This is a genomic window from Levilactobacillus angrenensis, from assembly GCF_003946085.1.
Classification (GTDB): domain Bacteria; phylum Bacillota; class Bacilli; order Lactobacillales; family Lactobacillaceae; genus Levilactobacillus; species Levilactobacillus angrenensis.
The window spans coordinates 173,015-221,872 of record NZ_RHOB01000001.1 but is presented as its reverse complement, the minus strand read 5'-3'; the positions used below and the strand labels follow the sequence as shown (position 1 = coordinate 221,872).

Sequence of the window (48,858 nt, the reverse complement as noted above, 5' to 3'; positions counted from 1 at the left end):
GCTTGAATAGCTCATCGATTGTTGTTACATTTTTAAAAGCGAATTGACTTCGCAAATATTGTTTGGGTTTGATACCAAGTATCAAACCGCCCTACACATATTTGGTTTGTCGAAACAATGTTCAGTTTTCAAAGGTCTACCATGTCATCCGCTCTCGCAGACAACTTAATCATCATATCATTTAACTGATTTGATGTCAACAAGAAGTTTGATTTAACAACGTTTCTCGTTGATTCGTTATCAAGAAGCGACAACTTAATTAATATAACATTTTGTCACCATCTTTGTCAACAACTATTTTCAACTCATTGAATTGGTCTAGTTGGTGAATCGCCGTGACAACATATATAACTATACCAACCACAACCCCTACCGTCAACTAAAAAACGCAGAAAATGTAAATTATTTTCAAAGCCGAATGGTTGTTGTGAAAATACAAAAAACGGCCGAGTTAACCGGCCGTTTTGCCAGGGCACGCCTGGAGATGGTTCGCATCACATATTATTCTTTTTGTAATCCGGAAATGACTCCCACTAGGAAACCAGCCGCAATTATGCCATCAACCACAGCACACAGCCAAAATAAAACCGGGAACGAGCTGAACTGGGCAATCACTACCCCACCAATAACTGGTCCCAGAGCTTTACCTAAGGAGGAAAATGCATTGACGAGTCCTTGGTACTTGCCTTCATTCCCAACCGTATACAAATTGATCAAGGCCGGGACTCCGGGAACGTAGATGGCTTCACCAATTGTCAGTAACGTCATGGCGACAAATAAGATAGCGACACCTGAGTGGTTACTTAATAGAAGAAACGAGCCACCGATGGCCACCAAACCAATTAAAATTTGCCAGGGTAATCCCTTGCTACGACTGAACTTTGCCATCAACGCTTGCACAATAATCAGTAACACCCCATTGTAGACCCACAGCGTGCTGTAGAGCTTGATCCCCAAGCCTTCATTTTGAATGTAGACCGAGACGTTACTCATCCACTGGGCGTACGTCACCCACATGAAGACCAAGCTCAAGAGAATGACTACCAGTTGCCCGCGAGACAAGTGACCGGTAGCCACCGGTGCTGCCGATGACCTGGCGGCTGTCTCATACACAGCCTGCTGGCTAGCTTGACGTTCGAAGTGGCGCGCATGTCCTGTCCATAAGATTGCTGCGAGCACGTAGCATCCCAAGAGCAAGACAAAGATGGGTCGTAAGCTGCCGTGATAGAGAATCCCAATGCTAGCGGTCCCGACGACTAAGCCAACATTAATGAAGATATACAACAGATTAAAGAGCCGACCATCCAAATGACTCAGTTGGGCGGTCATGGCCGTGATCAATGTCAACATGCCCCCGGTCAGTAGCCCGAAGATGACCAGCACGATGGGATAACCAATCAGGCCATTCCAGAAGAACCCGGCCCCGGCGTCTACGATCAAGGCGAGTAACATGCCGACCCCCACGCGGCGCGCCGAATAGCGATCAGTTAACACACCGCCCAGATAACCGCCGAGCACGTTACACCCCGAGTAGGCTGCTAGAACCAGTCCGCTTTGGACCAGGTTCAAATGCAGGTCACCGTGCAGATAGATTGTCGTTAGCGGCCACATCACGCTGTACGCCGTATTCACCAGAAATCCCAGCACCAGTAATGGCCACATCTTTCGAATCAGTTTTACCATGACGTTGTTGCCGCCTCCTTTAGCTTCAGATATTGTGCTAAGTCTATCATGCCGAATGGGGGTGCCGAAAGGGAATTTCAAAAATGCGTTAGACAAATTTTCAATTTTGTTGGTCAAATTAACTGTCGAAATTCGTTGTAAACGCCTTCATTCGGTTGTTTCCGCTTTATGGCTTGCTTATTCGGCCGAAATCAACTAAATTTAAGGGAGGTCTGGATTCATTGTCACTTTGAATCAATACTTAATAGGAGGACACAACATGGGTAACAGCAAAAATAATAATGCCACGCCGGCCGATCTGAACGATCAGATGCAGGTCCGTCGGGATAAAATGAATAGTTTACAAGAACAGGGCATCGCGCCTTTCGGTCACCGCTTCGATCGAACTGACAACAGTAAGACACTTGTCGAGAAATACGATAAGTACGATAAAGAAGAGCTGATGGAAGACAAACATTATGTTGCTGTTGCGGGTCGGATTACCGGTAAGCGTGGCAGTGGCAAGGCCGGCTTTATCGATTTGCTCGACAGAACTGGTGTCATCCAAGGGTACGCTCGCCAAGATGAACTGGGCGAAGACAAGTACGCTTTGTACAAGACCCTTGACTTAGGGGACTTCATCGGTGCTAAGGGTTACATCATCAAGACCAACACCGGCGCCCTCACCCTGCGTTTCACTGATTTCGAATTCTTATCTAAGGCTTTACGGCCATTACCTGACAAATACCACGGGTTGACGAACCCTGAAACCATCTACCGTCAACGTTACCTGGATTTGATTGCTAACCGCGACAGCTTTGACCGCTTCATCAAGGTCACCCAGGTCAAGAAGGCCATTCGCGAATACCTGGATAACCAAGGCTACTTGGAAGTTGACACCCCTGTGCTCCAAACGGAAGCCGGTGGTGCGGAAGCGCGGCCATTCGTGACCCACTCCAACGCCTTTGACATTCCATTGTACCTGCGGATTGCTACGGAACTTTACTTAAAGCGCCTGATCGTTGGGGGTATGGAAAAAGTCTACGAACTGGGCAAGGACTTCCGGAACGAAGGGACCGACTTACGGCACAACCCTGAATTCAACATGGTCGAAGTCTACACGGCTTACGCAGACTACACCGACGTCATGGACTTGACGGAAAACATCTTCCGCTTCGTGGCCAACAAGGTCAACGGTTCTGGCCAAGTCACTTATCAAGGTAAGGACATCGACTTGGATTCCGAATTCAAGCGCGTCCACATGGTCGATGCCGTCAAGGAAGTTACCGGGATTGATTTCTGGCAACCAATGTCTGACGACGACGCCAAGAAATTAGCCGCCGACAACGGTATCCACGTGGAACCTTACTGGAAGGTTGGTCACATCATCAACGCCTTCTTCGAAGAAAAGGTTCAAGACACGTTGGTTAACCCAACCTTCATTTACGGCCACCCGGTTGAAATCTCCCCACTGGCTAAGAAGAACCCTAAGGATCCTCGGTTCACTGACCGTTTCGAGCTGTACATCGACGGCAACGAATACGGGAACGCCTTTACGGAATTAAACGACCCAATCGATCAAAAGCAACGGTTCGAAGCCCAAGACGCCGAACGTGAAGCTGGTAACGAAGAAGCCCACGGTATCGACACGGACTACGTCGAAGCCATGGAATACGGGATGCCGCCTACTGGTGGTCTGGGTATCGGTATCGATCGGATGACGATGCTCTTAACGGACGCCGCTTCAATCCGCGACGTTATGCTGTTCCCAACCATGCGTCCTAACGACTAGGCACGAAAAGAGGCAACGAAATGAAAGCAAATCAGTTGATTGCGTTACTCCAGGAACATGACTTATTTCTGAGCACAACGCTACCATCAGACGACACGGACTTTGCTTCACTGGCCTATGATTCACGCCAGGTCAGTGCTAACGGACTCTTCGTCTGCAAAGGCTTTAATTTCTCAGTTGACTATTTAACTTCAGCGATTCAAAACGGCGCTAGCTGCTACCTGGCTGAACAGGATTATCACGTAGCGACGCCGGTCATCTTGGTCAAAGACGTGCGTAAAGCCTTGTCACTGGCCGCGCAACTGTACTTTGGCTTCCCGCAAAATGACCTCTTCGTCATTGGCTATACGGGAACCAAGGGCAAAACGACCTCGACGTACTTGACTACGAACATTTTGGCGCATGCGTTTCCTAAGCAAGTTGCCATGTTCTCGACCATTAATCACATCATTGGTCCGCGGCCGCAAGACCAGTTCAAGGCCCATCTCACCACGGCGGAGTCCTTCGACATCTTCCATGAAATGCGCCAGGCCGTCGACAACGGCGCCAAGGTTCTGGTCATGGAAGTGGCCTCACAGGCTTACCTGCTGTACCGAGTGTACGGGTTGAAATTTGACGTGGGACTCTTCCTCAATATTTCGCCCGACCACATCGGGGTCAACGAACACCCGAACTTCGCGAACTACCTCTTCTGCAAAATGCAGTTGATGATCAATTCGCGTAATTGTATCATCGACGCCGATATGGACCATTTTGCTGAGGTGTATTCAGCGGCCAAGGTCTCAACCGACCCCGATCACATCTTCACGTACGGCTTTAACCAGCCCAACGCGACCTTGTCGATTGGCAACAACACCGCCACGCTGACGGATAGTGAGTTCGATCTCACCGTCCACTCTAGTAACCCGGCGTTGCAAGACCTGGCGGACCACTACCACGTTTCCGTACCTGGCGACTTTAACCAAAGTAATGCCACGGCAGCAATCCTGGCCAGTCGCTTGGCCGGCGCCCAGGTGGCGGACATGCAATACGGGTTGGCTAACACCACGATTCCCGGGCGGATGGAATCCATCACTACCCAGCATCACGGGACGATTTACATCGACTACGCCCACGATTGGGGCAGCATGAACGCGCTGTTGCGCTTCTTGCACACCCAATTCCCCGACCACCACGTAACCGCCGTTCTCGGCAGCACGGGTGATAAGGGTGAGGACCGGCGCGAAGGCTTTGCCAAAGCGCTCAACCAATTTGCGGATACTGCGTTTCTCACGACGGACGATCCGGGTCACGAAGACCCCATCGCCATCGCCAAGGAGATTGACAGTCACATTGACCACGATAAGGTCACGACGACCATCATTCCCAAACGTGAGGACGCGATTCGCCACGCCATCACCACCGCCACGAACGACGACCTGGTCGTCCTCGCTGGCAAAGGTGAAGACGCCTACCAGAAGATCAACGGGGTCGATACCCCTTACGCCACTGACCCAGTTGTGGCCAAAGACGTGATCGCTGATTTGGCGGATGAAAAATAAGTAATTGAAAAGGAGATTGACCGTTCCCAATGTGGAATGGTCAATCTCCTTTTTTAATGAAAAATGCCTACTTGCGACGCCGTTTCCGCCGCTTCTTTTGGCTGTATTTGATCTGCTTAATGTGTTTCTTGTGGGTCAACTGCCGGTCGGTCGTAAAGAGTTCTCGACTGGTCGTGGGATGAGCCCGCAGGTATTCCTGCGTGAAGGCATCTACAGCTTTGGTGTCGGTGGTATCGATCTTTTCATTTTGCATGGCCGTGGTCAGGTCTTCAAAGAAGCTCTCCAACTTGGGGTCGTACATGGTGACCAACGCCGTGTGGTGCTCGCTGACCCATTTTTCCAGGTCGGCTGCCGCGGGTAGTTCCTGCTGGTCGGCCAAATAGCCGAACAATGTGGTCAGCGCAAAGGGAACCAGGTTGAACAAGGCAGGCACCCGGTCGGCCTCGTCCAACAGGTGTGTGAACGGGCCAAACATGATTTCACTCAGCGTTTGGACGTCCCAGTCTTGGGGTTGTTTGCCCTTACCCGTGATCATGAGCTCCGCAGTCGTGTGGACGATGGTCACGAAGTTTTGCAAATCACGCTGTGACAGGTTGGCCACGTCGGCCTGGTCCGTCATGGCTTGGACCCACTGTTCAACTTGGGCCACCACGCCCTCATAGGCCGTCTGTTCACTGGCAGCGTCGGCGTGTTTTTCGACCAAGGCCGGCCGTGCATCCTTTAAGGCCGCATCTAAGGCCGCCAAATTGGGCAGCTGTTGGGCCTTGAAATAAGCCGTCAGCACCGGAACAACCGCCACAAAGTACAGGTGCGGCTGATCAACCATCGTTGGTAAGGCCGCTAAAGTCGCGGCTACCTGCCGGGGCGTCCAGTCACCCTGCGCCATATTGACCGTTTTCCGAACGTGCAACACGTCCGCCAAAATATCGGCAGCGTATTTCTGTTGATTAGCCGATAATGAAGCCAACCGTTGCGGCGTCAGGAATTCTGCCGGCGTCAACGATTTGGCAGTTGAATCTGATTGTTCCATTACTTTCATTCCCCTATCTTGAAGCTCTCAGGTCTATTATAGAGAAATTCCTTAAGAAAAAGCAAATCGCAACCTTACTCCTCACGCTTTTGAAAACGGAAGTCCCGACCACCGTAGTCTTCAACATATTGATACAGAATTAGTTCCATCACCGAAATCGTCGAAATCCGTGAACTAATGTCGGTATCATTAATGGTGACCCCGTCCGTAAAGATGTAGAAATTAATGTCGCTCAAATTTTGAATCGTATTATTATCTGGCTCAGTAATCGACACCAGGAGTGGCTTGGGTTTCTTGTCGACCAGCCGACTCATGATATCCAGCATCTCGCCGTCAGAACCCGCGTAAGTCAAGATGAAGACCAGTGCATCCCCGTCAATTTGGCTCAAAGCCTGGCGCCGAAAGTCATGGTCTCGTGGATAGTGGGTCTTGAACCCCGCCATGGTGTACAGGTAATCAATGTATTCGACCGCATGCTTACTGACACCCTTGGCGAAGAAGAACACATCCGGATGAGCCGCCAGCCGCTCCACCACTTGGTGTAGGCGTTCTGGCTGCATGACCCGGACCGATTCACTGATATTCTTCAGATATTCCTCCCGGTAATCCGTCTGTTTCACCACAAACGGGGTTGCCTGCTCAGAATCCTGCCGATTGATCAATGTGAATTTGATGACCGTGGTAAATTCACTGAAACCAGAGAACCCTAGCTTTTTCACGAACCGTAAGAATGTCGCCGTCGACACGTAGGTAGCTGAAGCGACCTCCCGGATACTCTGGTTCTTGATCTGATCCATATTTTTCACGACGTAGTCAAACAACTTTTGCTCGTTGGCTGTCAGACCACTGAGATGTGCATTGACGATTTCAAAGAAGTTCATCGCTACTTGCCTCCCATCTGCCGTCCCGGAACACCAGCGGCAATCGTGTGAATATTCCCACCACCAGTCAAAATTTCTGTCGCCGGTACGGGAACAATCTGCCGATCCGGATAAAGTTTGGCCAATTGCTGTTGGGCAACTGCGTCTTGGGGGTCATCAAAGGTTGGCATCAAAATGGCCTGATTGGTCGTGATGTAACTGACATAGCTAGCCGTCAGCCGTTGACCAGCCACCCGCGGCAACATTCCGTTGATGGGGTCCACGCCATTAGCTTCTTCTTCACTTAACTTCAAGATTCGCGGTGTCTGTAGTTTGTGAATCTTGAAATGGCGACCCTGGGCATCAGTGGCGGCGGCTAAAATAGCATAAGCCTCCTCGCTGATTTCGTGTTGCGGGTCCGATTCATCAGCCGTCCAAGTCAGCACCAACTCCCCTGGCGCCACAAAATTCAGCATATTATCAACGTCGCCGTTGGTCTCGTCCATGAAATACCCTTCTGGCAGCCAAATCGTCTTGGTCACGCCGAGGTAATCGTGAAAGATTTTTTCCGCATCAGCCTTCGTCAAACCACCAGGGTTGCGGCCTTCAGACAAAACGACACTTTCGGTTGCAATCAAAGTACCCTGACCATCGACGTGAATCGCACAGCCCTCGAGCACAGTATTTACTTGATAGACCGGAAACTCCTGTAAGTCAGCGACCTTTTGCGCAATTTGATTGTCCTTATCCCAAGGAAAATACAAGCCATCCAACAGGCCACCCCAAGCATTGAATTGGAAATCAACGGCGCGAATCTCACCAGCATCATTGACGACGTAAAATGGGCCGCAATCCTTCATCCACGAGTCATTACTACTCATTTCCACCACGCGCACAGCCGGGGAGAGTTCAGCCCGAGCGTGGGCGTACTGGTCCTGATTGACCAGCATGGTCACGGGCTCAAACTGGGCAATGGTCTCAGCTAACCGGGCAAACGCCTTCTGTGCTGGCTTGCCACCCTCTCGCCAATTGTCCGGTCGTTCGGGCCAAATCATGTAACTGGCTGCTTGATTCTCAAATTCTCCCGGCATCCGGAACCCGTCCGCTGCCGGTGTTTGTGCTAATCTCATTCTACTCACTCCGCTTATCTCATCATTTTTAGATCGGTTCAGCAGTGACGAGGTCATCCCCATCCCCTGAAAGGTTTTCAGCATATACTGGTTAAATATCTTCCACAATTCTACACTAATTTGACTGCCAACTGATCATTTTTCTATGTACAACTGGCGACATCAACCGCAGTCGATGTCGCCAGCCCGTGCTATTTACTTCCGGATGATGGTCCCAGAACCATTGGCCAAGAAATCACCAACATTGGCCAAAGACGTAATGACCACCTTGCCATCAGGCCGGTTGTTCACGAAGTCTAAGGCTGCTTGGATCTTAGGTAGCATGCTTCCCTTAGCAAATTGATTCTCTTGAATATACTGATTCAATTCGGCTGAGGTCACGTCAGTCAGTTGCTTTTGATCAGGCTGATTGAAGTTCACGAAGACGTGATCAACGGCCGTCAAAATAATCAAGAGGTCAGCGTGGACTAATTCAGCGAGTTTTTCAGAAGCAAAGTCTTTATCGATCACAGCTTCACGACCGACTAACTGATGCCCTTCGCGGACGACCGGAACGCCACCGCCACCGACCGAGACGGGAATGACCCCCGCATCGACTAGGGCATTGACGACCGCCGACTCCTTCACGTTGATGGGCTTAGGTGAGGCCACCACTCGCCGGTAACCTCGACCAGCATCTTCAACATAGACGTTGTCTGGGTGAGCTTGCTTTTCTGCAGCAACTTCGGTCTCAGTATAGAACGGACCGATTGGCTTGCTGGGATCCGTGAAGGCTGGATCATCGGGGGCGACTTCTACTTGTGTGACGACCGTTGCGACATCTTGGGTCAAACCTTCATCAGCCAAGGCTTTGTCCATCGCATTTTCTAACCAGTAACCAATGCTACCTTGCGTCATTGCGACAGCTGTATCCAGTGGCATCGCTGGGTTCTTGGCTGTGCTGCCAGCAGCTTGCTGTAACAAGAGGTTCCCCACTTGAGGGCCATTCCCGTGAGAAATAATCAGCTGGTCACCTTGCTTGACGAATTGGACCAGTGACTTAGCCGTTTTTGCCAACGCCGCCTGTTGAGCCGCCGCCGAAGCATCGTCAGCTAAGATGGCGTTACCGCCTAATGCAACTACAATTTTACGTTTTGTCATGATGGATTCACTCCTTATTCTTTAACAGAAAAGGCCAGGCTCTTCACCTGACCTTTCACAGCTCCTACTTAAGCTTCAGGAACTTGTTGCGTAATGCAGTGGATATTACCGCCACCGAGTAAGACTTCACGAGCGGGAACGCCCACAACTTTGCGGTCTGGGTAAAGTTCTTCCAGTGTTGCTTTGGCCTTCTCGTCGGCTGGGTCACCGAACAGTGGGAAGACGATACCGCCATTAGCCGTGTAGTAGTTCACGTAGCTGGCAGCTAAGCGTTCGCCTTCGGTCCGTGGTAAGGTCCCATCAACAGCGTCGACGCCTTCGCTTTCTTCCTTGGTAATGGTGATTGGCTTTGGCAAGTAGAGCTTAACGACCTTGATTTTACGGCCCTTAGCATCCGTTGCGCTTTCCAAGATATCCAAATTTTCCTTAGAGATTTCGTATTGTGGATCGTTCTTGTCATCCGTCCAAGCCAAGGCCACAACGCCTGGCTTCACGAAGTTGGCGATGTTGTCTACGTGGCCGTTGGTTTCGTCCAAGTAGATCCCGCGCTTTAGCCAAATGACCTTCTTCAGGTTCAGATGTTCCTTCAATACTTCTTCGATCTGTTCCTTGGACAGTTGTGAGTTCCGCCCGTCAGATAAGAGGCATTCTTCGGTCGTGATCAACGTCCCCTCACCATCGACGTGGATGGAGCCGCCTTCCAAAATGAAGTCATCCAAACGGTACCGGTCAACGTGTTCCAGTTCCGTCATCTTTTGTGCCACGCGGTCGTCCTTATCCCAAGGGAAGTAGAGGCCATCGACCAGGCCACCCCATGAGTTGAACGTCCAGTCAACGCCCCGCAGGCCGCCCTTGTCATTCTTCACAAAGGTTGCGCCACAGTCACGAATCCAGGAATCATCATTCGACATTTCCACGACTTCCACGTCGTCAGGCAACATGTTCCGGGCATTGGCAAATTGATCATCGTTCACGCCAACCGTCACGTGTTCAAATTGCGAAATGGCTTTGGCTACTTCAACGAAAGTCTTTTGCGCCGGCTTCCCACCATTACGCCAGTTGTCTGGACGTTGTGGCCACAAGATGTAAACACCTTTGTGGGGTTCAAATTCACCAGGCATGCGGTAACCGTCTTGTTTCGGGGTACTATCTAAAGTCTTCATAATTTATTTCAGCTCCTTATTCTAAGTTCGTATTTTCTTTAACCGTCGTAGCAGTTTCTGCTTTCGGGGCGTGGTGCTCGGCGTACCGAACCACGATTTCACCAACCACTAAGGTCAAAATCGTTCCAATCAAAACGGGCATTTTGGCAGAAATTTCTGCGGCTGATGAATTCATTGGGAATACCGAGAAGATGATCGTCAAAATCAGTAAGACTTCGGGTACCCAGGTCATTAAGTTTACCATAACCCGGCCACCAGGAATCTTGAATGGCCGATCAGCATCTGGATCCTTACGACGCAATTCCCAGAAGGCCGGGAACATCATCGTGTAGGATAACAGTAATGCCACCACGTTCAGAGAGAAGAACGCCCAGAAAATATCTTGATTCGGGATAAATGGACTGGCAATGACCAGCACTGAGGCAACGACACCATTCAGGTATCCGGTCCCAACTGGCATGCCCTTAGCATCTTCCTTGCCGAAAATCTTAGGCAAGACGTGATCTTTGCCGGCATAGTCGGCCACGTAGTTCACACCTAACGCCCAGGAAATCATTTCGGAAACTAAGATGTACAAGAAGAAAATCCCAATCAAAACAACAAACCAATTCATATGACCAATCAGCAACACAAAGCTGTCAATCAGACCGCTGGAAGCAGACAACTTGTCTGTTGGAATGGCGGCCCCCATCCCGAAGGCCCCTAACAGGTAGGAAACGGCAATCAGGATACCACCAATGATGATGGCTTGGGGAATCTGTTTCTTAGGGTTGTCCATGTCATCAGCCATGGTGGCGACGACCTCAAACCCTAAGAAGTTGAAGATAATCACGGATAAATTACTTAATCCAGAGAGATTCATTTGTGGCAATAAACTGTGAACGGTGAAACTATTGGCGACACCGCGTGTTGCGGCGACGTAGATTCCTAGGCCACCTAAGGCCAGGATCGTGACGATTTTGGCAAACGCCGCCAGGTTCATGATCCATTTACTCTCAGAAACTGGCTTATTCCCAACTAGCACGACAAACCAAACAAACGCGAGTTGAATGAGGATCGAGCCCCAGGTGTTCACTTTAAACTTAAAGATCTGTTCGGCAATTTGAACGAATAACACCGCCAAACTGGCCATCCACAACGGATAGTTGATCCAGTATAACCAGGCCAGTCGACCACCCCAGCGGGGGCCAAAGGCTTGTTTGACCCAGTCATACAGCCCCCCATCACCGGTGTAAGTCGTCCCCAACTCGGAAGAAATCAAGCCGTATGGGATAAAGAACAAAATCAGTAAGAAGAACCACCAGAAGAACTGGGAGGGTCCAATGGCAGCTGCGGGCGCAACTGACTCGACGACCATTACCACGACGACCGCCATCAGGACGGCATCGAATAATTTAAATTTTTTCTTGTTAGTGTCCATGATCCTATCTCCTCTAGTCCGCGATCGTTTGGTGCCGTGCGGATCTCAAACTGACAAACGGGTTACTTCGCATTCCGTTCGTCAACGGCGTTCCGCAGCATCAGTTCAAATTCAGCATCGTACTTGTCGGCAACGGCCTTAGAAGCGTACTTTAATTCTGGATTCAACAGGTAAACGAAGATAGCGCGCATCGCCGTCTTGCGGTTTTCAGCTTCATCCCAAACAATGGAGTAATCGGAATCAATGACTTCGTCGGTCACTTCTTCACCCCGAGTAGCTGGCAAGCAGTGCATGAACTTCACGTGATCAGAAGCCTTGGCAACTAAGTCAGCGTTGACTTGGTACTTCGGGTAGAAGATCTTCATCCGGTCATCCTTGGACAATTCGGCTTCGTACAGACCGTACCAAACGTCGGTGTAGATGAAGTCGGCATCCTTCAAGGCTTCATCAGCATCTTCGGTGACTAAGACAGAACCGCCAGAGACTTCAGCGTTCTTCTTGCCGATAGCCAAAGTTTCAGGCTTGATTTGGAAGCCTTTAGGGCCAAATTGTACGAAGTCCATTCCCATCTTGGTAGCCATGAACATGGTGGAAACACAGACTTGGGTGGCGTCGCCGACGAAGACAATCTTGCAATCGCTGAGCTTCTTACCCTTTGGCAAGTGTTCCGTCATGGTAATGATGTCCCCAAGTTCTTGGGTTGGGTGGTTGTAGTCACTCATGAAGTTAACGACTGGGACTTTAGCAAATTTTCCAACTTCAGCAACGGTGTGGTGACGTTCAACCCGGGCACCAATGATATCGAGGATCCGGCCCAGAACTTGTGAGGTATCTTCAATGGATTCGTGACCACCTAATTGAATTTGGCCGGGTGCTAAGTATTGGGCATGGCCACCTAATTCAGTCATGGCAGCTTCAGCAGAGGTCCGGGTCCGGGTGGAAGATTGTTCAAAGATCATTCCCAACGTCTTGTTCTTCAGCAGTGGTGGGTAGTAACCGTTTTTGATGGATTCCTTGATCTTGATCCCCAATTCAATCATGTATTGGATTTCGTCTTTCGTGTAAGTGTTGGTGTCAATAAAATCACGTTTAGTCATTTCAATTACCCCTCTATAAGTTTATTTGTGTAGTTCGTATCAATTGATTACGTGCTTAGCATAAAGGAAATATGCAGCCTTGGGAAGCGTTTTCAAAGAAGCTGACACCCGCTATACCGGGGTGTTTCTCGTTTCATTTGGTGAAACATGTTTCGTTGGTTGGGGGCGCTAAGACCCGCGCCCACTGGAGTCGTCAATTCAAGGGTGACCTATCTTTGATACACTTCGTGAAATATGAAACATAGAATCACCACTCCGGTACACCGGCGATTCTGCCGTGATTTTATACATAAAGCCGAAAATTATTCATCATTTTCCGCGACAATACAAAAAAACTCGCTAATCCTCTGTCTCAGGATTAACGAGCTTCTTGGTGTGGTCATTATTCTTTTTGATCAAATTCTTTTACCCAGTTATGCAAATCGATACTTGCCTGGCGTCGATTCACCTCCGCCCACGTGTAGGGAAAATAGTTTTTCCAAATATCATCCGTAAAGGCGGCTTCATAAGCCTCTAGTTGTGGTACCACCGTGCGATCTGGCTTTAACAAATTAGCGATTATTTCCAGACCCACCGTTGAAAAACAGGTGGTCACAATCTTGCCGGACTCGTTGGTGACAAAACCATTTTCATCGCCATTCAAGAAGGAGAAGACATCTCGTTCGACTTCTTCCAGCTTACGTTGTTGTTGGACCTTATAGATATTCCATTCATTCAGCGTTGGGTAATACATCCAGAAATAATAATCTTGCAAAAACAATGCATAATTACCGGAAAATTTAGTTGCCGGTTGTCCGTCTGGGCCAGACGCCCGCGAGAACACCGAGGCATTATCCAGCAGATTTTCAATGGTGCCAAACGGATTGCCTTGCTTGATAAACATTGACAGATAGCGCATTTGTCGCTTATACAAAGCAATTGCATCATCTGGTGTCATCGCGCGTACCGTGGTCAACGCCAGAGACATGTCGACCTTGTCAATGTACCGAATCGCATCGGCAGGTAATTGTTCTGTTCCCCGTAAACGCATGACATTATTCTTGAATTTAGCCAATAGTTTTTGACGCGATTGATTGTCAGGTAAGCGATTCGTCGGAAACGACTTTGCATAAACATACGTATCGCCTATCGAGGCACCCCAAGGAAGCTTCGAATGTAAATAGCACTTCATCGCTTCAGCTTGAGTCAACGGATAGCTGGGGAAATTCTCAGTCGTGTCGCTGTTCTTTTGCTGCTGCATTCTGTCCACTCCTTTATACACAAATAGGTAGTAGCCCAATCCTGCTGCTAAAAGTACACTGCTATACATATTCAAAGCTCCCTTCTATAATTTGTTATCTAATACGATACACCAAACTGTTCAAAAATAAAGTAAAGCCCGTTATTTTTTTAAAGTTCAATTGTATTTTTTCTTAAGTATCCTCCCCTATTCTATCAGAACAGAAAAGGGGTAATCCCGTCAAAATCCGACGAGATTACCCTTTTCCATTCTTCCTGAAAGAAGTTGAGACTTACAATGCTGAAATTGCTTTATTCAGCAAAGCGATAATGGTGCTAGTTGAGTAGAGTTGCAGAATTTCATTAATTTGTGGTGCCGATTGCGACCCCGTAAATGAAACGTTCAGTGGGAAGTAGAGGTTCCGGCCCTTAACCCCCGAGTCTACGCTAACATCTTTAATGATTTGGTTAAAATCACGAACCACCGCATCTTCTTGCAAGTCTTGAACATGATCTCTGAAGCTCTTCAAAACTGCTAGTGTTTCGTTTCTGTCGAATTGATTGAGTTGACTGTAATCAATCACTTCGTCCAGAATATTCGAGTACCAAACAATCTTTTCCATAATTTGACTCAGTTGATAGACTTCCGTTTGATAGATCTTGCAAATTTGCTTCGTAAATCCACGTAAGTCAGGCAATTGTAAGCCTTGGACTTGTTTAGCAATATCCGTTTGACCTTCATCAACCAGGTTCAACACCCGATCTGTCATGTCATCCAAGTCAAGTTTCTTAATGTACTCTGCGTTTGTCCAATCCAACTTGTTTTGGTCAAAGTAAGCTGGTGACTTAGACATCCGACTAGGATCGTACAATTTAATTAACTCTTCACGCGAGAAGATTTCCTTTTCACCAACAGGAGACCAGCCTAAGAAAGCAATAAAGTTAAAGATTGCTTCACTCAGGTAGCCTTGATTCTTGTATTGGCTAATAAATTGCAACGTTTCCTTGTCACGCTTACTTAACTTCTTCCGCGTCTTGGGATTGTAAATTAACGTGATGTGACCAAAGTTAGGCGGTGTGATTCCCAAAGCTTCGTACACAGCAATTTGCTTAGGGGTGTTCGCAATGTGGTCATCCCCACGCAAGACGTCTGTGATATCCATCAAGTAGTCATCAATTACAACGGCAAAGTTATAGGTTGGCATTCCATTACTCTTTTCAATAATGAAGTCACCACCCATGTTGTCAGAATTAAATGACACATGTCCTTTGATGATATCATCCCACGCATACTCATGGTTAGCCGGTAAGTGCAAGCGAATACTTGGCTTCAGCCCTTTTGCCTCAGCTGCTTGTTGTTCGGCTTCACTCTTACCATACCAACGGCCATCATAATGCGGTGCTTCACCCTTAGCGCGTTGTGCATCCCGCATCTCCGTTAATTCTTCTTCAGTTGCGTAGTCCTTGTAAGCCAGTCCCTGATCTAATAGCTGTTCAATGTAACGGTGATAGAGGTCTTTTCTCTCGGTTTGGTGATAAGGGGCGTACTTGGGATTAGGCTTATCTGGCCCTTCATCCCAGTCGATTCCTAGCCAATGCAAGTTCTCAATTTGGCTATCTTCACCATGCGGTACATTCCGCTTAACATCAGTATCTTCAATCCGCAGCACCATCGTTCCGTTATAGTGACGCGCAAACAAATAGTTGAATAAGGCGGATTGGGCGTTACCGATATGCAGGAAACCAGTTGGACTGGGGGCATATCTCACCCGTACGTTCTTTCTCAATCCTGAATTTTCACTCACACTAATTCCTCCTCTATGCTCTTACATTTACGAACTATGATTCAAGTGCTGGCTTAGCCTAAAGCTTAGTTGTGGACCGTGGTCTTGTTATCAGCATCGGCGTCAGCAGCATCTGCTGTCCCAAAGCTGTGATTTAAACCATCAACAGCCAACTTCAAGTCAGCCAAGAAGTCATCTGCAATCGTCATGGTCATTGAAGGCCGCACAACGATCCGACTGATGGTAACATCGTCACGGTTCTTTGGTAGTGGGTAAGCTGGTACTTGCCAGCCATACTTAGCCAATTCAGATTCCAAGTCGTACAATGTCCACTTAACATTTGCATCATCAGCTAATTTCCAGCAATTGATTGGTAATTGTGACCCATCGACTAAAATATCAAAGATCCCGTATTTCTTTAAAGCTTCGGTCAATTTCAGAGAAACCTTCCGAACATTTTGCATAATGGCCTTGTATCCGTCTTTACCAAACCGGATAAAGTTGTAGTATTGTGCACTGATATGCGCCCCACTGTGGGAGAAGTTAATGGCAATGGAGTCAACCGTCTTACCTAAGTATGGAACTTGGAAACGCATTTCTTCTGGCAACGTGTCAGAATCATTGTGACGCCATACGATCCACCCTAAACCTGGGTAAACCATACCGTACTTGTGTCCAGAAACGTTGATGGAAACAACGTTCTTCAACCGGAAGTCCCAAGGCTTGAAGCCGTCAACAAATGGGGCAAACAACCCACCGAAGGCAGCATCTACGTGAATGTGGACTGGCATTACGGCCGTCTTGTTGTACTCAGTAACTAATTGATCCAAGGTTTGGATGTCATCAACTGAGCCAGTGTACGTAATCCCTTCAATACCGATAATACCAATAGTATTTTCATCAACATAACCCATGACACTGTCCATATCCAATGATACTTGATCGCCGTTGATTGGAACTTGACGCATTTCAACGTTCCAGTACGTGCAGAACTTTTCCCAAACAACTTGGTAACCAGACATGATAACCAAATTAGGCTTGTGGGTGTGTAAGTCATCAATGTCAAAACCTAAGTTCTTGGCACGATGCTTCCAGCTGTGCAGTAAGGCCAAACCACCTAACATGCACCCTTCAGAAGAACCAACTGTCGAAGTCCCGATGAAGTCATCGTAGATCTTCTCGTTGTCAGGAATACCCCAAAGGTGGGCAATCATGCTGACACAGTAGTTTTCCATAGCAGCCGTCTTTGGGTACTCAGACTTGTCAATCGCGTTAGTGTTCAACGCGTTCTTCATCAACTCATCTGCTTGTGGTTCCATTTGCGTCGTGCAGAACGTTGCCAAGTTTTGGTTAGCCTTGGCTTCGTTCAACCGATAGTGTTCTACCAATTGCGCCGCAACATCAGGAGCCATTGGGTGCTCTGGTAAAGTGTTCGTTGGCAATGACTTGCCAGATTCAACGCTACCGAGGAACGTCTTTTCTAAATCAACATCACTGATAATCTGCTGCGTTTCCTGATCCTGTTTAGTCATAATGTGTTGTCATACCTAACTTACAGGTATGGCTTACCTCCTTAATAAATATATTTAGCTTACTTAGTTTCCTTTTCCAATGATTCATCCGCTGCGACACCGGGTACCTTATCAATGTTGACACCCAGTTGATTAGCCCACCGTTCGTGGAACCGATACAAAATAAACGGTAAGACCAACATAACTACAAACGCACTGATCAAGAGAATTGAGTACGTATGCTTAGACGCTAATGACAAATCAGCTGGTGGGAAGAAAGTAACGACAAATCCAAAGGCTGACAAAATAAATCCTAAACTACCGTAAACAATCCGTAAGGCACTCGACTTAGAAGCTACGAAGCTTCGGTGGAGATCCTTGTAACGGAACTGTAAGACTAAGTAACTAATGAACATGAGCATGTACATCAAGGTGTACAGTGCCACCGTTAAACTCATGGCGATTTGGAAGGAAAGGCTCGACTTATTCCCCCCGGCACCAAAGGTCAGCAGTGCACCGACGATAGAAACAATAACCCCTTGAAGAATCATGACATTGGTTTCAATACCATACTTATTGGCCTTAGAGAACCGTGGTGGTAGATAACCTGCCTTAGCGGCTTCAAACATCCCGGAGTTTGGACCAACTACCCAACTGCTGATTTCACCAAGAACACCAACAGCCAGTAAGAACCCAGTTAACTTTTCAACAAAGACTACGCTGACGCCGTAATCCTTAACCAATGCACCGTATGCGTAAACGATCCCGTTACTCAATTGAATTTGATCATTAGGAATCGTCATGGCAATTGCCATACTACCGATGATATCGGAGCAAATGGCCGCGATTGCCAAGGCCATCATGACCTTAGGATAGACGCTAGGCTTGTCCAAGTCCTTAACGTGTGGCGCAGAACCTTCTGCCCCCGCAAACGCTAAGATGAATGGCACAAACCCAACCAGCACGCTACCACTCCAATTCTTAGGCAGAATCGTGTGTACGTTAACATCGATCATGGTTGGATTGCCTTTAACTAAATACATAATGAATAAGAAGAGCAAGAAGAAAACAGGAATAATAACGCCCAACGTGAAACACCATTGTGCAATCTTACCAGTAACACTTGTCCCTCTTTGCTGCAGAGCAATCAATCCCCAGAGAATAACCATCATCAAAATAAATTTGACCAGAGGATTATCTGTGATGATTGGCAACCCAAACGTTACGGAGAAACAACCGATAATGAAGTACATCATCGTGTTCATACCCACCGTAATGTGAATCCATTGATAGAACAATGCCGACCAACCGGCGCGTTCACCTAGCATATTTCGTGACCAAGTAAAGATACCACCCTTACTCCAGCCATCAATAGAGGCCATTTCCCCTGAGGTTCTTGTTACTGGTAAAAACCAGAGAATCCCAGCTAGGAATAGGTAGAAGAACGCTGTCGGTCCTTGCTTAGCAAATGCCGCAAAACCATAAACCGTCATGACCATGGAGGTGGTCATTGAAAATAACTGGAATCCAGTTATCCGGTTAGCTTTTTGCGTATCAATCTGCTGTCCAGACTTATTTTCATCCACTTTGTACAATCCCTTCGCATCAAATTGAAACGATTGACCGTCTCATCGTTGAAACGGTTGTTAGCGTTTTCAATTTGAATATTGAATACTCGGCCGAGTATCGAAGATTACCCACAAAACCAGTTTGCGGATAGTTATTTTGTTAACAAGTTCAGGGTAATCCCCCGGCCCAAAATAGAGAATAGACAGTGGATGTGTTATGTATAAGAGTTAGACAGATAATAATTGTTGTTTAAATAGTGCCATTGCTTTATCACTTATGCCATCAAACAATGTACCCACTTGTTGCCTACTGACTTTACTGACACTTTCAACCAGTATTGCCGGATTCTCTCGTAATCCATCGCGAAACCAGTTGCGGACTATTCCTTGCAGCCCATATTCAAATAACAATAATCCAGATTGATCTGTAATCTTTAGCTGAGGACACTCCTGTTGCAACGATTTTGTTAACTTAGTAACAATCAAATCGATGACTTGCAAGATAAAATCATCCCCGTACGAATACGCATGAGACTCGCTAATGTGCTGAAAGAAATTCTGATGCGTATCAATATAGCGGAACAGACTTAGATACAACTCTAACCAATTGGCAGCCGTAACTTCCCCCACTAAGCGATTAGCATCCTGGTACAACTGATACTGCAAGCAGTCATACTTATCTTGAAAATGGTAGTAGAAAGTTTGCCGGTTAACATGGCTTTCCAGTACCAAACGCTTAACTGTTATTGAGTCAAACTGTTCATCTGAAGCCATTTTTTGCAGCGTCGCCCCCAGAATGTCTTTCGTTCTTGATTCCATACCCTCATCTCCATTTCCATAGGTTGCTCCAAGGTCAATTTTGCCCCGTGGCAATTCAATTTAGTATAGACACATTTGAGGTTTTGTATAGGATATGGACTAAATTGAATTAAATCGGATAATTTTCATAATTTTTAGTGTTTTTTTGGAAACTAGCACGCGATAAATCAATTTTACTGATTCCATACCCTTCATCCCGCGTTAAAAGCCGGTTTGCTTTCAAACAGTCTTTGAAAACTAACCGGCTTTTAAAATAAAAATGTGTCAAATATTATAAATCAATCAACTAATGACCCCTTAAATCGCTTTGCCGGAACGTTAGCATTTAGCCGTTCATAGGCAAAATTGTTTGTATGCGGTTTCCCAATGGCCGTCAAGTTGACCGTCCCAATTGCAGTGAAGCCACATTTCATAATGATATGTTGCATCGCCTTATTTTGAGGGTGCGTATCAATCCGTACACTCGCATAGCTAGTTAACTTATCCGTCTCTGCAAGTATTTCCCGAATCAAATTTTCGGCCACACCCTCACCATGATGTTCAGTCGATACCATCACCCGATGAATAGCTAAATAATCAGATCCGTCAGTCAGCCATTGCCCAGTCATGATTTGCTGATACGTTCGATCAATTCCAGGAACCACCGCTGCCGCTCCTAAAATTTGATTTGCTTGCACCAACACGTAGGTGTGCTGGTGCTGTATGTTGGCTACTAACGTTGCGGTCTGCGGATAATTTCCTTGCCATTGATCAATTCCCTGCGCCGCCAAAAAGCGCCTTCCGTCACCAACCATCTTTAAAATTTGTGGTAAGTCGTTCATTTGTGCCTGTCTTAACAGCATGCCAGCACCACCTTCGAATTTATTTTAAAAGGAGGTATCTGCACAATCCCTGACACTTCGCAGATACCTCCTTTTGATTGGGCTAGCTGGATTCGAACCAACGCATGACGGGATCAAAACCCGTTGCCTTACCGCTTGGCTATAGCCCAAATATAAAAATGACCCGTACGGGATTCGAACCCATGTTACCGCCGTGAAAGGGCGGTGTCTTAAACCACTTGACCAACGGGTCATAACAAGTTTGTAAGTTATGTTGTCCTTGCTTAACTCAACAAATACATTATGCGCCCATCACCAATTTTCGTCACTATACAGAACACTTGATTTGTCAAAAGAACTAATCCTTTTGACAATACTGCTGAGCTGTCTAAGTCAATTTATCCTTACCTCACCTACAATTAACTTATCAACTTAGAAGAAAGGAAGCGCATAATGGCACCCAATCAACTCTACTTATCTTTCAAAATTAGTCAGATTCGTCAACGTCGTTTTGCTGATAACTACTCGCGTTTTACGCAAGAACTCACAACTCTCACAGGAAAGAGCGTCGGCCGCGGGACCCTCATTCGTTGGGAAAGAGGTCAGTCTATTCCCAGACTTCCCTTCCTAATCGCTATTGCAGAATTGGGTGCGACCAGTTTAGATAACATGCTAAAGCCTAGCTACGACCTCTCAACTACCGACGTACCACCAGAATTGCTGACACAACTATCCTCTGAAAGCTTGCAGGATGTACCAGCGAAATTTTTTCAAATCCAAAACTATCCAGAGAAAAGAAGCGTCACCAAATTTTCTCGAGATATTTTTAATGAATTTGGTTATCAGATTAGCACTACCAAATTGGCCTACTGGATTAATGGTGAGCATCGTCCCAATCCACTTTACCTCTATCCACTCGCTCACATGGCCGACATTTCCGTTGATGAATTGTTAGTTCACCCTTATCCTTTAGATTTAAATCGATGAGGCACCTTTAAGTATTGGAGGTTTAAACTCTTGGAAACCGTTTTAACAATTGCTGGTTCTGATAGCTTGGCTGGTGGTGGCCTTCAGGCGGACCTAAAGACTTTTGAGGAATTAAATGTCTTTGGTGTTAGTGCGATAACTAGCCTAATCAATGTTGATCCCACCGGCATTCAATCCCATGTATTGTCTGCGGATCTTCTATCTGAGCAGCTTGATTCTACCCTTTCACAGCTTCCCATTCGTTTTGCTAAGATTGGCTTAATTGGTAATTTCTCGAATTTATTAGTTATTATTAAAAAACTAATGAATACTGATATTAAATTAATAGTTGATCCAGTTCTATTCTTTAAAGAGGGGGCCCACTACTTCCAGAAGGTCTACACAGACGCCATGAAGTCACTACTTCTTCCTGTTGCCTACCTAGTCACACCCAATCTAGAAGAAGCAGCATTTCTTAGCAATGTCAGCAAGCTTGAAACTAAAGATGACGTCCAACAAGCCGCCCAAAAAATCCAAGCCCTCGGCTGCCCCAACGTTGTCATCAAATGTGGCAGTCGCTTTCCTGGCGACACGGCTTACAATTATCTGCTGACTGAATCTGGTGAGCACTGGTTCGAAACACCTAAGCTAGCTGTCACCACAACGGATGGCGCTGGCTGCACCTTTTCTGCTGCGATTACAGCTTTACTGGCACGAAACTATGCGTTGGTCGATGCCGTTCAACTCGCCACGCGCTTTGTTTACCTGGGCATTCAAGCTGGCATCCCTATCAGTCCGCATCTTGGCAGTGTTTGGCAAGGCGCCTACCGTCAAAAGGAGGTCCACCCATGACTCATGCACACCTCAAGCAAAATATTCTCGCCGCCATCTTGACCGCAATGACCGTTGCACTATCCATCCTGGTCGTGATTCCCGTCCCCGCTACTAATGGCTTCGTCACCTTGTGTGAAGTCGGTATCTATACCAGTGCCATTCTGTTTGGCCCCAAAGTCGGGGCTATCGTGGGGGGCGGTAGCGGCTTTCTCATTGATATCATCACCGGGTATCCCGTTTGGTGCCTCTTTTCCCTAGTGATCCACGGTACTCAAGGATTCACCGTGGGCTATCTGACTTCTCAGCGGCGACCAACCCTCAAAACCTATTTCGGGCCGCTCTTAATTGGAAGCGCCATCATGATTGGTGGCTATTTCTGCGCGACTGCCTTACTCTTCGGGTGGCCTGCTGGACTCGCTTCTGTATTTGGCAACTGCTTGCAAGTCGCCTTCGGTATGGCGGTCACGACTGCCATGGTTGGCAGCTTGCGCAAACTCGTACCTCACTCAATTTAAGAAAGGACTTTCATTATGCTCTCAATTGACACTGTTGAATTTACTAAAGAACTGACTACTGATATTCAAAATATTCTCACGACCGCCCAACTCCACCGCGGCGACCTCTTCGTGCTGGGGTGCTCCACCAGCGAAATCGTTGGCGGCCACATCGGTAAAAACTCTGATCTGACTGTGGGCGAACTGGTCATCAAGACCTTGAAGCACCAACTGGATCCCTTAGGCATTAACTTAGCTGTACAAGGCTGTGAGCACATCAACCGCAGTCTGGTCGTCGAACGAACTGTGGCCCAGCAACGCGATTTAGAAATCGTGACCGTCGTCCCCGCACTGCACGCCGGTGGGGCTTGCTCCATTGCCGCTTTCAAACAATTTGACGATCCCGTTGAGGTCGAACACGTGACGGCCGCGGCCGGTCTAGACATTGGCGACACGGCCATTGGCATGCACGTCAAATTCGTCCAGGTCCCAGTTCGGCCAACCTATACCGAACTGGGAGGCGCTCACGTCACCGCACTACGATCACGGCCGAAGTACGTCGGCGGGCCACGTGCCAACTACGATTTAGCAAACCTCTAAACGACAACTCCGAGGCCAGCGCCTAACCCACGCTGGTCTCTTTTATTGGCCAAAATTCCTTAAGAAAAAGCAAATCCGCCCAATTTCAACCTAAAATTCAAGACAAATCCGGCAAAGTCGGTTATATTTGAGGTTCGGAGACTATCGAAAAGGAGTATCACCATGGCAGATGAAGTTGTAATTGTAAGTGCGGTGCGGACCCCTATTGGCAAATTTGGACGGAGCTTGCGGGGGTTATCGGCCGTTGAACTGGGCACCATCGCGGCTCAGGCTGCCGTTAAACGCAGTGGGCTCGAGCCCGCCGCGATTCAACAGACAATTTTTGGCACGGTCCTGCAGGCGGGGTTGGGTCAAAATGTGGCCCGCCAAATTGAACTCAATGCCGGTTTACCTGTCACCAGTACGGCAATGACCATCAATCAAGTCTGTGGGTCGAGCCTCAAGGCCATCCGCCTGGGCCAAAGCGCTATTCTCATGGGCGACGCCGATGCCGTGCTGGTGGGCGGCACCGAGAGCATGAGCAACGCCCCCTTCTTAAACAACGATATTCGCTGGGGGCAAAAATTAGGGCACACCACGTTAGTCGACAGTTTGGCCAACGATGGTTTGACCGATGCGTTTGGCGGCGAAGCGATGGGCATGACAGCCGAAAACGTGGCGACACAGTACCACGTCACGCGTGCCGAGCAAGATGCCTTTGCCCTGCATTCCCAACAAAAAGCCACCCAAGCCCAAGCCGCGGACCGGTTTGCGGCAGAAATTGTTCCCGTGACCGTTGGCGACACGACCATTACTGCCGATGAAGCCGTCCGCACGACCACCTCTTTGGACCAACTGGCCCATTTGAAGCCGGCCTTTAAGGCTGATGGCACGGTCACGGCGGGCAATGCGGCGGGACTAAATGACGGTGCGGCCGCCATGGTCCTGATGCGCAAATCCGCGGCGCAAGCGGCCCACCTGCCCTACCTAGCCACGTTGCGCAGCTACCAAGAGGTCGGCATCGACCCCGCCGTGATGGGTTACGCACCCGTCACGGCCATTCAAGGTGCCCTGGGTCAAGCTGGGCTAACGGTGAACGACATTGACCGTTTCGAGATCAACGAAGCGTTTGCGGCCCAGTCCGTCGCCATCGCACGTGATCTGGCCATCCCCGCTGACAAACTCAACGTCAACGGCGGCAGCATTGCTCTCGGCCATCCCCTGGGTGCTTCCGGGACCCGCATCGTGGTCACCCTGCTCCACGAATTGCTTCGCGCCGACCTGCACCGTGGGCTGGCGTCCATGTGCATCGGCGGGGGAATGGGCATTGCTTTGACCATCGAACGCGATTAGGCGCAGTATCCCCGGTATTTCTGGTATAATGGCAATAACAATTGACGACAAGGGGCGTACGCGATGTTAACCACAGACTTCGACGTTAAATTAAAACTGATCATCATGTTGGTCGTCGGCCTAATCGTCCTCGCCAGCATCCTTGGTGGGCTGTTCCACCACGACCGCCATTACACCAAGTACTTTACCGGCGTGTTAGCCGTCATGGTCGTTCAGATTTTTATCTTGATTTCACTGTTCTTGATTCACCAATAATCTAAAACGAGGACGAATCGTCATACCGGCGGTTCGTCCTCGTTTTTGGTTATTCTGGTAAATTCTGAATTTTCTTGACGGGTACGGCTAAGAGGTCCCCACTCGCAAGCAAGTAGAGATATTGCGCGACCACTGGTTTGCCGGTCATTTGCTTCAACGCCGCAGCGTACAAGTTGACCTGACCACCGTAGCGGTCGAGCAGCTTGGCTTCACTTCGGGCTTTAGCTTCGACGTTGACGTGGTCCGTTTTGTAGTCAAATAAGATCACCCCAGTCGGCGTTTCCAAATACCCATCCACGATCCCGTGGACTAGCACCTGAGAATCCGCCTCTTTAAAGTCCCGAAATAAGCTACGCGCCGGCATCAACAGAGAAAATGGCACTTCGCGGTGGAGTTCGTCCGGGGCGGCCAAGATTTGTTGGCCCAAGGTACTGTCATAAAAGCGCAGGATGGCCGCTGGTTGAATCCGTTGGGCCACCGCCGCCGTCAATACTTGATCGGCTACCAGTTGGTCGATGACCGCCTGCACACTTTCCGCAGTGGGCGCCGTGGTTACGTCCAACTTTTGCAAGACCAAATGCGTCGCACTCCCAATTTCAGTTGGCAAGGGTTCGCGGACAGTCTGCAAGAACTCTGGTCGCGCAAAATCGTGCGTCACGAACCGATGACCCGTCTGTCCAGTCGCGCTGGCTTGGTACTCACCAATCGTGGCGTTATCGGGGTCCTCAAATAGACGCTTGGCTTCCGAGACGGACTGATAGGCCGTGGTCACGGTCGCTGCCTGATGTGGGTAACGGAAATCCATGATGTGCTGGAGCTGCTCACCATTGACCGCCGTGGCCGGCACCTGGGCGGCAGACTCACTGTTGGTCTTCAACCAATCCACGGCCGCTGCATTGACGCTTTCCGCCGGAGCCAGCTCACTGGCCGTCGCAAAGGTCACGCTAAAGTTCGCGGGATCCCCAGCCAAGCCAGAAAATGTTGCCGTCCCTTGACGCAGATCATCGGGGAATTTGCCATCGCGAACCAAGCACATGCCAATCCAATCCAAGTAGTTGGCCACCGTGCTTTTCTCCCGCAACGTTGCGTTCAGCACCAATTTTGGACTCTGGTACGCCTGTTCCCAAGCCGTAATCGCTTCGGCCTGGGTCTTGTGCGAGCCCACGATGTACAGCCGAGACTCAGCTCGCGTCAAGGCCACGTACAGCTTCCGCATTTCTTCGGCCAGGCTGGCCCGCGAAATCGCTTGGGCAGTGACCAATTTTTGTAAGCTGGGCGTCTTGACCCGGCTAGTCGGATCCAAGTAGTCAATACCGATGCCGCGGCGGCCGCTCATGACGTAATTGCCTTGCTGGTCTTGCTTATTGAACTCACGCGAGGCGTCCATGATGAAGACGACCGGGAATTCCAGCCCCTTGCTTCCATGGATCGTCATGACGGACACAGCATCTTCCGCTGATTGGACGGGCGCCCCGGCCAAATCTGCCTCGCGTTCCTGGAGTCGCTCCACGAACCGGACGAACTGGAAGAGCCCCTTGAAGCTACTCTTTTCGTAGCTTTGCGCCCGTTCATACAGCGCGTGCAAATTGGCCTGGCGTTGTTCACCGGCCGGCATCCCGCCGACGTAGTCTAAAAAGCCCGTGTCCTGGTAGATTCGCCAGATCAGCGTGACCAGTTCATTTTGCTGAGCGACGTCGCGGAAGGTTTGGAGCTGTTCCAAGAAATGGCTGATCTTATTGTACACGTTCAGCTGAAAATCACTGGCCGTCGTCGCCGTAAAGGTCCGTTGGTAGTGCAACAGGGCCTGGTAGTAGTCGCCAGTCTTCTGATTGATTCGCAATTGGGCGAGTTCGTTTTCATTCAGACCGACGATTGGTGACCGTAAAACTGCCGCCAGTGGAATATCTTGGTAGGGATTATCAATGATTTTGAGCAACGCCATCATGATTTGAATCTCGGTGGTCTTGAAATAATTTTGCGCGTCATTGACCACGACCGGAATTCCTAGCCGCCGCAATTCATCGGTGATGATCAAATTATTGGTCCGCGTTGGCGTTAACAGGGTGATATCGCCATACGAGATTGGCCGGACTTTCTTTTGGTCCCGGTCATAAAATGGCGTCTTGGCATTCACCAGTTCCTGAATCTTCTTACCCACCAGGAGGACTTCCCCCTGGTGTTTGTTATCCACCTGAAAAGTAGCATCGACCGGTTCGTCGTCCGTGGCTGCGTCCTCGTCGCCCTCGGTCAAATAGACCAGCAACTCGGCCGTACTGGCCACATCGGGCGCCTGCTCATCATAGTAAGTGGCCCCATACTTCAGTTGGGCCGAACCGGTGTAGGCGATTTCGCCCAATTCTCGATCCATCAGCTGTTTGAAAATCAAATTGGTAAAGTCATCCACGTTGCGCATCGACCGGAAATTTTCGGCCAAGACAATCAGCTGTCCATCGTCACTGTCAGTCGCGTACCGGTCAGTCTTGTCCATGAATAAGGTGGGATCCGCCTGGCGGAACCGGTAGATCGACTGCTTAACATCCCCCACCATGAAGAGGTTACCGTGGGGCGCCGGCTGGGCAATGGCCGTTAAAATGGCTTCCTGCAGGCCGTTGGTATCCTGATACTCATCGACCATGATCTCTTGGTATTGGTCCCGCAACTGCGCGGCCACCTGCCGGGATTGGTCGGTGTCACTGGTCAAAATTTCTAAAGCCGCGTGCTCGATGTCCGCAAAATCTAAGACGTGGCGGCGCTGCTTTTCTTGGCGGTAGGCGTTCCGAAAGGCCGTCACTACCCGCGCCAGTTCACCGACCAGCTCACCGGACTTGGCAATGGTCGTCAACGCTTGTTCTTCCGTTTGCAAAAGATACGACTTCTGCAAAGCGGCCAATTGCTTACGGGCCGGGTCATAGTAAGTACTCTTCAGCTCGTTGTAAATCGGATAGTCCTCGTTATTCTTGCGAATGGCTGGCACCCGGCCCCAAGTAAAGTTTTGAATCGCCGCGCGCAATGCGTTCCAGCTATCACCATCGACCAGTGCTTGAATCTCTTGTAACTGGCCGAGTAACGGGGTCAAGTGGTCCTGCTGCTTGGTCAGGTCGGCCTGAACAGCCAACTGCTGGGCACTGGTCAGGTCGGCTTTGACCTGCTGGAGTTGTTCGGTAAATAACGGTTTGACCCGTTGCTGATAAAAGGTCGTGCCGGTCAGATGGTCGCTGTCCAACTGATAAGGCTGTGGTAGCGCCGCCAACCAAGCTGCCGGGTCCGGGGTCGCGTTGGCAAACGTGTAGGTCTGTTGGACCAAGTCCGCCAACCCTTGATCATTCCGGTCACCCGAGAAGTTTTCGGTCAGTCGGGCAAATAAACCCGAGTCGTCATCAGCATACAGTTGTTCACGCAGGTCGGCCCAGACTTCATCGCGCAACAAGGTGTTTTCCGTCTCGTCCGCTAACAACCGAAAGACGGGGTCCTGGTCGATGACATAGTAGTAGTGTTGCAGGATCCGCAGACAAAAGGCATCCAGCGTACTGATGTCCGCAACTGGCAACTGGTTTAATTGCCGCAGATAAAATTGTTGCTGCTCACTGTTACCCTGATTGGCGGCTAATTCTTTACGCATCTCGGTCTGAATACGGTCACGCATCTCAGCTGCGGCGGCCTTGGTAAAGGTCACGATCAAAATGTGGTCGATGCCCATCCCCGCCTTGAGGTGTTCAATCACTCGTTGGACCAGCACCCGGGTCTTCCCAGAGCCAGCCGAAGCCGAGACCAACAGGTTATTGCCCGTCTGGAAAATGGCTTGGTGTTGGCTTTTTGTATAATTAAATTTCGTGCTCATCGGGGCCCTCCTGTCCTTGTTCTGCCTTGATTTTTGCCATGACGTCAGCTTTTTTCAACGCCGCGAGATCCCGGTAGTTGTTTTCCTTTAGCAATGGATCAAATTGCATGATTGATTTGTACGGCGAATACTGCAGGGCCGTGCGACTCTGTTGCCGAAAGGGGGCGAGGTCGACGTGGCCATCAAAAATCTCCGTGGCCGCGCGCTTGATCAGGCGTTCCGTGTGCGCCAACAGTAATTTCAGCTCATTGGGGTTCACTAACAACTTGCCATATGAGCTGATACCCTTCTTAGTTTTGCGCAGGCCCCGGAAGAGTAAGGAACTCCCGGTGAAGTCCGGATCGGCGAACAGCGTATCTAAGTTGGTCAGCAGGTCTGGGTCATCGAGCAACAGGCCTTGATATTGCTCGGCCTTCAACAGCGCATCCCCCAGGTCCGTCCCCAATACGTCGGCGGCCTTTAAAATCGGATTTTGCAAATGCAGGTACACCGCCCCCGCCAGTTCGGCGTCCTTGGTCGTGACGTTATCCAGCAGCTCGGGCATATTTTTCTGTACAGCATCCAGGTACGTCAACATCTGCATCGCCTGGCCGTAGTAGGCATCTTGATAGCTGAATTTATGTTCGGAGCTCTTGTAGTCCACGATGCCCAGATAGGTCTTGTCATTGACCTGCATGGCGTCCAGCCGGTCGATTCGTCCCCGAACCGTGACCTGACGCTGCTTCCCCACATCAAAAGACAGTGCCGCTAAGCCCTGCTCATCCCCGAGGCCAAATTGGACCTCGGTCCGCTTGGGCCGGAACTTGGTGCGTTTGCTCTGCTCCTGGAGGGTCGACGCCATTCGCCGCATCGTCTTGATCAACTGCTCGCGAATATAGGTCATGCGGTGCGAGCTCTCCAGAATGGCGAACTGGGGATTGGCTGTCGTATCCAGAATCTTGGCGATGACCTCGTCCGTCATTTCCTGTAATTGCTGGTCGTCCATCTCGGCTAGGTCCAGGCGCTGACGGTTAACCAGCTTCATCAGGCCATCTAAGGTCGCATGGAAGAATTCCCCGGTACTAGCCGGCGAAAGTTCAAAGACGTCGCGTTCCTGCAGTTTTAGCCCATATTTGAGGTAATAGGCGTACGGGTTGGCGTAATATTCCTCTAACTTGGAAATGGAGGTGTTGATCTTATTGCCGTACAGCTGGGTCACAATGTCTGGCGTCAGCGGCGTCGGCACGTTGCGGTAACTCAGACTGCCCAGTAATTTGGTCGTCAACTCCCCGTAATTGGGGTCAGCTCGCAGCAGGTGCAACACGTACAGCCAGGCATTAGACAGTGGCTTTTCGCGCAATTGACTGTCGTGACCCGCTTGTACCAAGTGTCGCAGCGTGGTCCGCCGGGTCCCGATAAATGGCAAAATGTCGGCGTCTTCGGCTTGAGGCGTCGCCGCCGCAATTTGGGTCGGCAATTGGAAATAGTCGCGAATCCGCGCTACGTAGGGCGAAATCTGCAAGCCGTTATGGTCTGCATCGCTGGTGACCGGGTAGCTGAAGATCAGCTGCTCACTGCCACTCAAAAAGGCCAGGTAATTCAAATAAGGTTCGCCCGCCAATTGCGTCGCGGCATCATCGCGTAAGTAGCTGTTCTCATCGACCTGCTGGAGCTGGTCACTCAGGTCTTGGCGGTCATTATCTGCGAGCAAGGTCGTTGGCACCTGATCATCTGGCATGGCATCGGCCGTGGCCCCCATCAGGAAGGTGATCTGCCGATTATTGGCCTGGACGATGCCGCTTTCAGAAATCGTGACCTGATCTAAGGTCGACGGAATCTGATTGAACTTCGCCCCCGCAAATCCCGCTTGTAGGAGTGATTGAAAGTCAGCTTGCACAAATGGCGTGTCGCCAAGGATCGTATGGAACTCATCTAAAATTTGGCAGAAGGTCGCCCAAGTCTGTTCGGGTTGACCGGCCTGGACCAAGTCCCCCGCATCAATGGCTTGGTCCCGCCAGGCCATCAGCCGTTCCGGTACGCCGGCGTTGGCCAAAAACTGGTAGAGCACGGCAACGGCCTCGGTGTACGTCTTAGCCCCCTTGAGCCGGGCAAAGAAGGGGGGCAAGGTCTGTTTGACGAAATGGCGAATCAGGTTGATCTGCGTCGTGATTTGTTGGTCCTTAGTGGTTTGGACCCCCCCATCCCCCGTAGCAAAGCGGTTGAAGACCCAGTCCTTTTCTTGTGTCCAGCGATGTTGACCCTCATACCCATTTTTCAAGACCAGGTTTTCGGTCAACGCCAGTGCTTGTCGATAAGCTGGCAGTGACAGCGGCTGACCATCCGCCTGCTTCGGGAGCAACAGTTCTGATTTCAACACCCGAAAGACGTCAGCGTAACGGTAATTCTTGCGTTGCACGTCAAACAAGCTGTTCAGTAATTCCACGAAGGGGTGGTCGGCCATTTGGACATCGGCGTCGTCAAAATATGGAATCGCTTGCGCCTGAAAAATAGGAGCGATCACCGTTTGGTAGGCGTCCAAATGCCGCGCCAACACTAAGAAATCCTGGTAGCGGTACTTACCAGTCGCCACCAACTGACGAATCTGCGTGGCCACGCGCGAAACTTCCACGTAGCGGTTGTCGGCCTGAACGATTTGGATATCTTGCGGCGTTGTTGCGGCGTGTGGGGGCAAGGGCGCCAAGGTATTGCTGGCCTGCCAGTACTCGTCAAGCGCCTGTAAGTCCGCGGATACCCGCGCCGATTTAGCCCGCTGGTCCACCAAGACGCGCACGTGATTGGCCTGTGCCACCGTATACAATTGATGGTAAGTCTTGGCCGACTGAAAGAACAGATTGGTCGGGTCAGGTAAAGCTTGCGGATACGCCTTATCCAAATTCAAGGCTACCGTGACACTCGCCGCCTGTTGAATCAAAACCGCAACCAGCTGCCGTTCTTGCGCGCTCAATTGTGAGAAGCCTTCCAAATAAAAATGCGCGTGGCTGAGGTCAACTCGCTGGGTCAGGTAATCGGCCAGCTGATTGAGTAAGTCAGTATTTTCAATGTATTTGCCCAGCATCTGGGTCTCAAAGGCGTCGTAAATGATCATCAAGTCATGTAGTTTAGCCTGCAGGTCCGCATTGTTGCTGGGGAGCTGGTCGATGGCACTCATCAAGTCCGCCGCCGTGACCTGGCCCACCTTGAACTCAGCTAATTGCGTGGTCAATTGGCTGACAAAACCGGGCCGATCGACCTCACCTCTAAAGATAGTCAGCTCATCCGCATGGCTTTGAATGATTTGATAGATCAACATATTGAGGCCCGCCGTAGAGATCCGTGGGAGCTGGTAGACCGGCTCGTTTTTCATGAAGAACCAGGCCAAACGGGTAAATGAAAAGACCTGGACCTGCGTCTGTGCAAACAACGGCTGGTCCGGCGCCAACTGGGCCTTTAACGCCGCCAAGACATCCACTTCTGTTTCAAACTTGATATGGTTCGGCACCAAGTAATAGCCCTGATCGGCGGGCTGGTCCGTCACCTGTTGTGCCAGTGCCGTGACCATCGGCGTCCGGTGGTCCTGCCCGGCGCTTCCCAAAATAAATTGTAAACTCATCAGCCAACCTCCATTTTCGTTCTCGTCTTCGTTGATTATATTCTAGCATATCTGCCAGTGAAAGCGAACAAATGTTTGCCATAAATTTCGTGATATTCCGCAACTTTACGGGCCATTTTTCTGAAAGCGTGCTACACTGAATTATAATATTAAAAAATGGTGAGAAAGTGGGTTGGTCTTTATGAAAGACAGTGCAGCAGTACAGATTTTACAAGACTTAGTCAGCATTAATTCCGTCAATGGCAACGAGGAAGCCGTCGCGACCTATATTCAGCAGCTCTTCGCAGAACATGGCATTTCCGCCAAGCTGATTCCGTACGCCCCCGGCCGGAGCAACGTGGTGGCCGAAATCGGCGACCCCACTAGCGACCAGGTCTTCGCTCTAGCTGGTCATTTGGATACCGTTGCGACCGGTGATTTAGCCGATTGGCAATTCGACCCGTTTAGCGCTCACATCGCCGACAATAGCCTCTACGGTCGGGGCGCAGCGGACATGAAGAGTGGGTTAGCTGGCATGCTGATCACCTTTATCGACCTGGCCGACGCTCAGGTCAAACTCAACGGCCGCCTGCGATTTATCGGGACCGTCGGCGAAGAAAATGGCGCCATGGGGTCGCGGATGCTGACCGAACAAGGCTACGCTGACGATCTGACTGGGATGGTCATCGGTGAACCGACTGGGGGCAATCTGGTCTACGCCCACAACGGCTCTCTGAACTATCACGTCTATTCTCGCGGGGTCGGTGCCCACAGTTCCATGCCGGAAAAAGGCGTCAACGCGATTACGAATTTGATCAAATACGTGACCGCCGAAGCCACCGAATTCGACGACGCCCCCGTTAGCCCTGAACTCGGGCCGCTGGTCCACAGCGTGACGGTCTTCAACGGCGGCGAACAGGTCAATAGCATCCCCGCCAAGGCCGAACTTCAAGGTAACATCCGGCCGATTCCTGAATTCGACAATGCCGCAGTCATTCAGCGGTTAAACGAGACCGTCGACCGCCTCAACCAAGAAGACGGCGTGGATCTGACCTTACACGTGGACTACAGTTTCAAACCCATCATCAGCGCTCAAGATTCGCCGCTGGTCAAAACGACTAAGGCTATCGCTGACGCTGAGTTCGGCCACCCTATCGACCTGCAAGTGATCCATGGGGCCACCGACGCTTCCGAATTCACCAAGTCCGCCAACGCCTTCCCCGTCATCGTTTACGGTGCGGGCAAATGGTATGACGCCCATTCCCTGAACGAATCCGTCGACCTTGATGAGTTCCACCACGTTCAACACGTCTATGAACAATTGGTTAAGCAGTTACTGGGCTAACTTATCTTGACACGAAAAAACGATTAGTCTCACGGGAAATGTTCCACGTGAAACTAATCGTTTTTTTATTTACCAGCGATTCGCGCATCATGCGCACCGAAGTACTGTAACCCCGGCAAGGCTTGATTGTTCAACAATTCGCTGACGGTGACCAATTTGTACCCCTTGGCTTTCAACCGCTTGATGATCGTGGGTGCGGCGGCTACCGATTGTTTGTGAACATCGTGCATCAAGATGATGTCGCCACCACGCGTATCTTTCATTACTTCCGCAATATCCTTTTTCGCATTTAAGTACGACCAATCGCGAGAATCCACTGACCAACGAATGATCGGCTGTTGCAGCTTACGCCCTTCTGCGGCAGTAATGCTGCCATAGGGTGGCCGAACGTATTGCGGCAAGGTCTTGGTTGCTTGATAAATTGCCTGATTGGTCCGCAAGACTTGTTGCGCCGTCTTCTTGGTCCCAATGCTCCCAAAGTTCGGGTGATTCCAAGAATGGTTCGCTAACTCATTGCCACCAGCCAAGACGGCCCGGGCAATCTTCGGATAACGTTTAACGCTTTGACCGACTTCAAAGAACGTGGCGTGCACGTGGGCCTTCTTTAACGTCTTCAACAGGCGTGGCGTTAAGGTTGGATCCGGCCCATCGTCAAAGGTCAAAGCCACCATTTTCTTGGTGTTGATCTTCTTGGTCCGGTCAGCCTTGGGTAGGTAACGATTGGCGATCTTACCCGTCAACGCACTATACGGCACCGTTACGTGGGACAGCTTAAAACTGTTCTTCAGTAGCGGCATCCGTAGCCCCTTCTTAGCCAGCCCCGCTTTTTTAGACATATGGGTCGGTAATTTCACTTGATAGACCGCTGGTACCCGGCGACTCTTGGCTTTCGTCGTTTGTAAAATAGCTTGACGAGCCGCTTCACGAACGGCTGCCAAACGATGGGTATTTTTGTTAGTCAATTGCCCATACGTGACCATTTTCATCGTCGGTTTTGCCTTCGCTGGGGCCACAACTGGTGCGGATCCCCAGCCCAGCATCAACGCAGCAAAAGCCGTCCCCAAAAGTAATTGCCAATATTTTTTCAACGAGAACCCTCCTCAAAATTAGATTTCTTCTCCCCCATACTTACCTCTATCTTACCAGTTTTACGTGGGCAATTGGGCGTTGACGCGAAATTGTCATAAAAATAAGCCGGTTAGTTTGGTAACCGACATTTACTGACATCATTGCGCTTTAGGCCGAATTGTTTAACACTGCTGATCATTAATTATTTCCGATAAAATTGGTCAAATCACCTGTCGATAATCACTGTCATCTTGTTGCCTAACAAAAAGGCGACCAACCCGAGTTAGTCGTCTGAATCGTCCGCATCCTCTGGCGGATTGATTGTTTGATGATTTTCTTGAAGCACCGCATTGGTGTAGTGCTCTAAATCGGCCAAGACCGTCGCACTGTCGCCTTGCTGCTGGGCCGCCAAATTTTCGGCGACCGCCCAGCGTGCCAAGGTGGCCGTGATCGGTACGATGTCTTGGACGATCATCATGTCGGAATCGTCTTGATGCTGTTCGCGAATCGTTCGGAAACTTTCGATATCCGTGATGAGGCGCAGGACTTTACCAGTCGCCCGTTCCACGGACTTAAAAATCACGAAGTGGGCGCGTTGATTGGCCTCATCCATGCGCTCACGAATCGCTTCTAATTGGTCTTGATCAATATTAATTGCCACTGCTTTCACCCCACTATCTCTATTTTAACAAACAATCTCTGAACCCACGACTGAATTTACCAGGTTTTGGCAAACTTTAAGCAGTACTATTAGCAAATCGCCAGGGATTGATAATCCGCGCCACCAGCAGTCATCAACTGGACGGCGACCTGAGCGACTGTTTCACGTGGAACAGTTCCTGCAGGGACGGCAGTGCCTTCCTTGATGATCTGTGGCTCGCGCTGGGTATCGTCACTTAACGTCACCGGCCGCAAGATCGTGTACGGAAACTCTGCCTCGTCCACCAATTTAGCCGCATAACGCTGTTGGTTCAGGTATTCCTTGATGTCGTTAATGCCGGGGTAATTCAAGTCGCCCGTCACCTCTTGATCGACCCCTGCCGTACTCAACATGACAAACCGCGTCAACGTCAAGCGCTGATGGTATTGCGCATCGAACAGCGCTTCAAACGCCAAGTCCACGTCCATCCCACTCAGGGCCGAGAAAACTACGGGGTGATCTTGCAAGGCGGGGCCGTACGTGGCCTCTTTCGTCAAATCACCCGTCAACACTGAAACCTGCTGAGCCAACGCTGGGTCCACTGCCACATCGGGGGCACTCAAGAGCCGCACCGTTGCGTCCGCTTGCGTTGCCAATTGTTGTGCGACCGATTGTCCGAGAGCATTCGCCCCCACGATTAAGTAAGTTGTCATTTTCACCGCTCCTTTTCCTTGCCTTCCAGTGTACCAGAAAGTGGCGCTGGCTAACACCGGGCCAAGTTATTTTTCACGCCTGGAGAAATCCGTTATAATAGGAAATGTATTTGAATCCGGTTTCACAACTTCATTAGGAGGGTCATTGTATGACACACAAACAAGTTACGATTGGTAAAACTGATGTGCAGGCTACGCCACTAGGTCTGGGGACCAACGCGGTCGGCGGCTATAACCTCTTCCCCAATTTAAAAGATGAAGACGGTTTGAATTTGGTCAAGGCGGGGCTGAATAACGGTATCAAATTGCTGGACACCGCCTACGTTTACGGCTTAGGCCATTCCGAAGAACTGGTTGGTCAAGCCATGCACGACTTTGACCGCCACAGCTTTGCCCTCGCTACCAAGGGGGCCCAAGACTTCTCGAGCGGCGAACAGGTCATTAACAACGACCCCAAATTTCTGACCGCCCAAGTGGAAGCCAGCCTAAAGCGCCTCAACACCGACTACCTGGATATCTACTACATCCACTTCCCTGATAAACAAACGCCCAAGGCCGAAGCGGTCGGCGCCCTACAACGCCTGCGCGAACAAGGCAAGATCCGTGCAATCGGCCTGTCCAACTTCAGCTTAGACCAAGTCAAAGAAGCCAACGCCGACGGTTACGTGGACGTGGTCGAAGACGAATTTAGCCTGCTCCACCGCGACCACGAGGCCGACCTGATGCCGTACCTTAAGGACCATCAAATCAGTTTCGTCCCATACTTCCCCTTGGCTTCTGGCCTGTTGACTGGGAAATACGATCAAGACGTGAGCTTCCCGGCCGACGATATCCGCAGTCAAATCAGCGATTTCCAAGAACCGCGGTACAGCCAGGCCCTCAAGGCCATCGACGCCATCCGGCCAATTGCCGACGCACACCAAGCGACGGTCGCGCAAACCGTTTTGGCCTGGTACATGCAAGATCCACTGGTCAGTGTCGTCATCCCTGGTGCCAAGCGCGCCGCCCAAGTCGAGGCCAACGCTCAAGCCTTAGACGTCACGCTCAGCGATGCAGAATATCAAACGATCGACACGGCCTTTTCCGGCTTCAAGACTATCACCAGCGGCAAGTCCCTGGCCGATCCGGATTAAGCGCGGAACCGACTGCCTGTGGGCGCACGTTTCAGTCATTTAAAGATACCATCCACGAGTCTGGGGAATTTCCCCAGACTCTTTTTTGGATACCAGCAGTCTACGAACTAACCGATTATAAAATAAATTATAATTCGTGATTGCATTTTATTTAGGAACGTGATAAGCTCTATAAGGATTGATTAAGAACAAAAACACGAACGATATCAATAAACGTTCGGATTTTACATAAATTTGCCTAAAGGAGCAATCATTCATGCAAAGAATCGCTGACTTTTTTCATTTTGAGGAACTGGGCACGAACTACAAGAAAGAAACGCTGGCCGGCCTAACGACCTTCGTTTCCATGGCCTACATCTTGTTCGTGAACCCGCAGGTGCTGGGGGCTTCCGGCATCAGCCAAGGCGCCGTGTTTACCGCGACGGCCTTTGCCTCAGCCTTCGGGTGCATGTTGATGGGGATTCTCGCCAACTACCCGATCGCCATCTCCGCCAGCCTGGGAATCAACGCCTTCTTCGCTTACTCCGTGGTCATCGGGATGAAGGTGCCGTGGGAAACGGCGCTGGCTGGCGTCTTCGTGGCGTCCATCCTGTTCATGATATTGACGGCTTTCAAGCTACGGGAAAAAGTGGTCGACGCCATTCCGCGTGATTTGAAAATGGCCATCAGTGCCGGAATTGGGTTATTCATTGCCTTTATCGGTTTGAGCCAAGGTGGTTTGGTCGTCGCTGACAAGTCCACGGTCGTGACGCTGGGTTCCCTGCAGGTCGGTAGCACGTGGTTGACGATTTTCGGTTTAATTATCACGTTAGTCCTGATGAGCGCGCGTATTCCTGGGGCCATCTTCATCGGGATGGTCGCCAACTCTATTTTGGGACTGGCAACGGGCCTGATCGCCATGCCTAAGCAATTGATTTCCGGCGTCCCCAGCATCAGTTCGACCTTCATGGTTGGTCTGACTCACGTGTCGAGCATCAATTCCTTACAGCTAGTCGTGGTCGTCTTGACCTTCTTGCTGGTCACCTTCTTTGACACCACCGGGACTTTAGTCGGCCTGGCCGAACAAGCTGGTCTGGTCAAGAACAACAAGCTGCCCCGGATCGGTAAAGCCTTGATGGCTGACTCCAGCACCATGGTGGTTGGTTCCCTGTTAGGGACGTCGCCTATGGGGGCCTTCGTCGAATCCTCTGCCGGAATCGCAGTTGGTGGACGGACGGGCTTCACCGCCATCGTCACCGGGATTCTCTTCATCTTCGGGGCCTTCTTCTCCCCACTGCTGGCAGTCGTGACCAACCAAGTCACCGCCCCAGCCCTGATTATCGTGGGTGTGCTGATGGCCCAATCCCTGAAGAACATTCACTGGGAAAAATTCGAAGTGGCCGCTCCGGCCTTCCTGATTGTCTTAGGTATGCCGTTGACTTACAGCATCTCTGACGGGATCGCTCTGGGCTTCATCACCTACCCGCTGACCATGATCGCGGCCAAGCGCGGCAAGGAAGTCGGCGCCATGATGTACGGATTAGCCGTCGTCTTCATCTTGTTCCTATGGATTTTAAACGCTGATTAAGCAAAACCCGTCATTGGGGCTCACGGCCTGAATGACGGGTTTTTTGCACGATACTTAAGAACCAAGGCGCTTACCGATAACCCTAAAAACCACCTATGACTCATTTCCCGGGACCAACCAAACGAACTGATTTTGCAACTAGGGACTTTGTCCACCCCATTAAAAAATCGTGTGACCTGCCACGATGGGTCACACGATTTTTTTAATGAGGATGTCGGCAACTGTGCCAGCTTCCTATCAACCATTGCCCGACCATCAGTCCAGCCAAGGCCAGCGTCAGATAATTCACAACATTAGTCACCTGCCACAAGACGGCCAGCCCACCATGGACGGCGGAACCGGCATCCCAGAATAGATAAATCAGATCTAGGATAATCAGGTAGGCCAATTCACTACCGGAACGGAGACGACCGTGCCATAACTCGTGGCGGTGGTGGTCCAAAAAATCAGACTGGCGTTAACTAGCAGCAAGAAGCTGCCCAGGTATGTAAAGCGTAGCCGCCACGGTCCGGCCAACGTCAAGGCCGTAAAAATCGCTGCTAGATTGCCCACTCGTCCAATTGTCAGTACCCAGCTGCGTTTGGACATGTTGCTTCCCCTAAATTACTGCCAACGGTGAATCCCCCAGCACAAGATATTGAAAGCCAGAATTCCGCCGATAAATACCAGACTGTCCAGCCCCAAAAAGAGCAATGCCGTGGGTGGTAGCGCGACGACGCCATTTAGCAGACTCACACCGGCCATCAACACCACCAATCCCACTAGCACGCCCCGCGACCAGGTCAACCAGTTACGGGTCAGATTAGCATCACGTTCATTTAACAAATACAGCCAATGAGTGGTCGTCGCAATCGGCTGACTGTGCGCACTGCCCCGGTAGCGATACCAGGCACTACTGATGGTCAGCCCACTCACTACCAGAACCAGGGCCGCCAACACCGTCACTCGCCACGGCCAAAGGTCATCCCAGTCCAACAATGATAGGGCCAGCTGTAACGTGATAATGACCTGAAAAACATCGCTGAAAAATAACTGCCAGTAATCGTGTTGTTGCTTGGTCATGCCTGACCACCTCGCAATCGTGTATAATACCGCCACCAACGCACCGCCCAGAGGCCAACCATTCCCAGCACGAGTCCCCCAACGGCGATGGCCACCGTTAACTTCACGGCTAATTGTTGGCCGAGCGACCAGCCCAGGGTCGACCCGAATTGAAAGACCACCAAATTAAAACTGATGGCACCGCACCAGATTCCCTTCGTCCAATTCAGACCCCTAAAATCGCCTTGCGGTTCATTGACTAGAGATAGCCAGTAGTCCGCCTGCCCCCTGGTAAAATCACGGGCATCTGATCGCGGGCGCCAAAGTCCCACGGCCAACAACCCCAATATCACGAGTAGATAGCCGAAAAACAGTAGCGACGCCCCCCACTGATAGTACCACGCACCTATCCACAGCTGCCCCAGCGTCACGCTGTTGCAGAAGACCAGTAAGATCAGCCCATCATTGAGTTGTTGCAGCAAGTAATCCCGTACATGTTTTGTCACTTGATTTCCTCCCCTGGAAATATCGTAGACTGCATTTTATAACCCGGGTTAACTTGGGCTATTTCCTTAACTGTTGATACCTAACGGCGAAATATCAATTGCCTCTTTTGCAGGCATAGCTGTCTGTTTAAGCCCCGTCGCCACCAGGTACACTCCTACGATACCGTATTTTTCTACGCTTGCACAGGGGGGAATTTAGCATTGATGTCAGTGTATCGGTTTACGCCCTGAACGTCACCAATCAGTCGATTCCAAACCATAACCCGGGTTAACCAGACCTTTCTCAGACTTAAGCCACTAACTGGCTTTTCTCAAAGCGTCAATTCAAGGCATCGTAAAAGGAATCGTTGCCTTTCATATCGAGACAGCGATTCCTTTTACGATTTCTCCTTTATCCCCATCTTTTAAATTGCTCAGATTGGGACTGAAGGCTCTTATTTAAAAAGGTCATCTCATTTTGATTTTCTCTTGAACACAACCCCCATCATGCGCGACGTAAATACCACCTTATAACCCGGGTTAACCCCCGCTACAACCAGGTCCCCAGCGCAAACAATAGCGGGTAGGCCACGAAGAACAGTGAGGCGCTCTTGACCATCGTCATGAAGGTCCGGCGCTTGTCCTGCACGGCAAAGAAGGGCCGCATCCCCCGCCACATCACGGGCAATAACAGCACTGCTAATGCCGTCCAGGCTGGGGCAATGCCCAGTGCTACGTTGACCAAGGGCCACAAGCTGCCCACCACCACGACCATTTGAATCAGCCGCACGGACCCAGGTTGGCCCAGATAATATGCCAGCGTATAGCGGTGATTCGCAATGTCTTCTGCCCGGTCGGCCGTATCATTGGCCATCTGAAGCGTAAAGAAGATCAGCGTGAGTGGCAGGCACAACAAGAAGGTCACCCCCACCATTGACCAAGTTAGCGGCCGTTCCCCGTAAATGGACACGTAGACACAGGTCAACTGAATCAAAAAGGCAATCGCTAACGCCACCACGATAGCTGAAACCGGCGTGGCGTTGATTGGTCGCGGCCCCGCCGTGTAAAAGATGCCAATCAGATAGCCGATGGCACCAAACACCGCTACTGGCCAGCCGGTTCGTAAGACTAAGACGACGCCTGGTACAGCGGCCAGCGCATACAAGCCCCACGCTAGCCGGGCCACTCCGGTTTCTGGCAACGCAAGCCGGCCGACCGGATTGGTCTTTTGCGCGTACCCAGCCCGGTCATGGGCATGTTGATAATCATAGTAGTTGTCCGCCACATTGACAGCTAAATCGAAGATGAAGACGACCAGCAGACACAGCCCGACATTGACCCAGTTCACCGTCCCCGCATAGTACTGGGCAATCGCTGCCCCCAAGATGAACCACATCACATTGAGTGGCGCCGTGTAGATCTCCGTCAATTCGTAGAATACGGGCCACGTTAACCATCGTGACATTCCAATCACTCCCCTAAAAGTTTTACTGCCTCTTCAGTGTACCAAATCAGACGCAAAATGGCGGCCCTCAAGTCTCGAGAGTCGCCATTTTTTCATGGATTAAGAGCGCCGCCAGTATCGCCAACCATCTTCACCCACTAAGATCAGGGTGCCGACAATGGTCAGTCCCCAGCCGAGTTTAAGCCCCGGCGTCTGGTAGGTTAATTGGATGTGGTGGGTTCCGCTGGTCAATCGCGCACCAACAAAGCCGTCGTTGACCACCTGCGTTGGCGTTGACCGACCATCGACCGTTAACCGCCAACCGGTGGAGTACGGAATCGACGTGGTCAGCACGCTGGTCCGAGCCGTCGTCAAGTCACCGGACACCCGATTATTGGTGACCTGTTCGTGCTGCAGGCCGCGACGCTGTACGCGGTGGACCTGCTGATTGTAGGCTTTTCCAAATGGCACGGCGATCAACCGGGCGGATTTGAAATTAATCTGTTGCGTGGCATTAAAGGTCACGTCCACCGTTTTGCGCAACTGCTTGGAATAGCCCAGGTTGAGCAAGACGTGTTGCTTGGGTTCGTAGTCCGACAAGTTGTCGACGCCAAACTGGGAGAACGTCTTGGCCGCATCCCGCGTCTTGGCCGTAACCCAGTAGTCACCGAGGTCGGGATTGCGCGTTGCCGTCCGCCAGGCATTTAACTTGGTCAAGGCCGAGCGGGGGGTGGCGCCTAGTACACTCGTATTGTCCTGGGCTTGGAGTTGCCCACGAGTAGTCAATTGGTTCGACGTGATACCGCTTAGTTCCAAATACAGTTCCGTCCCCTGGGCGCGCTGGGGGTGCTTGAGTGTCAGCGTGTAGCTGATGGGGTGTCCCTGCGCGTCACTGGCCAGTTGGCGCAGCCCGTGGGCATTGACCTGGGTGGTGTGCTTTAAGATGGCTTGGTTCTGCGCCAAGACCCGCTGGAGCGCCTGCCGATGCCGTTGTAAGCCCACCATCGGGCCATATTGCCGAACGTCTTTACGACTGATCAGACCGTTGTCATCGACCGTCAGTTTCGGTGTCTTTAGCGTCGCCCCGTACGTTGCCGTTTGCTTGTCATTGAGCCCTTTCTTTTGACCGGCCAGGGCCTGATTTAACCGGTATTGAATCACTTTATTGGTACTGTCGATCACGGGCACCGTGTCGGGCGTCACCGTATAGCCCAATTGGCGTTTGGGCGACTGGTAGGCAGCTGAGGCCACCCCAGCCACCGGTTTGGTCGTGACCGCGGCCTGGGTTAAGCTGCGTTCCCGGTCCACCCCCTGCAATTGCCGCCAAGCCGACGTGGTCATCGCTTGCGGCTGGGTGTAGACCAGCGGAAAGGCCAAGTTGGTGGTCAACGCCTGGGTGCCGACACCGTTAGATAGCCCGTACACCGGCTTTTCCGTGAACACCTTTCCCGTGGCGTGATAGCCGTACGGCAAGGCCTGATACGTCGTGACCTGGTCTTCGCGAGCAAACAGTGTCTTGACGCCGAGCAGTTGATTCAGCGTGGTGCGGCTATCCCCCTGGCCGATGGGCGCGTTCATCGCGTATTCAGAGTTTTGCAGGTCGCGGCTGAACTGGCCCACGTAGCCATTTTGCACGGAAAAATACGACATGACCCCGTTCAACCCGTGCGTCATGGTCATGTTGTTGCCGACCGTCCGAAATAGATTAAAGTTCCGCGTGGCATCGACGCGGCTAAAGGTTTTATCCTCCTGGGCCACCGCCTGGGCGCCATCAAAGTAGTCTTGAATATAGCGCGTCGCATCCCCGCGGCGTAGCTCCTGGGTCGCTTGCACCCCGGCATTCGGATCGTAGTACCCCCAGGCGTTGTTGACCAAATTTAACCCGACCGCTACGCCGACCAGCTCCAGTGTGAGGCGGCGCGGTGCCTGAATCATCAGGATTGCCGTTAGTGCCAACAGTAAGCCGTAGGTGATCAGGTCACGCGCGGCGTTACTGAAGATGAGGCCATTGCTCAAGTAGACCACGGTGAGAAGTCCGGCCGCACTGCCAGCTAACCACCAGCGGTCGAACGGCGTTAGTTTTCCCAACTGGTCGGCCAGAGTCATGGTCGCCAGGCCAAACGGTACCGCCGCCAGCAAAATCCAACGGTTAGAGGGCGTCGAAAAGACGTTGAAGGCCGCGGCTACGGCCGGAATGCCCAGCCCAATCACGATGGCGACCAGGGTGCCGGCTAACCAGCGATGCCGGCGCCAATGGACCAAGGTGTAGACACAGCCGAAGAAGGTCAGGCCACTCATCCCCAGCACAGACCAGTAATTCAGGGTATTCCCCGTAGTCAAAATGGCGTTGCCCAGCGTCAGGTAGTACCCGAGCGGATAGGTCACCAAGCCGTTAGCAAAGATGGCACCGGTCCGGGTAGATTTCAACATCATCAGTAAGGACGGCACCAAGAAGACGCCGGCAATCAGCATCCCGGTCGCGGCCGCGGCTAAGAACCGTCCCACCGCTACGGGCAGCCGAACGGCCAAAGTCCCCTGCTGTTTCACGTGTAGGTAATGAATGACGGCATAGATCAAGCTGCCCAGGCCTAAGATGTAGGCAAAGTAAAAGTTACTGAGAATCGTCACGCCGGTCATCAACGCCAGTAAGCCCCAGCCCTGGCCGTGTAAGACCTGGTCGATGCCCACGAATAGCAGCGGTAGCCAAATCATCGGCAATAAGAAAAACGGGTGATGGACCCCGACCATTAAGGAGTAGCCGGTAAATGCATAGGTCAGCGCGCCTAACAGCCGACTGCTCGGCCGAAAGGAATAGCGCTGGGCCAACGCCAAAAACGCCAGCCCACTGGCATATAGCCGCAATATGATGCCCCAACCATAACCGATTTCCAGGAGCCGCGTGGGCAACAGTGCGACCAGGTAGGCAAACGGGTCCCCCAACACGTAATAGGCCAACGTCGTGAGCTTATCAGCCCCCAACCCCAAGGTCCACGACCAACCAGCCAGGCCACCCAGGCCCTCCTTTGCCAATAAGCGGTGGAGCTCCAAAATCAGCGGATAGTGCTGGGTCACCCCATCCATGTACCAAATCATGGTCCGGTTCGCCAGACCAAACACGCCAAAGCCCAATGCCGCAATCAGCGTAAACGCCACGGTGTACAGCCCCCATAGCGGCCACTGGCGGTGTGCGATTTTCATGATGACGCCTCCAATTTCTTTTTAAATGATTTCAGTTAAGTTAGTCTTAACTTACACAACCACCCCGCCCGCTGTCAATCTTTCTTCCCAGACAATACCGGATTGTAATGTTTCACATGGAACATTTTGCCAAATCCCGTGGTTTGCGGTACTCTTATGTATGCGTCACAAATTGAATAACTAGCAAAGGAAGGAATTTCTCGTGAATTCTAAGAAAAGTTTTCTGGGCATCGACGACACTCGTAGCATGGTCCTCGCTGCCCTAGTAGCTGCACTCTACGTTGTCCTAACAACGGTCTTGTCAGCCCTGAGCTTCGGCCCCTTTCAGGTGCGCCTGTCAGAAATGTTCAACCACTTGGTTGTCTTTAACAAGCGCTACATTGTCGCCGTCACCCTGGGGGTCTTCATCTCAAATATCATTGCCTCACCGTTTGGCTTTTTAGACATCGTGACTGGCACCGTGCAAACGCTGTTGGCCTTGCTAGTCATGTATTGGCTCAGCAAGTTCATCCACAACCGTATCGCCCAGATGGCCGTCAACACGGTCGTCGCCGTCTTTTTCATGTGCATGATTGCCTGGGAGATTGCCATCGTGGGGAGCGCTGCCTTCTGGCCAACTTTTTGGGCCAACTGGCTATCCATCGGCTGGGGTGAGCTCGTCAGCATGGTCGTTGGCGGGGTCGTGGTCTACTTCTTGAGTCTGGCCATTGATTTCACAAAATAAGTAATTAAAATGCCTCGCAGTCATCGTGATTGCGGGGCATTTGTTTGGAACTGAAAGTTGAAAGACAAAAATCAGCTAGAACCATTGTCACCACGCGACTCATGGTGTAAGAATTAGTCGTTCACAGCTTCGTAGCGAGAACTGACCGCCTACAATCCGCCAACTATGGGTTGGAACGCGGTGGGCGGACCGGACCGAGCCTGAAAAACGGTCTCGGCCTCGCTTTGAGCCGAAAGCCCGCGTCTCAAACGACTTATCCGTTTACTGAGCAAGTCCCTAAACCAATCGCGCCTTAACGCGATTGTTAAGCCCTTTGATTGCGTTTATCGGTTTGCTCAGTTAACATAGCATTTGTGGGTGGGACTGGTCGTGCGGTCTCATCTGTGGATTGTGTTGGCACCCCTAACTAGTCAAGTCAATCCAGCAAAGGTTCATTTAACCAAGCATTTGCCACTGCCCCGACGACGCGCTCGCTGGGGTATTTTGCGCCAAAAAAGAAGCCTGGGCGTTTAGGTCCAGACTCCATTAACTCAGATTTTTCGCGGCACTAAAGGGGGTCACTGCCAGTCCGACCGGGATTCCGGCCTCAATCCGGACCGCCAGTGTCGACCACTTTAGCGGCTTCATCATAACATCTCACCCGCACCGGACCAACCAATCTGCTTAGTTGCGCCCCAACGCTAATCCTAACCCCAATATTTCCACACGCCAATCAGGACAGGCGTTACAGAATCGGGGATAATAAGCGCGAAGCCGTCTGCTTGAATTTCAAATAAGTCGATTGGGCCTTGAACTTTTCTGGCGTGATCAGCTCGCTGTAGCGCATGTCGGCTTCGTAAATTTCTTCAAGCTGCGTGGCGACTTGCGGGTCATAAATAAAGGCATTGATCTCAAAATTCAATTTAAAACTGCGATAATCCATATTCGCCGAGCCCACCGAGGCAATCCGACCGTCGACGACCATGGTCTTGGCGTGGATAAACCCATTGTGGTAGAAATAAATCTTGACCCCATCATCGGCCAGTTGCCGCGCATAGTACTGCGTAGCCCGGTACACGAAGGCGTGATCCGGCTTGTCCGGAATCATAATTCGCACGTCGACGCCAGCCATGGCCGCAATCCGCAGGGAGTCCAACACACTGTCGTCGGGAATCAGGTACGGTGTTTGAATCCACAAGCGCTTTTCAGCCGTCTGAATCAGCCGCATGTACCCCATCTTGATCTGTTGCAAATCGGAATCCGGTCCACTCGACACAATCTGGAGGCTAGTCTCCCCCTTGACCTTGGTCAGCGGGAAGTACTTGTGCTCGATGCGGTCATCCTTGAAGGGATGATCGCGGTCAGTGGCGTTCCAGTCCAGCATGAAGCGCGCCTGCAACGAGAAGACCCCGGAGCCCACGATACGTAAATGCGTGTCGCGCCAGTAGCCAAACTTTTCCTTGCGTCCCAGATACTGGTCGCCGATATTAAAACCACCGACGTAGCCAATCTGGCCATCAATCGTCACGATCTTGCGGTGATCACGGAAGTTCAGCCGAAAATCGATCACAGCTGAACGCGTGCCCAGGAAGGCCTCGACGTGCCCACCGGCATCAATTAGCGGTTTAAAAAAGCTCTTCCAAGTTCCCATCGACCCCCACGGATCATAGATGACCCGGACTTCGACGCCGGCTCGCGCCTTTTTGATCAAAAGATCCAAGACGTCATTGCCAATCTGATCGTTATAAAAGGTGTAGAATTCAATATGAATACTGGAATGGGCCCGCTCAATATCTTCTAACATCAAGTGGAACAGGTCGTGACCATCCGTGATGATGCGGACCCGGTTCTTCCGCGCGAGAAATGCGTGGTCGGTCTCCATAAACATATTTACCATATTAATGACCGAGTGACTAATTTGGTCAGACGGCACAATTTCATCGCCAATTTCTTCACGTTGCTGGTTCAACCGCTCCTCTAATTGAACGGCGACCTGCCGTTGCAGGCGAAACATCCGGCCCTTAGGCAGCTTCCGGCCGATAAAGGCGTACGCAATGAAGCCCACGACGGGCAGGAGCACCAACACCAGCATCCAGGCCCAAGTCGCCGCAATATCGCGTTTTTCCCGAAAGACCGTCACGAAGGCCAACGCTGCGTTGACCACCACAATGATTTCCAGGATGAGCATGTAATTCACGTTCACGGGTAATACCCTCCTCTAGGTCTCTGTGGTTTACATCATACGCTAAATCGCTGAAAAGTCTTTACTTTTCCTTAATTTTTTCGGATATTTTTTAAATAATTTCATCAGGAGATGGTTACATGCTGCTTCACCTTACCACCCTAATTGGCGGCTTACACGGCACCAGTCCACTACGCGTCGTCCACTGGCTCTTTCGTGACAATCCGGCTATCGGCCTCATCGTATTGACCGGAATTATTTTGTACAGCATTTACCGCTATATGAATCGGCGATAACTATCAGTAAACAAAAACGAGCCTGGGGACCGGACATCCCAGGCTCTTGTGTGTCTACTTTAAATGACCGCCGCCTGTACCAAAAGGGCTGCGGTCATTTAACCATCCCACCTAAACATCATATTCGGTTTCTTTAATACCGGCATTCATCAAGTCGTAAGGGTTCTTCATCTTCTCTGCATCCCAGCTAGCTACCCCGACCATCAGCCGAACCTCTAACGTCGCTAAATTGTCGGAGTCGAGCAGGGCCTTATCAAATTTCTCTTTGATGCGCTTGCCGGCAATTTCTGCACCATCAGCGTCCGTGAAGAGCAAAACGCCCCAGGTCGGGTTAGCTCGGTCCAACAAATAAGTAATATCATTGGTTCGCATAGCCCCTTTGATGGTCTCTGAAACTAACTGCAAGAGCACACTCAACTGGCTATCACTGATCATACTGCGCATCTCTTGGAAATAACGAATCCGAATGATCATCGTCGTTACTGGCAAGTCAAAGCGCCGATTAGTTTCAGTAAAAACGGCCGTATCTTCGATGAACGAGACCGTCGTGCGTAGGTTTGTCGACTCGTCAAAGGCCCCACGTTCAATGAGGTCCTGGCG

General features: G+C 50.7%; 39 protein-coding genes and 2 tRNA genes (1 of these 41 running past the window's edge). 13 read left to right on the top strand and 28 right to left on the bottom strand.

Annotated features, from left to right (window positions below):
• Positions 1-501 precede the first annotated feature (501 nt).
• Positions 502-1,683, bottom strand: coding sequence for an MFS transporter (locus EKM83_RS00945; RefSeq protein ID WP_125574773.1), 1,182 nt, complete (start codon positions 1,681-1,683; stop codon positions 502-504).
• 259 nt (positions 1,684-1,942) lie between these two features.
• Here EKM83_RS00945 and lysS point away from each other — a divergent pair, with 259 nt between their 5' ends.
• Positions 1,943-3,454 carry a lysine--tRNA ligase gene (gene lysS, locus EKM83_RS00940; RefSeq protein WP_125574772.1) on the top strand — a complete coding sequence of 504 codons (1,512 nt, stop codon included), beginning with the start codon at positions 1,943-1,945 and terminating at the stop codon, positions 3,452-3,454.
• A 20-nt stretch (positions 3,455-3,474) separates the two neighbouring features.
• Entirely contained in the window at positions 3,475-4,995 is a 1,521-nt protein-coding gene (locus EKM83_RS00935; RefSeq protein WP_125574771.1) for a UDP-N-acetylmuramoyl-L-alanyl-D-glutamate--2,6-diaminopimelate ligase, read from the top strand.
• 67 nt (positions 4,996-5,062) lie between these two features.
• Here EKM83_RS00935 and EKM83_RS00930 read toward each other — a convergent pair whose 3' ends face one another.
• The 15 genes from EKM83_RS00930 to EKM83_RS00860 form a co-directional block, all read right to left on the bottom strand.
• Positions 5,063-6,025 (bottom strand): hypothetical protein, encoded by a 963-nt coding sequence (locus EKM83_RS00930; RefSeq protein WP_125574770.1) that lies wholly within the window; start codon positions 6,023-6,025, stop codon positions 5,063-5,065.
• Between the two features lie 74 nt (positions 6,026-6,099).
• The gene (locus tag EKM83_RS00925; RefSeq protein WP_125574769.1) at positions 6,100-6,906 is read right to left on the bottom strand and encodes a MurR/RpiR family transcriptional regulator; all 807 of its coding nucleotides are present in this window, start codon (positions 6,904-6,906) and stop codon (positions 6,100-6,102) included.
• Positions 6,907-6,908: 2 nt separating this feature from the next.
• Positions 6,909-8,015 (bottom strand): agmatine deiminase, encoded by a 1,107-nt coding sequence (gene aguA / locus EKM83_RS00920; protein WP_125574768.1) that lies wholly within the window; start codon positions 8,013-8,015, stop codon positions 6,909-6,911.
• 195 nt (positions 8,016-8,210) lie between these two features.
• Positions 8,211-9,155, bottom strand: a complete 945-nt coding sequence (arcC, locus tag EKM83_RS00915) for a carbamate kinase (protein ID WP_125574767.1) — start codon at positions 9,153-9,155, stop codon at positions 8,211-8,213.
• Positions 9,156-9,223: 68 nt separating this feature from the next.
• Positions 9,224-10,318 (bottom strand): agmatine deiminase, encoded by a 1,095-nt coding sequence (gene aguA, locus EKM83_RS00910; protein WP_125574766.1) that lies wholly within the window; start codon positions 10,316-10,318, stop codon positions 9,224-9,226.
• A 16-nt stretch (positions 10,319-10,334) separates the two neighbouring features.
• On the bottom strand, positions 10,335-11,738 hold the full coding sequence (locus tag EKM83_RS00905) for an APC family permease (RefSeq protein WP_125574765.1): 1,404 nt from the start codon (positions 11,736-11,738) through the stop codon (positions 10,335-10,337).
• Positions 11,739-11,800: 62 nt separating this feature from the next.
• Complete coding sequence (gene ptcA, locus EKM83_RS00900; RefSeq protein ID WP_125574764.1) at positions 11,801-12,835, bottom strand: putrescine carbamoyltransferase; 1,035 nt, start codon at positions 12,833-12,835, stop codon at positions 11,801-11,803.
• Between the two features lie 382 nt (positions 12,836-13,217).
• Positions 13,218-14,075: a hypothetical protein gene (locus tag EKM83_RS00895; protein ID WP_225418599.1), complete on the bottom strand. Its 858-nt coding sequence runs from the start codon at positions 14,073-14,075 to the stop codon at positions 13,218-13,220.
• 271 nt (positions 14,076-14,346) lie between these two features.
• Positions 14,347-15,858 carry a glutamate--tRNA ligase gene (gene gltX / locus EKM83_RS00890; protein WP_191987388.1) on the bottom strand — a complete coding sequence of 504 codons (1,512 nt, stop codon included), beginning with the start codon at positions 15,856-15,858 and terminating at the stop codon, positions 14,347-14,349.
• Positions 15,859-15,923: 65 nt separating this feature from the next.
• A complete protein-coding gene (locus EKM83_RS00885) occupies positions 15,924-17,369 on the bottom strand; it encodes a glutamate decarboxylase (RefSeq protein WP_125574762.1) in 1,446 nt (481 codons plus the stop codon).
• A gap of 59 nt (positions 17,370-17,428) precedes the next feature.
• Complete coding sequence (locus tag EKM83_RS00880) at positions 17,429-18,934, bottom strand: amino acid permease (protein WP_125574761.1); 1,506 nt, start codon at positions 18,932-18,934, stop codon at positions 17,429-17,431.
• Positions 18,935-19,144: 210 nt separating this feature from the next.
• Positions 19,145-19,735: a TetR/AcrR family transcriptional regulator C-terminal domain-containing protein gene (locus EKM83_RS00875; RefSeq protein WP_125574760.1), complete on the bottom strand. Its 591-nt coding sequence runs from the start codon at positions 19,733-19,735 to the stop codon at positions 19,145-19,147.
• Positions 19,736-20,013: 278 nt separating this feature from the next.
• Positions 20,014-20,577, bottom strand: a complete 564-nt coding sequence (locus EKM83_RS00870; RefSeq protein WP_125574759.1) for a GNAT family N-acetyltransferase — start codon at positions 20,575-20,577, stop codon at positions 20,014-20,016.
• A 77-nt stretch (positions 20,578-20,654) separates the two neighbouring features.
• Positions 20,655-20,726: transfer RNA gene (locus EKM83_RS00865), tRNA-Gln, on the bottom strand.
• A 10-nt stretch (positions 20,727-20,736) separates the two neighbouring features.
• Positions 20,737-20,809: transfer RNA gene (locus tag EKM83_RS00860), tRNA-Glu, on the bottom strand.
• Between the two features lie 200 nt (positions 20,810-21,009).
• Between EKM83_RS00860 and EKM83_RS00855 the strand changes: the two genes are divergently transcribed.
• From EKM83_RS00855 to EKM83_RS00830, 6 genes are all read left to right on the top strand, one after another.
• Positions 21,010-21,543: a helix-turn-helix domain-containing protein gene (locus EKM83_RS00855; RefSeq protein ID WP_125574758.1), complete on the top strand. Its 534-nt coding sequence runs from the start codon at positions 21,010-21,012 to the stop codon at positions 21,541-21,543.
• Positions 21,544-21,573: 30 nt separating this feature from the next.
• Positions 21,574-22,374: a bifunctional hydroxymethylpyrimidine kinase/phosphomethylpyrimidine kinase gene (gene thiD, locus EKM83_RS00850; protein ID WP_125574757.1), complete on the top strand. Its 801-nt coding sequence runs from the start codon at positions 21,574-21,576 to the stop codon at positions 22,372-22,374.
• Positions 22,371-22,871, top strand: a complete 501-nt coding sequence (locus EKM83_RS00845; RefSeq protein WP_125574756.1) for an ECF transporter S component — start codon at positions 22,371-22,373, stop codon at positions 22,869-22,871. Before thiD ends, EKM83_RS00845 begins: the two co-directional genes overlap by 4 nt.
• A 15-nt stretch (positions 22,872-22,886) precedes the next feature.
• Positions 22,887-23,450 carry a TIGR01440 family protein gene (locus EKM83_RS00840; protein ID WP_125574755.1) on the top strand — a complete coding sequence of 188 codons (564 nt, stop codon included), beginning with the start codon at positions 22,887-22,889 and terminating at the stop codon, positions 23,448-23,450.
• 162 nt (positions 23,451-23,612) lie between these two features.
• Positions 23,613-24,782, top strand: coding sequence for an acetyl-CoA C-acetyltransferase (locus EKM83_RS00835; RefSeq protein WP_125574754.1), 1,170 nt, complete (start codon positions 23,613-23,615; stop codon positions 24,780-24,782).
• Between the two features lie 63 nt (positions 24,783-24,845).
• Entirely contained in the window at positions 24,846-25,037 is a 192-nt protein-coding gene (locus EKM83_RS00830) for a hypothetical protein (protein ID WP_125574753.1), read from the top strand.
• 49 nt (positions 25,038-25,086) lie between these two features.
• On the opposite strand, the gene addA is transcribed toward EKM83_RS00830, so the two are convergent.
• Both addA and EKM83_RS00820 read right to left on the bottom strand, forming a co-directional pair.
• Entirely contained in the window at positions 25,087-28,875 is a 3,789-nt protein-coding gene (gene addA / locus EKM83_RS00825; protein ID WP_125574752.1) for a helicase-exonuclease AddAB subunit AddA, read from the bottom strand.
• On the bottom strand, positions 28,859-32,464 hold the full coding sequence (locus EKM83_RS00820) for a PD-(D/E)XK nuclease family protein (protein WP_125574751.1): 3,606 nt from the start codon (positions 32,462-32,464) through the stop codon (positions 28,859-28,861). The genes addA and EKM83_RS00820 overlap by 17 nt, the downstream gene beginning before the upstream one ends.
• Positions 32,465-32,645: 181 nt before the next feature.
• On the opposite strand from EKM83_RS00820, the gene EKM83_RS00815 reads away from it, so the two are divergent.
• Positions 32,646-33,788, top strand: coding sequence for an ArgE/DapE family deacylase (locus EKM83_RS00815; protein WP_125574750.1), 1,143 nt, complete (start codon positions 32,646-32,648; stop codon positions 33,786-33,788).
• A 65-nt stretch (positions 33,789-33,853) separates the two neighbouring features.
• Here the strand turns inward: EKM83_RS00815 and EKM83_RS00810 are convergent, their stop codons facing one another.
• The 3 genes from EKM83_RS00810 to EKM83_RS00800 form a co-directional block, all read right to left on the bottom strand.
• Entirely contained in the window at positions 33,854-34,876 is a 1,023-nt protein-coding gene (locus EKM83_RS00810) for a polysaccharide deacetylase family protein (protein ID WP_125574749.1), read from the bottom strand.
• Between the two features lie 263 nt (positions 34,877-35,139).
• Positions 35,140-35,517, bottom strand: coding sequence for a hypothetical protein (locus tag EKM83_RS00805; protein WP_125574748.1), 378 nt, complete (start codon positions 35,515-35,517; stop codon positions 35,140-35,142).
• An 89-nt stretch (positions 35,518-35,606) separates the two neighbouring features.
• Positions 35,607-36,209 carry an NAD(P)-binding oxidoreductase gene (locus EKM83_RS00800; protein WP_125574747.1) on the bottom strand — a complete coding sequence of 201 codons (603 nt, stop codon included), beginning with the start codon at positions 36,207-36,209 and terminating at the stop codon, positions 35,607-35,609.
• Positions 36,210-36,358: 149 nt separating this feature from the next.
• Between EKM83_RS00800 and EKM83_RS00795 the strand changes: the two genes are divergently transcribed.
• Positions 36,359-37,342, top strand: coding sequence for an aldo/keto reductase (locus EKM83_RS00795; protein ID WP_125574746.1), 984 nt, complete (start codon positions 36,359-36,361; stop codon positions 37,340-37,342).
• Positions 37,343-37,598: 256 nt separating this feature from the next.
• On the top strand, positions 37,599-38,909 hold the full coding sequence (locus EKM83_RS00790; RefSeq protein ID WP_125574745.1) for an NCS2 family permease: 1,311 nt from the start codon (positions 37,599-37,601) through the stop codon (positions 38,907-38,909).
• A 375-nt stretch (positions 38,910-39,284) separates the two neighbouring features.
• Here EKM83_RS00790 and EKM83_RS00785 read toward each other — a convergent pair whose 3' ends face one another.
• The 5 genes from EKM83_RS00785 to EKM83_RS00765 all read right to left on the bottom strand — a co-directional run bounded on the left by EKM83_RS00785 (position 39,285) and on the right by EKM83_RS00765 (position 45,077).
• The gene (locus EKM83_RS00785; RefSeq protein ID WP_125574744.1) at positions 39,285-39,497 is read right to left on the bottom strand and encodes a hypothetical protein; all 213 of its coding nucleotides are present in this window, start codon (positions 39,495-39,497) and stop codon (positions 39,285-39,287) included.
• A gap of 15 nt (positions 39,498-39,512) precedes the next feature.
• Complete coding sequence (locus EKM83_RS00780) at positions 39,513-39,971, bottom strand: hypothetical protein (RefSeq protein ID WP_125574743.1); 459 nt, start codon at positions 39,969-39,971, stop codon at positions 39,513-39,515.
• On the bottom strand, positions 39,968-40,456 hold the full coding sequence (locus tag EKM83_RS00775) for a hypothetical protein (RefSeq protein WP_125574742.1): 489 nt from the start codon (positions 40,454-40,456) through the stop codon (positions 39,968-39,970). The genes EKM83_RS00780 and EKM83_RS00775 overlap by 4 nt, the downstream gene beginning before the upstream one ends.
• A gap of 529 nt (positions 40,457-40,985) precedes the next feature.
• Positions 40,986-41,900 carry a prenyltransferase gene (locus tag EKM83_RS00770; protein ID WP_125574741.1) on the bottom strand — a complete coding sequence of 305 codons (915 nt, stop codon included), beginning with the start codon at positions 41,898-41,900 and terminating at the stop codon, positions 40,986-40,988.
• Positions 41,901-41,999: 99 nt separating this feature from the next.
• Positions 42,000-45,077, bottom strand: coding sequence for a YfhO family protein (locus EKM83_RS00765; protein WP_125574740.1), 3,078 nt, complete (start codon positions 45,075-45,077; stop codon positions 42,000-42,002).
• A gap of 202 nt (positions 45,078-45,279) precedes the next feature.
• Between EKM83_RS00765 and EKM83_RS00760 the strand changes: the two genes are divergently transcribed.
• On the top strand, positions 45,280-45,801 hold the full coding sequence (locus EKM83_RS00760; protein WP_125574739.1) for a QueT transporter family protein: 522 nt from the start codon (positions 45,280-45,282) through the stop codon (positions 45,799-45,801).
• A 724-nt stretch (positions 45,802-46,525) separates the two neighbouring features.
• On the opposite strand, the gene cls is transcribed toward EKM83_RS00760, so the two are convergent.
• Entirely contained in the window at positions 46,526-47,983 is a 1,458-nt protein-coding gene (cls, locus tag EKM83_RS00755; protein ID WP_125574738.1) for a cardiolipin synthase, read from the bottom strand.
• Positions 47,984-48,102: 119 nt separating this feature from the next.
• Here cls and EKM83_RS13230 point away from each other — a divergent pair, with 119 nt between their 5' ends.
• Positions 48,103-48,258: a hypothetical protein gene (locus EKM83_RS13230; RefSeq protein ID WP_164505552.1), complete on the top strand. Its 156-nt coding sequence runs from the start codon at positions 48,103-48,105 to the stop codon at positions 48,256-48,258.
• Between the two features lie 111 nt (positions 48,259-48,369).
• Here the strand turns inward: EKM83_RS13230 and EKM83_RS00750 are convergent, their stop codons facing one another.
• On the bottom strand, positions 48,370-48,858 hold the 3' portion of the coding sequence (locus EKM83_RS00750) for a GGDEF domain-containing protein (protein ID WP_125574737.1). Its footprint extends 381 nt past the window's final position; 489 of the gene's 870 nt are visible here — the last part of the coding sequence; its start codon lies beyond the right edge, outside the window — the gene reads right to left on this strand; the stop codon is at positions 48,370-48,372.

Bases quoted from the DNA above. Each gene is read 5' to 3' on its own strand.
- EKM83_RS00945 (WP_125574773.1), bottom strand. From the start codon at position 1,683: ATGGTAAAACTGATTCGAAAGATGTGGCCATTACTGGTGCTGGGATTT.
- lysS (WP_125574772.1), top strand. From the start codon at position 1,943: ATGGGTAACAGCAAAAATAATAATGCCACGCCGGCCGATCTGAACGAT.
- EKM83_RS00935 (WP_125574771.1), top strand. From the start codon at position 3,475: ATGAAAGCAAATCAGTTGATTGCGTTACTCCAGGAACATGACTTATTT.
- EKM83_RS00930 (WP_125574770.1), bottom strand. From the start codon at position 6,025: ATGGAACAATCAGATTCAACTGCCAAATCGTTGACGCCGGCAGAATTC.
- EKM83_RS00925 (WP_125574769.1), bottom strand. From the start codon at position 6,906: ATGAACTTCTTTGAAATCGTCAATGCACATCTCAGTGGTCTGACAGCC.
- aguA (WP_125574768.1), bottom strand. From the start codon at position 8,015: ATGAGATTAGCACAAACACCGGCAGCGGACGGGTTCCGGATGCCGGGA.
- arcC (WP_125574767.1), bottom strand. From the start codon at position 9,155: ATGACAAAACGTAAAATTGTAGTTGCATTAGGCGGTAACGCCATCTTA.
- aguA (WP_125574766.1), bottom strand. From the start codon at position 10,318: ATGAAGACTTTAGATAGTACCCCGAAACAAGACGGTTACCGCATGCCT.
- EKM83_RS00905 (WP_125574765.1), bottom strand. From the start codon at position 11,738: ATGGACACTAACAAGAAAAAATTTAAATTATTCGATGCCGTCCTGATG.
- ptcA (WP_125574764.1), bottom strand. From the start codon at position 12,835: ATGACTAAACGTGATTTTATTGACACCAACACTTACACGAAAGACGAA.
- EKM83_RS00895 (WP_225418599.1), bottom strand. From the start codon at position 14,075: ATGCAGCAGCAAAAGAACAGCGACACGACTGAGAATTTCCCCAGCTAT.
- EKM83_RS00885 (WP_125574762.1), bottom strand. From the start codon at position 17,369: ATGACTAAACAGGATCAGGAAACGCAGCAGATTATCAGTGATGTTGAT.
- EKM83_RS00875 (WP_125574760.1), bottom strand. From the start codon at position 19,735: ATGGAATCAAGAACGAAAGACATTCTGGGGGCGACGCTGCAAAAAATG.
- EKM83_RS00870 (WP_125574759.1), bottom strand. From the start codon at position 20,577: ATGCTGTTAAGACAGGCACAAATGAACGACTTACCACAAATTTTAAAG.
- EKM83_RS00855 (WP_125574758.1), top strand. From the start codon at position 21,010: ATGGCACCCAATCAACTCTACTTATCTTTCAAAATTAGTCAGATTCGT.
- EKM83_RS00845 (WP_125574756.1), top strand. From the start codon at position 22,371: ATGACTCATGCACACCTCAAGCAAAATATTCTCGCCGCCATCTTGACC.
- EKM83_RS00840 (WP_125574755.1), top strand. From the start codon at position 22,887: ATGCTCTCAATTGACACTGTTGAATTTACTAAAGAACTGACTACTGAT.
- EKM83_RS00835 (WP_125574754.1), top strand. From the start codon at position 23,613: ATGGCAGATGAAGTTGTAATTGTAAGTGCGGTGCGGACCCCTATTGGC.
- EKM83_RS00830 (WP_125574753.1), top strand. From the start codon at position 24,846: ATGTTAACCACAGACTTCGACGTTAAATTAAAACTGATCATCATGTTG.
- addA (WP_125574752.1), bottom strand. From the start codon at position 28,875: ATGAGCACGAAATTTAATTATACAAAAAGCCAACACCAAGCCATTTTC.
- EKM83_RS00820 (WP_125574751.1), bottom strand. From the start codon at position 32,464: ATGAGTTTACAATTTATTTTGGGAAGCGCCGGGCAGGACCACCGGACG.
- EKM83_RS00815 (WP_125574750.1), top strand. From the start codon at position 32,646: ATGAAAGACAGTGCAGCAGTACAGATTTTACAAGACTTAGTCAGCATT.
- EKM83_RS00800 (WP_125574747.1), bottom strand. From the start codon at position 36,209: ATGACAACTTACTTAATCGTGGGGGCGAATGCTCTCGGACAATCGGTC.
- EKM83_RS00795 (WP_125574746.1), top strand. From the start codon at position 36,359: ATGACACACAAACAAGTTACGATTGGTAAAACTGATGTGCAGGCTACG.
- EKM83_RS00790 (WP_125574745.1), top strand. From the start codon at position 37,599: ATGCAAAGAATCGCTGACTTTTTTCATTTTGAGGAACTGGGCACGAAC.
- EKM83_RS00785 (WP_125574744.1), bottom strand. From the start codon at position 39,497: ATGTCCAAACGCAGCTGGGTACTGACAATTGGACGAGTGGGCAATCTA.
- EKM83_RS00780 (WP_125574743.1), bottom strand. From the start codon at position 39,971: ATGACCAAGCAACAACACGATTACTGGCAGTTATTTTTCAGCGATGTT.
- EKM83_RS00770 (WP_125574741.1), bottom strand. From the start codon at position 41,900: ATGTCACGATGGTTAACGTGGCCCGTATTCTACGAATTGACGGAGATC.
- EKM83_RS00765 (WP_125574740.1), bottom strand. From the start codon at position 45,077: ATGAAAATCGCACACCGCCAGTGGCCGCTATGGGGGCTGTACACCGTG.
- EKM83_RS13230 (WP_164505552.1), top strand. From the start codon at position 48,103: ATGCTGCTTCACCTTACCACCCTAATTGGCGGCTTACACGGCACCAGT.